Annotated in this window: 48 protein-coding genes and 2 tRNA genes (2 of these 50 cut by a window edge); 25 read left to right on the plus strand and 25 right to left on the minus strand. The window is 37.8% G+C overall.

The window, feature by feature from the left end:
• Together I215_RS08305 and htpG are read right to left on the minus strand one after the other, a co-directional pair.
• Nucleotides 1-42, minus strand: partial view of a hypothetical protein gene (locus tag I215_RS08305; protein ID WP_008991519.1) — the 5' portion only. Its footprint begins 357 nt before the window's first position; 42 of the gene's 399 nt are visible here — the first part of the coding sequence; the start codon lies at nt 40-42; the stop codon falls past the left edge of the window.
• 467 nt (nt 43-509) lie between these two features.
• The gene (gene htpG, locus I215_RS08310; protein ID WP_008991520.1) at nt 510-2,393 is read right to left on the minus strand and encodes a molecular chaperone HtpG; all 1,884 of its coding nucleotides are present in this window, start codon (nt 2,391-2,393) and stop codon (nt 510-512) included.
• 476 nt (nt 2,394-2,869) lie between these two features.
• Here htpG and I215_RS08315 point away from each other — a divergent pair, with 476 nt between their 5' ends.
• Together I215_RS08315 and I215_RS08320 are read left to right on the plus strand one after the other, a co-directional pair.
• Nucleotides 2,870-4,075 (plus strand): AAA family ATPase, encoded by a 1,206-nt coding sequence (locus I215_RS08315; protein ID WP_008991521.1) that lies wholly within the window; start codon nt 2,870-2,872, stop codon nt 4,073-4,075.
• A gap of 11 nt (nt 4,076-4,086) precedes the next feature.
• On the plus strand, nt 4,087-4,524 hold the full coding sequence (locus tag I215_RS08320; RefSeq protein WP_008991522.1) for a hypothetical protein: 438 nt from the start codon (nt 4,087-4,089) through the stop codon (nt 4,522-4,524).
• A 123-nt stretch (nt 4,525-4,647) separates the two neighbouring features.
• Here I215_RS08320 and I215_RS08325 read toward each other — a convergent pair whose 3' ends face one another.
• From I215_RS08325 to I215_RS08350, 6 genes are all read right to left on the minus strand, one after another.
• Nucleotides 4,648-6,264: a PepSY-associated TM helix domain-containing protein gene (locus tag I215_RS08325; RefSeq protein ID WP_008991523.1), complete on the minus strand. Its 1,617-nt coding sequence runs from the start codon at nt 6,262-6,264 to the stop codon at nt 4,648-4,650.
• On the minus strand, nt 6,264-6,569 hold the full coding sequence (locus I215_RS08330; RefSeq protein WP_008991524.1) for a hypothetical protein: 306 nt from the start codon (nt 6,567-6,569) through the stop codon (nt 6,264-6,266). The genes I215_RS08325 and I215_RS08330 overlap by 1 nt, the downstream gene beginning before the upstream one ends.
• A gap of 3 nt (nt 6,570-6,572) precedes the next feature.
• On the minus strand, nt 6,573-6,899 hold the full coding sequence (locus tag I215_RS08335; protein ID WP_008991525.1) for a hypothetical protein: 327 nt from the start codon (nt 6,897-6,899) through the stop codon (nt 6,573-6,575).
• A gap of 96 nt (nt 6,900-6,995) precedes the next feature.
• Nucleotides 6,996-7,712: a DUF4198 domain-containing protein gene (locus I215_RS08340; protein ID WP_008991526.1), complete on the minus strand. Its 717-nt coding sequence runs from the start codon at nt 7,710-7,712 to the stop codon at nt 6,996-6,998.
• A 25-nt stretch (nt 7,713-7,737) separates the two neighbouring features.
• Nucleotides 7,738-10,101, minus strand: coding sequence for a TonB-dependent receptor (locus I215_RS08345; protein WP_008991527.1), 2,364 nt, complete (start codon nt 10,099-10,101; stop codon nt 7,738-7,740).
• Nucleotides 10,102-10,139: 38 nt separating this feature from the next.
• A complete protein-coding gene (locus I215_RS08350) occupies nt 10,140-12,599 on the minus strand; it encodes a TonB-dependent receptor (protein ID WP_008991528.1) in 2,460 nt (819 codons plus the stop codon).
• Nucleotides 12,600-12,681: 82 nt separating this feature from the next.
• Between I215_RS08350 and I215_RS08355 the strand changes: the two genes are divergently transcribed.
• Nucleotides 12,682-13,665 carry a helix-turn-helix domain-containing protein gene (locus I215_RS08355; RefSeq protein WP_008991529.1) on the plus strand — a complete coding sequence of 328 codons (984 nt, stop codon included), beginning with the start codon at nt 12,682-12,684 and terminating at the stop codon, nt 13,663-13,665.
• Between the two features lie 72 nt (nt 13,666-13,737).
• Here I215_RS08355 and kdsA read toward each other — a convergent pair whose 3' ends face one another.
• Nucleotides 13,738-14,571, minus strand: a complete 834-nt coding sequence (kdsA, locus tag I215_RS08360; protein WP_008991530.1) for a 3-deoxy-8-phosphooctulonate synthase — start codon at nt 14,569-14,571, stop codon at nt 13,738-13,740.
• A gap of 144 nt (nt 14,572-14,715) precedes the next feature.
• On the opposite strand from kdsA, the gene I215_RS08365 reads away from it, so the two are divergent.
• Nucleotides 14,716-15,297 carry a PhnA domain-containing protein gene (locus I215_RS08365; RefSeq protein WP_008991531.1) on the plus strand — a complete coding sequence of 194 codons (582 nt, stop codon included), beginning with the start codon at nt 14,716-14,718 and terminating at the stop codon, nt 15,295-15,297.
• Between the two features lie 28 nt (nt 15,298-15,325).
• Here the strand turns inward: I215_RS08365 and yidD are convergent, their stop codons facing one another.
• From yidD to folE, 3 genes are read right to left on the minus strand one after another with little or no spacing between them, the layout of a single operon-like run.
• The gene (gene yidD / locus I215_RS08370) at nt 15,326-15,550 is read right to left on the minus strand and encodes a membrane protein insertion efficiency factor YidD (protein WP_008991532.1); all 225 of its coding nucleotides are present in this window, start codon (nt 15,548-15,550) and stop codon (nt 15,326-15,328) included.
• A gap of 33 nt (nt 15,551-15,583) precedes the next feature.
• Nucleotides 15,584-17,068, minus strand: a complete 1,485-nt coding sequence (cysS, locus tag I215_RS08375; RefSeq protein WP_008991533.1) for a cysteine--tRNA ligase — start codon at nt 17,066-17,068, stop codon at nt 15,584-15,586.
• 58 nt (nt 17,069-17,126) lie between these two features.
• Nucleotides 17,127-17,807, minus strand: a complete 681-nt coding sequence (folE, locus tag I215_RS08380) for a GTP cyclohydrolase I FolE (protein WP_008991534.1) — start codon at nt 17,805-17,807, stop codon at nt 17,127-17,129.
• A gap of 299 nt (nt 17,808-18,106) precedes the next feature.
• Here folE and I215_RS08385 point away from each other — a divergent pair, with 299 nt between their 5' ends.
• Nucleotides 18,107-18,544, plus strand: coding sequence for an SRPBCC family protein (locus I215_RS08385; protein WP_008991535.1), 438 nt, complete (start codon nt 18,107-18,109; stop codon nt 18,542-18,544).
• 24 nt (nt 18,545-18,568) lie between these two features.
• Here the strand turns inward: I215_RS08385 and I215_RS08390 are convergent, their stop codons facing one another.
• Together I215_RS08390 and I215_RS16155 are read right to left on the minus strand one after the other, a co-directional pair.
• Nucleotides 18,569-20,095 carry an OmpP1/FadL family transporter gene (locus I215_RS08390; RefSeq protein WP_008991536.1) on the minus strand — a complete coding sequence of 509 codons (1,527 nt, stop codon included), beginning with the start codon at nt 20,093-20,095 and terminating at the stop codon, nt 18,569-18,571.
• Nucleotides 20,096-20,116: 21 nt separating this feature from the next.
• Nucleotides 20,117-21,286 carry a hypothetical protein gene (locus I215_RS16155; RefSeq protein WP_156800236.1) on the minus strand — a complete coding sequence of 390 codons (1,170 nt, stop codon included), beginning with the start codon at nt 21,284-21,286 and terminating at the stop codon, nt 20,117-20,119.
• Nucleotides 21,287-21,385: 99 nt separating this feature from the next.
• Between I215_RS16155 and proS the strand changes: the two genes are divergently transcribed.
• The 13 genes from proS (at nt 21,386) to guaB (ending at nt 33,363) form a co-directional block, all read left to right on the plus strand.
• A complete protein-coding gene (proS, locus tag I215_RS08410; RefSeq protein WP_008991538.1) occupies nt 21,386-22,861 on the plus strand; it encodes a proline--tRNA ligase in 1,476 nt (491 codons plus the stop codon).
• An 85-nt stretch (nt 22,862-22,946) separates the two neighbouring features.
• A tRNA-Glu gene (locus tag I215_RS08415) sits at nt 22,947-23,018 on the plus strand.
• 56 nt (nt 23,019-23,074) lie between these two features.
• Nucleotides 23,075-23,146: transfer RNA gene (locus tag I215_RS08420), tRNA-Glu, on the plus strand.
• Between the two features lie 61 nt (nt 23,147-23,207).
• Nucleotides 23,208-23,459: a 30S ribosomal protein S20 gene (gene rpsT, locus I215_RS08425; protein WP_008991539.1), complete on the plus strand. Its 252-nt coding sequence runs from the start codon at nt 23,208-23,210 to the stop codon at nt 23,457-23,459.
• Between the two features lie 115 nt (nt 23,460-23,574).
• Nucleotides 23,575-24,507, plus strand: coding sequence for a peptidylprolyl isomerase (locus I215_RS08430; RefSeq protein WP_008991540.1), 933 nt, complete (start codon nt 23,575-23,577; stop codon nt 24,505-24,507).
• Nucleotides 24,508-24,994: 487 nt separating this feature from the next.
• Nucleotides 24,995-26,209, plus strand: coding sequence for an ATP-binding protein (locus tag I215_RS08435; RefSeq protein WP_156800237.1), 1,215 nt, complete (start codon nt 24,995-24,997; stop codon nt 26,207-26,209).
• A 298-nt stretch (nt 26,210-26,507) separates the two neighbouring features.
• Nucleotides 26,508-27,629 carry an ATP-binding protein gene (locus I215_RS08440; protein ID WP_008991542.1) on the plus strand — a complete coding sequence of 374 codons (1,122 nt, stop codon included), beginning with the start codon at nt 26,508-26,510 and terminating at the stop codon, nt 27,627-27,629.
• Between the two features lie 248 nt (nt 27,630-27,877).
• Nucleotides 27,878-28,420: a YfiT family bacillithiol transferase gene (locus tag I215_RS08445; protein WP_008991543.1), complete on the plus strand. Its 543-nt coding sequence runs from the start codon at nt 27,878-27,880 to the stop codon at nt 28,418-28,420.
• 72 nt (nt 28,421-28,492) lie between these two features.
• A complete protein-coding gene (locus I215_RS08450; RefSeq protein ID WP_008991544.1) occupies nt 28,493-29,509 on the plus strand; it encodes a quinone-dependent dihydroorotate dehydrogenase in 1,017 nt (338 codons plus the stop codon).
• A 3-nt stretch (nt 29,510-29,512) separates the two neighbouring features.
• Entirely contained in the window at nt 29,513-30,130 is a 618-nt protein-coding gene (locus I215_RS08455) for a LysE family translocator (protein ID WP_008991545.1), read from the plus strand.
• A gap of 95 nt (nt 30,131-30,225) precedes the next feature.
• Nucleotides 30,226-30,888 (plus strand): HAD family hydrolase, encoded by a 663-nt coding sequence (locus I215_RS08460; RefSeq protein ID WP_008991546.1) that lies wholly within the window; start codon nt 30,226-30,228, stop codon nt 30,886-30,888.
• Nucleotides 30,885-31,748 (plus strand): hydroxymethylglutaryl-CoA lyase, encoded by an 864-nt coding sequence (locus tag I215_RS08465; protein WP_008991547.1) that lies wholly within the window; start codon nt 30,885-30,887, stop codon nt 31,746-31,748. Before I215_RS08460 ends, I215_RS08465 begins: the two co-directional genes overlap by 4 nt.
• Before the next feature lie 142 nt (nt 31,749-31,890).
• Nucleotides 31,891-33,363: an IMP dehydrogenase gene (guaB, locus tag I215_RS08470; protein WP_008991548.1), complete on the plus strand. Its 1,473-nt coding sequence runs from the start codon at nt 31,891-31,893 to the stop codon at nt 33,361-33,363.
• Between the two features lie 154 nt (nt 33,364-33,517).
• Here the strand turns inward: guaB and I215_RS08475 are convergent, their stop codons facing one another.
• Nucleotides 33,518-33,757 carry a hypothetical protein gene (locus I215_RS08475; protein WP_008991549.1) on the minus strand — a complete coding sequence of 80 codons (240 nt, stop codon included), beginning with the start codon at nt 33,755-33,757 and terminating at the stop codon, nt 33,518-33,520.
• Nucleotides 33,758-33,882: 125 nt separating this feature from the next.
• On the opposite strand from I215_RS08475, the gene I215_RS08480 reads away from it, so the two are divergent.
• The 6 genes from I215_RS08480 (at nt 33,883) to I215_RS08505 (ending at nt 41,685) form a co-directional block, all read left to right on the plus strand.
• The gene (locus I215_RS08480) at nt 33,883-34,767 is read left to right on the plus strand and encodes a peptidylprolyl isomerase (protein WP_040460070.1); all 885 of its coding nucleotides are present in this window, start codon (nt 33,883-33,885) and stop codon (nt 34,765-34,767) included.
• A gap of 2 nt (nt 34,768-34,769) precedes the next feature.
• A complete protein-coding gene (locus I215_RS08485) occupies nt 34,770-36,251 on the plus strand; it encodes a peptidylprolyl isomerase (RefSeq protein ID WP_156800238.1) in 1,482 nt (493 codons plus the stop codon).
• A gap of 7 nt (nt 36,252-36,258) precedes the next feature.
• On the plus strand, nt 36,259-37,212 hold the full coding sequence (locus tag I215_RS08490; protein ID WP_008991552.1) for an AAA family ATPase: 954 nt from the start codon (nt 36,259-36,261) through the stop codon (nt 37,210-37,212).
• 295 nt (nt 37,213-37,507) lie between these two features.
• Complete coding sequence (locus I215_RS08495) at nt 37,508-39,772, plus strand: aconitate hydratase (RefSeq protein ID WP_008991553.1); 2,265 nt, start codon at nt 37,508-37,510, stop codon at nt 39,770-39,772.
• A 98-nt stretch (nt 39,773-39,870) separates the two neighbouring features.
• Complete coding sequence (locus tag I215_RS08500; RefSeq protein WP_008991554.1) at nt 39,871-40,431, plus strand: TlpA family protein disulfide reductase; 561 nt, start codon at nt 39,871-39,873, stop codon at nt 40,429-40,431.
• A 318-nt stretch (nt 40,432-40,749) separates the two neighbouring features.
• Nucleotides 40,750-41,685 carry an NAD-dependent epimerase/dehydratase family protein gene (locus tag I215_RS08505; protein ID WP_008991555.1) on the plus strand — a complete coding sequence of 312 codons (936 nt, stop codon included), beginning with the start codon at nt 40,750-40,752 and terminating at the stop codon, nt 41,683-41,685.
• A 37-nt stretch (nt 41,686-41,722) separates the two neighbouring features.
• On the opposite strand, the gene I215_RS08510 is transcribed toward I215_RS08505, so the two are convergent.
• The 8 genes from I215_RS08510 to I215_RS08545 all read right to left on the minus strand — a co-directional run bounded on the left by I215_RS08510 (nt 41,723) and on the right by I215_RS08545 (nt 53,204).
• Nucleotides 41,723-42,097, minus strand: a complete 375-nt coding sequence (locus tag I215_RS08510; protein WP_008991556.1) for a group III truncated hemoglobin — start codon at nt 42,095-42,097, stop codon at nt 41,723-41,725.
• Between the two features lie 114 nt (nt 42,098-42,211).
• Nucleotides 42,212-43,297: an SGNH/GDSL hydrolase family protein gene (locus I215_RS08515; RefSeq protein ID WP_008991557.1), complete on the minus strand. Its 1,086-nt coding sequence runs from the start codon at nt 43,295-43,297 to the stop codon at nt 42,212-42,214.
• 60 nt (nt 43,298-43,357) lie between these two features.
• On the minus strand, nt 43,358-44,857 hold the full coding sequence (locus I215_RS08520; protein ID WP_008991558.1) for a sialate O-acetylesterase: 1,500 nt from the start codon (nt 44,855-44,857) through the stop codon (nt 43,358-43,360).
• Nucleotides 44,850-47,474: a sodium:solute symporter family transporter gene (locus I215_RS08525; protein WP_008991559.1), complete on the minus strand. Its 2,625-nt coding sequence runs from the start codon at nt 47,472-47,474 to the stop codon at nt 44,850-44,852. The genes I215_RS08520 and I215_RS08525 overlap by 8 nt, the downstream gene beginning before the upstream one ends.
• Before the next feature lie 4 nt (nt 47,475-47,478).
• Entirely contained in the window at nt 47,479-49,518 is a 2,040-nt protein-coding gene (locus tag I215_RS08530) for a family 20 glycosylhydrolase (protein WP_008991560.1), read from the minus strand.
• Nucleotides 49,519-49,561: 43 nt separating this feature from the next.
• Nucleotides 49,562-50,329: a creatininase family protein gene (locus tag I215_RS08535; RefSeq protein ID WP_008991561.1), complete on the minus strand. Its 768-nt coding sequence runs from the start codon at nt 50,327-50,329 to the stop codon at nt 49,562-49,564.
• Between the two features lie 96 nt (nt 50,330-50,425).
• Nucleotides 50,426-52,033 carry a sialidase family protein gene (locus I215_RS08540; RefSeq protein WP_051009176.1) on the minus strand — a complete coding sequence of 536 codons (1,608 nt, stop codon included), beginning with the start codon at nt 52,031-52,033 and terminating at the stop codon, nt 50,426-50,428.
• A gap of 10 nt (nt 52,034-52,043) precedes the next feature.
• Entirely contained in the window at nt 52,044-53,204 is a 1,161-nt protein-coding gene (locus I215_RS08545; protein ID WP_008991563.1) for an AGE family epimerase/isomerase, read from the minus strand.
• A 165-nt stretch (nt 53,205-53,369) separates the two neighbouring features.
• Between I215_RS08545 and I215_RS08550 the strand changes: the two genes are divergently transcribed.
• On the plus strand, nt 53,370-54,092 hold the full coding sequence (locus I215_RS08550; RefSeq protein ID WP_008991564.1) for a FadR/GntR family transcriptional regulator: 723 nt from the start codon (nt 53,370-53,372) through the stop codon (nt 54,090-54,092).
• Between the two features lie 182 nt (nt 54,093-54,274).
• Here the strand turns inward: I215_RS08550 and I215_RS08555 are convergent, their stop codons facing one another.
• Together I215_RS08555 and I215_RS08560 are read right to left on the minus strand one after the other, a co-directional pair.
• Entirely contained in the window at nt 54,275-55,780 is a 1,506-nt protein-coding gene (locus I215_RS08555; protein WP_008991565.1) for a RagB/SusD family nutrient uptake outer membrane protein, read from the minus strand.
• Nucleotides 55,781-55,792: 12 nt separating this feature from the next.
• Nucleotides 55,793-57,671, minus strand: the 3' portion of a protein-coding gene (locus I215_RS08560) for a SusC/RagA family TonB-linked outer membrane protein (protein WP_193362585.1). It continues 1,385 nt past the right edge of the window; the window shows 1,879 of its 3,264 coding nt (coding positions 1,386-3,264); its start codon lies off the right edge, out of view; its stop codon occupies nt 55,793-55,795.

The following is a 57,671-nucleotide window of genomic DNA, read 5'->3' on the forward strand; positions in this document are numbered from 1 at the left end:
TTTCTGATTCTCTAATTTTAGTTTTTCGAATAATGTCTTCATACGTGGTGGGAATGATGAGGGTTAATGGATTTCGTGTCGCCTTACAAACCCAAGTTAAACAAAATATCGATTGGATACAATAGAGGTATAGGTATTAAGAATCGTTATAAATTCCTAATGCACAAAGTCAAAATCCAAACTGGGATGATATACCCAGAGATGGTGTTTTTATTAAACAAAAATACTCATGAAATCGGGACATACTTTTAGCTATTTGTAAAGTGGATTTTATAAAAATTGTTAACTGCAGAAAGCAATTCTGGTAACATTTTGCTTTATTAATAAAGCAATTTACCGATTTATCTGTCTAAGTGAGAAGCCGAAAATTACCTTTTACAGTGACAAGATCTTTGGAAAACAGTGATAAAAAAAGGCCGTTTGAAAACAAACAGCCTTTAGTATTATATAGGGATTCTCACCTGAAGTTCCGCATTTTTAGTGTGTTTAAAGAACTTCAGAACATCACTTTATTTTATCATTTGGTAACTGCGCGTTACGAAATCCGTAAGCTCTTCACCTTTTAATAATCCTTGAGACAATCTAGCTAAATCTAACGACTGCTTAATAAGGCGTTCTTTTTTAGCCTGGGTCTTTGTGTTTAGGATTTGACCAACTAATTCGTGATTGGTGTTTACAATCAAGTTGTAAATCTCAGGCATATTACCCATGGCGAACATTCCACCCCCGCCTGTAGCGCTCATTTCTTTCATGCGACGCATAAATTCAGGTTGTGTAATTGTAAATGGCGATGCATTACTATCTAAAGCCTCCAGCTGTACGGTGAATTTCTCTTTTGGAATCACCTCATCTAAGGTAGTTTTAAGTGTCTCTTGTTCCTGCTCGCTGAGCTTTGAAATTTTCTCTTCATCTTTTTTGATAAGGTTATCAATAGAATCAGAATCTACGCGACTAAACGAAATATTCTCTTTTGAAGTTTCTAATTTTTGAATCAAGTGACCTACAATTGGAGAATCTAGTAGCAACACTTCATATCCACGCTCTTTAGCCTGATTGATGTAAGTGTGTTGGGCATCCTTATCACTAGCGTAAAGAATGACCATTTTACCATCCTTATCGGTTTGTGCGTCTTTGATCTTCTCTTGAAGTTCCTCGAAGGTATAATAAGAACCATCTACAGTAGGATACAAGGCGAACTTATCTGCTTTTTCAAAGAATTTATCTTCAGAAAGCATTCCGTATTCAATTACCACTTTGATATCATTCCACTTGTTTTGAAAATCCTCTCTGTTTTCATTAAAGAGTGACTTTAGTTTGTCCGCCACTTTTCTAGTGATATAACTCGAGATTTTCTTCACATTCCCATCTGCCTGAAGGTAAGAACGAGATACGTTTAATGGAATGTCTGGAGAATCAATAACCCCTTTTAGCATGGTTAAAAATTCAGGAACAATTCCCTCGACATTATCCGTTACAAAAACTTGGTTTTGGTATAGCTGAATGCGATCCTTTTGTATGTTCAGATCGTTTCCAAGTTTCGGGAAGTATAAAATTCCAGTAAGGTTAAATGGATAATCTACATTAAGGTGGATATGAAATAAAGGCTCCTCGAATTGCATAGGATACAATTCTCTATAGAAGCTATTGTAATCTTCTTCCTTTAGATCAGCTGGAAGTTTGGTCCATGCTGGATTAGGATTGTTGATGATATTATCAACGGTAAGTTTTTCTTCCTTAGCATCTTCTCCTTCACCAGTGGTTTTAGATTCTTCACGCGTTCCAAATTTAATGGAAACAGGCATGAATTTATTGTACTTGGTTAAGAGTTCAGAAATACGCCCCTCTTCTAAAAATTCCTTAGAATCTTCATTGATATGTAGAATGATCTCAGTACCTCTCTCAGTTTTATCAGAAGCCTCTAAAGTATATTTAGGTGAACCGTCACAAGTCCAATGACAAGCTGGCTCATCTTTAAAGCTTTTTGATATGATCTCTACTTTGTCTGCTACCATAAAAGCAGAATAGAATCCCAAACCAAAATGTCCAATAATACCACTATCCTTTGCAGAATCCTTGTATTTTTCCAAAAACTCCTCTGCACCAGAGAACGCAACCTCGTTGATGTATTTTTGTACCTCCTCTGCAGTCATTCCGATCCCTTGATCGATTATGTGCAATTTTTGAGTCTCTGGGTCAATTTTCACTTCAATTTGCGGATTGCCATATTCAACTCCTGGCGCCTCGCCTATATTAGTAAGGTGTTTTAACTTTAGAGTAGCATCGGTAGCATTGGATATGAGCTCTCTTAAAAAGATCTCGTGATCACTGTATAAAAACTTCTTTATTAACGGAAAGATGTTTTCAACGGCTACATTAATATTTCCGGTTGTCATATTGTTTGAAATTTATGTTTAAACTTTGAAAAAGTCATAACTCAAAAAAAATACCATTTCAAAAGCTGTGACAAGATGACAGTTTAAGCGAGTGTTAATTCTTTGAATTCACCCCAAAATAATTGAGGGAAACCTTTTTTTTCTCCCAAAGATGTATTATATTGTAGGGGAATAATTAATAAATTAGAATAGGATATATAAAATATATTGCAAATCAAGAGTGAATACTTACGGATAGGTTAAGTTATGTTATTAATTGGTTAGGTTGTTAAAGAGCGCCCACTATCATTTTTTGGTTGGGCGCTTTTTTTATATTTGGTTTGATGGGTTTTGAAAATTTAATGGGATTGGCTTTTTATAAGCTTTTTCCCTTACGTAAGACGCTAGTATAGATCACGTGTAAAGTGATAAAATTACCACTAAATGGTATTTTTTAGATTTTTAAGCTGTATATTTGTGCTATTAAATTATAAATAATGCTAATAGAGTTTAAATTTTCGAACTTTCTTTCTTACAAAGATGAAGCAAGGCTTTTGATGACTACAGTTAAGTCGTTTAAAGAGCACAGAGATACTCATATCGTAAAAACTAATAAAAATTTTGAATTATTGAAAACTGCGACTATTTATGGCAAAAATGGTGGTGGTAAAAGTAATTTCATTTCCGCAATGGGATTTATGAAAAAAATAATTCATAATTCATTTGCAGATTCTTTAAAAAAGGAGGAGGATAGGGGACGAAGGGATTATTATTTTAAGTTATCTGAGGGAACTGAAAATTCACCAAGTTCATTTGAAGTTTCCTTTATAATAGAAAATGATACATTGTACCGTTACGGTTTTCAGATCAAAGGATACGAAATTGTAAAGGAGTGGTTGTTTAAAAAAGTTGATACAGAAACACCACTTTTTGAGAGAAACGTAAAGGATTTTAAAATCAATTCTTCAAGTTTCCCAGAAGGTAATAAGTATAAAAAAGATGTTAATACAAATGTTTTGTTTTTGAGCCATTTGGCGCAGAATAACACGAAGGTTGCTAGTGTTGTTTTTAAATGGTTTCGAAATTTAAATGTGGTAAGTGGACTCAACGACAGCCATTATAAAAATGTTACGAAAAACCTATTAAGTGAGGTTCCTGAGTTTAAACCTTGGTTATCTCTTGCAATTAGGTTCTTAGAAATAAGTAATATAAAAACTAGTAAAGATAAAAGCATTATTACCTACCATAATAAGTTTGATCAAAATGATGTTATTGTAGATTCTGTTGCCTTTGATTTTGAGCGAGAGGAAAGTCAAGGAACTAAAAAATTAATTTATCTTTTAGGTGCAGTGTATGACACTTTAATGTTTGGTAAAATTCTTGTTATAGATGAAATTGACTCAAAATTACACCCTAATTTAACTAAAAAACTATTAGAGCTATTTCATAAATTGAACATAAGGAATGCACAATTTATTTTTACAGCTCATGACTCTGTACTATTAGATAAGGATTTGTTTAGACGTGATCAAATTTGGTTTGTCGATAGAAATAAATTTGGGGCTTCTGAATTATATAGTATGTCGGAATTTAATGCTAGTGTAGTTAGGAATAGTTCTGATTTTAGGAAGAAATATCTAGATAGTGTATTTGGTGCAGCAGAAACGTTAGATATTACTGATGAACTTATCAAATTAATGTAAATGATAAGTTTATGAGTAAAAATTTAAAAAGATACGAGAGAAAGCGAGGGAAACGTGAAGCGGTAGGAAAGCAGATCAGAACCATAACATTTAGTTGGGTTAAACTCGATATTAATCAAGGTCAATCGGTAGAAGAGTGGGAAAGGGATGGATTATTATCAGTGTTCTGTCAAATGATGCGTCAAATTGGCCAGTATAATACTACTCAAGTATATGCAAACCAGATGATAAAACAATATACCAAAGTAGGATTTCCACCAGATTCGAAATTTGAAGAGCCCAAACACGTTTCACCTTCTTATTGGGCGGTAATACATATTAAACCAAAAAGTAAAGAAGTTGTTGTGGGTTACATTGAAGATGAAATTTATTACATCGTTTTTCTGGATAAAGAACACCATTTTTGGCCCACGAAAGATATCCAAAAAAGAGGTAAAACTAAGAGGTAGACCTTTTAGGTAAGCGACAAATGTTTAGACGTCTTATTATAAGCTTTTTCTTGTTTGTCCAAATAATGGTTGTTCAGTGCCGAAAACTTACGCACAATAAGTGTACAGTCCCTTCCTTTTTAATCAGACAAGAACTTCTTTATCTTCAGTAGTTGACTTTATAGGTTTTCCATTAATCTGTACCTTGTCTTTTTTTGGATCTTCTTTTCTTTTAAGTTTAAAGAAAACCCATAGACTTATAATTGACAATACAATCCAGAGCATATCGATAAAGAAAGATTGGAAGAACTCTTCATTAAGGGTTAGCCAAAACCATTTTCCACTTATCACTCCATTTACCACAGGAATAAAGAACCCGATGATACTTCCAAGTAACAAACAGTATTTGTTGGTGAAGTAATTGTCTTTTTTCCAAATAAAGAACAGGCTCAATATCAGCCATCCAATTAGGTAAAAATCGTTTACAAATGACATATTCACCTCTCCATGTATTTTAACAGCAATAAAACTTAGGGCCGTAATAGGGTAGAGGGAAAGACAAATTGCAACATAAACATTGACCAGTGCTCTGTTAAATCGTCTTTTGCGTTCACTTACGCTTTTCTTTTCTCTAGCTACTAGCCAAATTAGTACTCCAGAGAGAATGACAAAACAGGAAATAATACCAAGTACAAAACTGATAATCCTAAGACCGTATCCGGCATAATCACCATAATGAATGCGGTATAAGATGTTTTTTACCCCATCTAAATAGGTGTTTTGCGTATAAGGGTCTTTTTCTCCTATAATAGCGCCAGTGGCATTAAAACTTAGTTTAGCCACTCCAGTGTATTTATCGTCTTTAGGAAGTTCACCTTCCACAGTAACTTTCATGTTACTGTCTGCGTAATTGTAAATGTGAAGGTGAGTGATATTTAAATTATTCCACTTATCTCTAGTCTGTTGTACAAGCCCTTCTATCGATGGCACCTGATCAATTTTTTCATAGGCGAGTGTCGGTGGTGTCTCGCTCATCTCTAGTTGATTGTATAACTCCTTCTGATCTCCATCGAATAAAAACATGATATTTGGAGCTGCCATCAGTACATTAAGCATAAAAAATGCTCCCGTAACTGCATATACAAATTGGAAAGGAAGTCCAATAACACCTAATGCCGTGTGGGCATCTGTCCAAACGGTTTTGAGTTTTGCTCTTGGACGAAAGGTATAAAAATTGCTAACTATTTTATTCCAATGGACTAGAATCCCAGTGATAATGGCAAAAAGAAAAAAGAAAGAAACTAGTCCAGAGGTATAATATCCATAAGGGTAGGGGATTTGAGCGAAAAAATGTAAACGATACAGAAATTCACCCAAGGTATATGATTCTAAATAGTTATAGGTATCAAAGGTTTCTGTATCTAAGTAAAAAAAGCTTCCAACCTTAGCCTCTTCTGCAGCTAAACTGTCCTTCGATGCGCTCATGCTGACATCTACACGTCTTTCATTGTAATGACGACCAATTTCAATATCTCTACCATAGAGTGCGTAATCCTTTTTTAAAGATTCCATAATTGGATCTAAACTACTGACAATACCATGATCTATTGGTTGGGTATACTCATCCTTTTGCCAGTTCGCAATTTCATCTCTAAAAAAAGAAAATGAACCAGTGAAGAAAATCACAAAAAGCATCGCACTGATAATGATACCACTGATGGTATGCAGATGAAATAGGATATTATAGGATCTATTATTCATTATGATGGGATGATAGGATGATATATTTTACCAAAATGCAATGCAAGATAAAACACTGCTGTTAAAAGCAGGTACAATCCCCATAACTTCCAGGGATTTTTGGCCAAAAACGCCAAGATCATTAGGACTGCCCAAAGTATAAAACCATTGTAAGTCATGGTGATTATCACATTGACATGATCAAGCCATACAGCCAATGCTAAATGAAAACTTACACTAACCATATAACCGCCAATAAAGCCAGCAGTTATTTTTGCAATGCGCTCCCAAGGGGATGTTGTCAGGTATTTTTTATTAGCTGGCATAGGTTATAAGATAAGATTTTCAGCAATAACAATCCCAATAAATACTATTGCGACTGCTTTGTAATTCATGATTCTAAGTGGACAGAGGATAATAATTAGACTTGCGATAGTGGATAAGATAACAAAATAGTACAGTATCCCCGCAGCTAATCCTTTGTGTAGAACAGTGAGAATAAGACTTCCAACTAAAAGTATAACTCCAGCAGGTTTTAATAATGACTGACTCCTTAACCAAACATCAAATCCGCCTTGAGCAAGTTCAGCTCGAGATGAGGTGTTGTAAAGGGCATAAAAGCCTGCAAAGGTCAATAAGAGAATAAGTGTTGTCATTGGTCTATATTATTCAGTTAATCTGTCAATTATCTTAAAGCAAGGAAACAGCACAGAGATTTACTCAGCGCTGTTTACCTTAAATTTTGTTTTTCCTTAAGCTGGAATGCAGTAGGTCACACAGTGCCATACAAACTCATAATCTTCACCTTTGTAGGTGCCAGGAACTTCTTCCTGATGTGTAGCCTCAAGGATATATTTCGTATCCCATGGCAATCCAAACTCTATAAAACCATCTTGGTCAGTCTCCAATGTTTTTGACCAAAGGTCTTTTACAAATAATTTAACTTCGCTCTTTGCAAGTGGTTGTCCTTTAAACAACAATTGTAATTTCACCTGATCATCAGCAGTTACGATACGTTTAACAGTAATACCGTTTTCATTTTGAGTTGCAGTATCGTTTTGCGCTTCACCAACACTTACATTAGCAACAGCGTGGTAATGTGTTTTGAAAATACCAAAATCATATTCAGAATAATCAATCACATCAATTTGGTCGTTGTTCAGAAGTAAGGTATAAACCCCGTTTTCCTCTGGTGTAAAAACCGCTTTGTAATGATCCTTTTGCGCTGTGGTGCTAAGAGGGATTTTTTTACCTGAAGGGCTTACTGCCCAAAGAGTAAAGTTTTTCACCCCTTGAAAAGCTTCTCCTTGAACCTCTTCAACCACCCCATAGGTATATTCACCCATGTGAACTTTTACGACATGTTCTTGTCCAATGCTGCCTGAAACCTTTGTTTCAATCCATAAATAATGGGCAAAGCTATTTGCCGTGGTCAGTAGTAATACTGTTAATGCAATTAATTTTTTCATGGTTCTTTCTATTATTAGTTTGTTATTAAAATCTGTATGTTAAGGTCAGTCTTGCGTTTGTTCCAGGTTCACTCTGCCAGTATAAATACTCTGCATAAGCGGCGCCCGAGTATAGGTATTCATTTAACAGGTTATTGATGTTTAGATTGACTCCAAAGTGCTCATTAGACCAAGAGATTCCACCATCCATGCGGAAGTAGTCAGGTAACACGGCTTCGTTTTCAGCGCTCCATGCCCAAGTTGAACGGTCGACCTGGTATTGGTATCCCAAAGAAACTGCGAAGCCTTCAAATGTTGTCCCAGGAAGGAAAGTGTAGTTCACCCATCCATTGGTAATGTGCTTGGCATGTCCAGCAATACTATTTCCAATATTATCTTTGTTAGTGTCCTCGGTGATCTCCACATCGGTATTGGCATAATTAAAAACCACATTGATAGCTGGGGTAATCTGTCCTTGCATATCGAATTCGATACCTTTGGATTGTACTTCTCCTGTTTGAGTTGAAAATCGGTAATTACCGTTTTCATCAGTATGCTCAAGATCACTAACTAAATAATTGTTTTTGGTAATCTGGTAAAAAGTAAGGCTGGTATTTAGTTTTCCTCCAAACCACTGTTTTTTTAATCCTCCTTCAATGTCCACAGACTCTAATGGGTCAAACTTCTGATTGTTATAGCTTTGACCGTATTGTGGCGTGAAGGCCTGGTCGTATAACGCATAGGCGGTAAAATCAGGTAAGATATTAACGCTCAGTCCAACTCTAGGGGTGATTTTATCATCTTGGCTTTGATCTCCATAGGCAAATATGTTTGCGCTGTTGTAACGAGCTGCAAGGGTAAGCCTAACTCTGTCATTCCACATCCAAGCTTCATCTTGAAGGTAAAAAGAGCGGTAGATGGTACCTTGATAGTTTGCTGCTCCACGAACTTTAACTGGAACACTTCTATCAAAAATAGGGTAGACGGCCTCACCGTATATAGGATTATATATATTGAAAGGTTGGTTAATATCTATAGGACCTCCGCCGGCTTGGCTCCAGTCTGCCCAATATTCTAAGTGACGGTAATCAAAGCCACCCAAGACTTTGTGTTTAATGCCACCTGTATTAAATTCCCCATTAATGTAAAGTTGCCCAAGTTCATTGGTACTAACAGCATCCGAGACGCTGATTCCACGATAAAACTCTCCATTTCCAACCACAGCGGCTGGCCAGGCAGAGGCTCCAGTGGAGGTGTAATCCATGAACATATACTGTCCCATTACAGACCACTTATCATTAAAGTCGTGAGTAGCATTTACCAGAAGGCTCACCTCTTCAATTTTACTCTGAGGAAAATCTTCATCTAGGTAAGTAAAGTCGCGATCTAAGCTTCCAAAACCATCCTCAACAGGAGCGAATATATAGGCAGCTCCAGTGATTTGGTTTGATTGCTGATAGGTGAATTCTGTAGTAACCTTTGTTTTGTCTGTAATGTTATAACTAAGTGAAGGAACAATACTAATACGGTCACTTAAGTCGTAATCTCTGTGAGTTTGTGCATCCTCATACATCCCTACAAAACGGTACTGTAATTTATCATCCTGGGTAAGCGCCCCACCTGAGTCAAAACTAAGTCTATAGCTTCCAAAGGTATCTCCTGTTACAGAGAGTTGATTTACAGATACGCTTGTTGGCTTTTTGGTTACCACATTGTAGAACCCTCCAGGTTCACCTGCAGATTGCATAAATCCTGCAGGTCCTTTAACGAATTCAATATTCTGAACCATGGACATATCCTCAGCAAGAGGCCCCCATGGAAGTTCAATATTTAAACCATTCCTAAAGGCTGGTAGTTTAAACCCACGCATATTAATACGAGCAAAAGTTCCCCAGTGTTCTATCATCTGAGCTCCACTGACATTACGAGTCACATTCTCCATCATGTTCACAAGATTTTGGCTTTTGATCAAATTGTTACTGATGATTTGAATGTTCTGTGGAAGGTCCAATACCTCGGTAGTCAGGCGCAAGGATTGGGAAGGCTGTTTTACAAGAAAATCAGCATGGCCGTTTCCGCTTACCACCACTTCATCCAAGGATTCTGTGGATTGTTGGATTTTTATACGACCAAGATTTAAAGATTGGTTGGTCTCAACTTCGATTTGTTGAGTTTTAGTTTGGTAGCCAATGCTACTGAATTGTATAGTATAATTGCCGGGGGCGATTTGGATTAAACGAAATTTTCCATTTTCATCCGCCTGAGTTCCTTTAGCAATCTCTAGGAGCTGTATGGTAACCATAGGTACTCCTTTTCCGTTTTCGCCTATTACTTGGCCCTGGACGCTGGCCTGTTGCGCAAAGGCGCTGAAGCCAATTAGGCAGAGTACTATGATGATGGTGTTTTTCATTTTTTATTTAGTTGTGTTGGGTTTCTAGTTGATTTGTTTTAAAATTTATAAGTAAAGTTTGCTGAGAACATTCTTGGAAGTTGCGGGTTGATCGTTGACCAACCAGAATAATACTCTTGGTTTGAGATGTTGTCTAGCTTTAAGGTGATTCCGAAATCTTCAGTTTCATAGAATACAGAAGCATTGATTAAGGTATACTCATCAAGGGTAAATGTCCCTAGATTATTTCTGTCAAATATGTTGTTTTCTCCAGCGTAGTTTCCTCCAAATCCAAGACCAAACCCTTTTAGACCTCCATATTGGAAACGGTAGCTTGCCCAAAGATTTGCAAGGTTCTGAGGTCCTGCACCCTCAGGTCTTCTCCCTTGGAATGCTGCATCGCCACGTTGAAGTTCACTATCGTTATAACTATACCCAGCGATAATGTTTAATCCCACAACTGGGTTTGCGACAATACTAGCTTCGAATCCTCTACTGACTTGTTCTCCACCTTGAGTATAGGTATTAGGTCCTGTAGATAACACGATGTTAGAAACCTGAATATCATAATAGCTCAAGGTTGCTGCTAACTTGTTAGAGAATAGATTTAATTTAGTCCCAAATTCAAATTGGTTTGCTTGTTCTGGATCAAAGCTAATAGTACTCACATTACCGTTATCTTCCACAGTTTTTGGAGCTACATTAGAGAATCCGTTCATATAATTTGCGAACACAGAAACTTTGTCAATAATAGGCTGGTACACCAGACCGAATTTTGGAGACAGGGCTGTTTGATCATGCGCGTCATTTGAGAAATGATCTACTCGAAGACTCGCCATAGCAGAGAGCTCTGGCATAAAATAAATCACATCGGATACATAAGCACTGTATACCTTTTGATCTGATTCACTTAATTGTGATCCAGGATTCGGTAATAAGGCAATACCAGCATCGGCTCCGGCTTGTGATAACACACCTGTATCATCGGTGCCTGGTGTCTGATTCATTGGAACACCAGTAGCCTGGTGAAGAGCAGGTGCTACCGCAGAAAACTCATCGATGTTTTCTCCGATATAAACAAAACCATGTCCAGCATATCCAGTTCCACTATTAATGGCTTTTTGGTGGTAATAATCAAGACCCGCTACCATTTTGTTTTTAAAGTTACCAAGGTTGAATTCTCCAATAAAGTTTTGTTGAATATCCGTACCTATGGTCTCTGAATTTTGATTACTGGTATATCTGGCAAACACACTTCCTTGGGTGATTGGTGAAGTTTCGTTAACCGTTGCAGTAATATCTGTTAAGTATGAGTAGTAACCGTCAGATTTTGCGTTGGATCTAGATACCACAGTTTGTGATGTCCAATTGTCACTTAGTTTATAACGCATTTCTCCTTGCAGGCTATAGGTCGGTGTATCTACATAAAGATCGTTGCTGGTATACGAACGTTCATTGTTATAACCTAGCTCATCCATATTGTTAACATGTAGCGCCGCACCACGATTTAAAAATAACATGGTTTGGTTAGTGCTACGCCCGTTGTAAAATTCTGTATTTACAAAGAATGATAAACGATCATTCACCTCAAAGGCTAAGGAAGGTGCTACATAAAATGATTTAGTAAAACCAGCATCTTGAAAGCTGTTTTGCTTGTGATAAGCTGCATTGAGTCGCAGAGCAATGTTCTTCTGATCACTAAGTATGGTGTTTACATCAGCCGTAACTCGGTTTAAACCATAACTTCCAGCGGTATATGCAATACTACCTGAAAGATCATCGAAATATGGACGCTTGGTGTTGATGTTAATAAGACCACCGTAAGAGATTAAACTACTACCATAGAGCGTTCCAGATGGACCCTTGATGACCTCCACACGGTCGATATTAGCAGGGTCTGGTGTTCCATTGGTTAAACTTGGTAGTCCATTGACCATCGTTGGTTGTACTGCAAAACCTCTTAAGGAATAATAACCACCGCCATCACCTCCTCTTCCTGTGGATTCCCATAGTTTGTAGATCCCAGGAGCGTTTTTTAGGGCTGATTCAAAATTGGTTACCACTTGTTCTTCCAAGAGTTTTGAAGGAATGGTGTTGTACACCTGTGGGTTTTCAATATCTTTCAAAGGTAGTTTTGAAACGGCTTCACTCTCCGCGCGATAGAATTTGTTTTTCTGCTCGGCCTCTAAAACCACTTCGTTTAAAACTTCTCTGTTCTCAATAAGTATAATAGTTCCAAGATCAACAGTTTGATTATCTGTTACATTGCTTTGTAATGTTTTTGATCGAAACCCTACATAAGAAATCTCTAGGCTGTACTTACCAGAACTCAGTGAGCTTAAATTAAAAGTACCTGTGTTATTGGTGTTGGTACCTTGATTGGTACCCTTTATGATTACATTTGCATTGGGGATGGGATAACCTTGGTCTGAAATTACTGTTCCAGAGATAGTTCCATTTTGGGCTAGAGAGCTCAAAGTAAATCCTATAATGAATAAAGAACTAAGAATGTGTTTCATTTTAATATAATGTTATTTATATTTGGTCTAAATTAATCAGGATGCAAATTTAACTAAGCATTTACTGTATTAATGACGCGATATGGAGAAAAAAAGACGTGATTTTATAAACTGTGAATTGCTCAATCTCACCAAGCTTAATGAGAGTTTCCTCAACTCAATTGCTAAGCCCTGTGAATCAAGGAGTAATTCAGAGTATTTTTCAGAATATATCGTTAAAAAGCAGTTTGGAAAAGGACGTATATCGTTATTTAAACACCAAGGTGTGGCGTTACAATTTAGCCAGTTTGAGCTTATTCGTGATCTTGTGTGTTATATGGAAGAAGATCAGGAATTCTTAGAACTTTCATTTTTAATAGAAGGTGAGAAGATTATTTCCATGCGCGGCAGTTCGGATATCATTCACGAGAGTCAAGAGGCCTATACGGTAGAAAATACCCAATTTAAAGGGTATGTGCGTATCTCCGGGGCAAGACCTTTTCGAGAATTTAGAATTCGTTTGTCAAAAGACTATTTAAAATCCAAAGGATGTTACCAACTTCCTGTTCTTAAATCTCTGGGCCAAAGTGGTGTCATTCATTCTATTTCCAATGAAATTTTAGAAGTTTTGATGTCTTTTGAACTTACTGGCCTTTCAAAACTCTCAGGGCGACTCTATGCGGAGGCTAAGATTTTAGAACTTTTAGCCATGGAGGTCGGAATCTACGAAAAAGGACAGGTGATCGTAAAAGGAAATAGCCAGGATAAGGTACTTAAAAAACTATACAGCGCACGTCAATTGATGCTAAGTAATTTACATCAAAATCTGTCCATACGTGAGATATCCAGAGAAATGGCCATTAACGAATACATGCTTAAGAAGGAATTCAAACGCGTTTTTGGATATTCCATCAATGAGTTCTACGCCAAAGAAAAAATGAATAAAGCCAAGGAATTATTAAAATCTACCCAGCGGCCGATCTATGAAATCGCTGGTGAGATCGGATATAAAAATGCGACCCATTTTAGCGCAGCCTTTAAACGGTTCTTTGGAAGTACTCCAAAGAATTTTAGGAGTGCCATTTAAAGAGTTTGAGAAAAAATAAATGCCATACTTTTTAGCATGGCATTATAATTATTTTATTGATTTTCAGTTATTTTAAAGCTTTATATCCTCAAAGCTATTGACCGTTTTACGAAGATCTGTTAGCTGGGTAAGTAGCTTTTCTGCAAGATCTAAATGCAACATGTTTGCTCCGTCACTTTTAGCATTGGCTGGATCAAAATGTGTTTCCATAAAGATACCATCTACTCCTGCTGCGATACCTGCCTTGGCAATGGTGCCAATTAGTTCAGGCCGTCCTCCAGTTACACCACTACTTTGGTTAGGCTGTTGTAATGAATGGGTTACATCCAAGACTATTGGTGCGTATTGTTTCATGGTAGGAACTCCTCTAAAATCAACGACCATGTCTTGATATCCATACATGCTTCCTCGGTCGGTAATAATGACTTGCTCATTATTAGAATCCAGTATTTTTTGAACCGCATGTTTCATGCTCTCTGGGCTCATAAATTGACCTTTTTTCAAATTAATTGTTTTTCCTGTTTCTGCAGCAGCTACAAGTAAATCAGTTTGACGAACTAAAAATGCTGGAATTTGAAGGATATCCACATACTGTGCTGCTAAGTCAGCATCACTTTCTTTATGAATATCGGTGATCGTTGGTAGACCAAATTCTTTAGACACTTTTGCTAATATCTTTAAAGCTTTTTCATCCCCTATGCCTGTGAAGGAATCAATGCGGCTTCTGTTTGCCTTTTTAAAACTTCCCTTAAATACATAAGGGATTCCTAGCTTATCAGTAATTCCAGCCATTTTCTCTGCAATCCTCATAGCCATATCTTCCCCTTCGATAGCACAAGGCCCAGCAAAAAGGAAGAAGTTGTTCTTATCGGTGTGTTTTATCTGTGGTATTTTATTTAAATCCATTGTCAATTGTATTTGTACCCTGCAAAGATACGAAGAATCTCAAAGTTGATCTGCGGTAAAATTAAGTGCAAAAATTTTAGTTTTAACTAAGGGGTAGTTTCTTTTAAATGCTTTGGCTATTTTAGCGCCTTAAAATTTGATCATATGAGCTTAGAGGAAAATCTTAAACAGCGTAGTGGAGGTAGTTGTGAATTAAGTAACACAACTGAAAACTTAAAGGTGTATCAGGTCGATTATAATGGACAGACTAATGATGAAAGAAGTATTTTAATCAGCGAAAAATGTATCGCTCAGATAGATAAGACAGAGGAGGCCGATAGTACTTTTTGGGAACCTATATTACCTATTTCGATGTGGAGTGAAATTCCAGCTATAAAGGTGATTTCTTGGAGGATGCTTCAGCGATTTAGAAATGAAAGCTGGGCAGTGGACGCCTTGGAGATGATTTATCTTGAGGAACAAGAATTAGAGTGGGCAAAAGAATCGGGTGATCATCTTAATGATGCAGGAGGGAAGCTTCATAAGGATAGTAATGGTAATATTCTTCAAAATGGAGATACGGTTACGTTAATTAAAGATCTTGATGTAAAGGGATCTTCTTTAAACGCCAAGATTGGAACCGCAGTTCGAAACATTCGTTTAGTTCACGATAATCCAGAACAAATCGAAGGAAAGGTCGAAGGACAAATGATTGTTATTTTGACAAAATTTGTCAAAAGACAGTAAAGCTAACTAAAAACACACAGGGTCTTTTCTAAGGAACGGGATCGTAGCCTGAGCCGCCCCAAGGGCCACAGCTGGAAATTCGTTTAATAGCTAGCCATCCTCCTTTAAAGAGACCGTGTTTTTTCAAGGCTTCAATGGTGTATTGAGAACATGTAGGGGAATACCTGCATGCTGCTGGGGTCAATGGAGAAATGACCCCTTGGTATACCCTAACTAAAAAAATAAAAGGGGCTATGATGATCTTTTTGATCATGACTTTAAAAGTTTTTTCGGCCAAAGACTTCCCTTACTGAAAATCGAAGGTCGTTCCTTCCTTTGCATCCTTTAATGCCACTCCTAAGGCTGCAAGTTCATCTCTAATTTTATCTGAGGTAGAAAAATCTCTATTAGCTCTTGCCTCAGCGCGCAATTGAATTAAAAGCTCAATAGTGCCATTGAGTCTTTCAGTGGAACTATCCTGAGCGATACTCTCATCAACAAGACCTAAAACATCAAAGATAAATCCTTTCATGGTCTTTTGTAGAAGATTCAGGTCATCCTGGGTAATTTGAGCCTTTTTATCCTTTATAAGATTAACCTGTTTGACTGCTTCAAATAGGTGAGCAATTAAAATTGGGCTATTGAAATCGTCATTCATTGCTTGGTAACACTGCTGTCTCCACTTGGCAACATCAAAATCCGAACTGCTTGATACCTCAAGCTGTGATAAAGAGTTGTAGGCCTCAAGGAGCCTATTGAATCCTTTCTCAGAGGCCAAAAGGGCATCGTTGCTAAAATCTAATATACTTCTGTAATGTGCCTGAAGCATAAAGAAGCGCGTTACTGAAGGGGTGAAAGACTTGCTTAGGATATCATTGTTCCCTGAGAATATCTCATTGGGAAGTATATTGTTTCCAGTGGATTTGGCCATCTTTTTCCCATTTAAGGTCAAGAGATTGGCATGCATCCAATAATTTACAGGACTTTTACCCGTGGCTGCTTGTGCTTGGGCAATTTCACATTCGTGATGTGGGAATTTAAGATCCATTCCGCCACCGTGTATATCAAATTGTTCTCCAAGGTATTTAGAACTCATGGTTGTACATTCTAAATGCCAGCCTGGGAATCCATCGCTCCAAGGCGACGGCCAACGCATGATATGCTGAGGTTCCGCCTTTTTCCAAAGTGCAAAATCCTGTGGATTTTTTTTCTCAGATTGACCTGCGGTTTCTCTGGTGTTATGGATGAGATCTTCGATATTTCTCTTACTCAACGCTCCGTAGTGATTGGTCTTATTGTATTTTAAGACGTCAAAATATACAGATCCATTGACAATGTACCCAAAGCCATTATCGATAATTTCTTTTATAATCTCAATTTGTTCAATAATATGCCCTGTCGCAGTGGGTTCAATACTTGGAGGCAAGTTATTGAAACGCATTAAGGTGTTGTGGAAATCAACCGTATAACGTTGAACCACTTCCATCGGTTCAATTTGTTCTAATCTTGCTTTTTTGGCAATACGATCTTCACCCACATCCGCGTCATTTTCCAAATGTCCGGCATCGGTGATATTTCGTACATAACGAACCTTATATCCCAGGTGCTTTAAGTAGCGAAAAACCAAATCAAAAGAGATAAAGGTTCTACAGTTTCCTAAGTGTACATTACTATATACAGTAGGACCACAGACATACATGCCTATATAGCCTTCTGTAATAGATTTAAAAACTTCTTTTTCTGAGGAAATTGAATTGTAGATTTTTAACTCGTTTTCTTGATATGCCTGCATGCTACTTTTGGATCGTTTTTGTTATACGTTGTATTTTCAGGGGTGTTTTAAAAAGATCTTAGAATTCAGTATCCAGTTTAATATAATCCAAAAACTCTCTACGAACAGCATTGTCTTTGAATTTACCTCCGAACTCGGCTGTAACTGTACTACTCTCAATATCGCGAATTCCTCTTGAATTCACGCATAGGTGTTTGGCATCGATCACACAGGCCACATCTTTGGTATTCAAGGCTCTTTGTAACTCCTGAACGATCTGCATGGTCATACGTTCTTGAACTTGTGGTCTTTTGGCGAAATAATCGACGATACGATTCATTTTAGATAGACCTACTACCGAACCATTGGAAATATAGGCAATATGTGCGCGTCCGACAATGGGTAATAAGTGATGCTCACAGGTAGAATATACTGTAATGTTTTTCTCCACTAGCATTTCTCCATATTTGTATTTATTGGAGAAGGTAGAGGCCTTTGGTCTTCGATCAGGATGCAGCCCAGCAAAAATTTCTTTGACAAACATTTTAGCCACCCTTCTTGGAGTCCCTCTAAGGCTGTCATCAGTTAGGTCCAGTCCTAGAGTTTCTAAAATGGTATACATCTGGGACTCTATTTGTTCTATTTTCTGATCATCTGACAATTCAAAAGCATCGGCTCTCATAGGTGTTTCTGCTGCTGATGATACGTGATCATTTCCTAAATCTTCATAATGATCCTCTAACGCTTTGTCTATTTTCATGTGCATGTTTTTTATAAAAAAGAATTAAAATTTAACTGTTCTTTGTAATTTTAGGGAAACCGACCGTACAAATATAATTCATTCACAAATGCATCCTTGGCGCGATCTCTAAAAATTGAGTGCAAAGATACGTAATTAGGATTGAATCCCTATTTTAATTCACTATCGCTTTTGTTGTTTTAAAGCTTAAGCTTCACAATTCGAGCGATCTACTAGGTGTAACGCCAGTCTAAAGAACATTAGTTGTAATTTTTAGTCAAAACTTTCGTTTTGCTAACAAACATTTAAAAATAAAATCGATGAATGATGCTATTGAAGTGAATCTTATACTCAATTCTCCCATAGAAACCATTTGGGATGCGATTACAAAGCCAGAAATTATGGAGAAGTGGTATTTTAAGGTGCATGGTTTTGAACTTAAACATCGCTGTGAATTTTATTTTTACGAACCCAGTGGAGAGAATTTCAAACATGTTTGTAAGATCTTAGAAGTAGAACCTCTAAGGCGTCTTCGTCATACATGGACCTATCCGGAGATCAGCAAAGGAGTCTCCATAGTGAGTTGGGATTTATTTAAAGAAGGTTCCTATACCTGTATTCGCTTAAGACATCAGGGAGTAGAAAACTTTCAAGACGGTAGCGATGCTTTATCTGTTGAAAGTTTTGAGGCAGGCTGGGAAGATATTGTAAAAAGAAGCCTTCCAGACTACCTCAAAAGTACTTTATATAAACGTTGATTTTTTTAAATTTTCTCTCTTTTTTTACATGGTAAAGGTGTAGGAAAGTACCACCCGCGTTCTTTTTTCATCAAAATAAGATGTTGAGGTAAGTCCTGTATCGTATAAGGGGATATTGTAGTCTCTTTGAGATTGACTAAACCCTAAATCCAATCGAGACGTTCCGAAAGTATATCCTATCCCAGCGGAGTATCCATTGAGATCTCCCATAGTGAAGCCATCTGCATAAGGACTTTCCTCGAAGCGATACCCAGCTCTTAGACTGAGCTTGTCTAGGCGATATTCACCACCTAATCTTACCGTGGAAGTAGCCTTGAACTCATCAGCGATCAACTCATTTTCTTCTCCAAAATAGGCATCATTGTTTGGCTTTAGCTTGGCCTTAGCCATGTCTTGATATTGATAATCAACACTAATTAGTCCATTTGATCCAAATACAAAAGCCATACTACCGGTCCATATTCCTGGTATTTGTATCTTATAATCTGGAAATACTAAGGTAGTGTGTGGTGTGTTTTCAGAATAGAGAAGCTCTGTGGAAGACGCATCCTGGTAGTAATCAGTGTTTATACGCTGAAATAACTCATCGGTCATTGAATACCAAGTTGGCGATTGATAGCTCGCACCAAGGCGGATCAAATCATTAACCTTTGCGATACCACCTAAATTAAATGAAAACCCATTTCCATAAGTAAATAGTTCGTTATCAAATTGTACATATTGCAAGTTCGATGCATCTGAGTAACCCTCTTCATCGAAACGGGTAATTTTTTCGCGCTCTACACTGTGGAAGTTAAGACCAGCTCCAAAATAAAATTGATCGGTAAATTGGGTTGCAAAATTTACCATAAACTTGCTGTTGAAACCCGAGGTGTATACATGTTGATTATGGTAAAGGCTATTGCCAAAAGCAGCGTTGGAGACATATTGGGTCTGATCTTCATTTTCACTTACTGGATTAATGATGTAGTTTTGGTAGCCTAAAAGTGCTTGTTGCGCTGGGTAACCATAGCTATAACCTAAATCAATATAACGATCTGTAACATTTTCCCCGCTAAAAACTTCCAACTCATTTAAAGGAACCCCTTGGGCATTGTTTACAAAATAATCTGCAATGGAACTATTGCCATTACCACTGATAAGGTACTCGTTTTCAAAGCTGTTGTTAAGTTCGTAACCCACAGCTAAGGAGAATTTTTTCCAAGGAGAATTAGACATGTTGTTAAAGACAAATACACCACCTGCTTGGTTAAACTGTAGATCTGAAACATCAGTTTTATTCTGCTCATTGAAATAACGTCCTTTATTGTTTAGCCCGTAATATCCTGCTGATACTGTAAAAGCAGAAGTGTTAAAGACTGCTGATCCTGCAGGGTTTATATTAAGTGCAGAAAGGTCGCCGCCAAGGGCTCCAAAAGCTCCACTCATACTTTGAAAACGCGCTGTTCCGTTTAAATCATCATCTCCATAAAGGGCAACGTCATGTCTGTTTTGGGCGTATATTGAGCCTGCTGCCCAAAGGACTGCTATGGTTAAAATATATTTCTTCATGGGTAATTTTTTTGTTAAAAATTATCTTCGACTACTTCTACTACCTGAACTTCTAGTACCGCTACTACTTCTAGAGGAGCTTCCAGAGGATCTCGAATAGGTGTTTCCACTACTTCTTGTTGTCGAAGGTCTAGAGTAGGTGTTTGAGCTTCTGTTAGAGGAATTCGACCTTGAATAGGTTGAATTTCTATTAGAGTTGGTAGAGCGAGACGACCTGTTGTAGGTGTTGTTACTACTACGACTGTTTCTCGAATAGGTAGAATTGTCAGTTCCTCTAGAACTGTTTCTAGTAGAATACCCTGGGTTTCTGCTATATCTTCCATCTACACCAACTCGAGAAGAGTTTGAGTAGCCACTATTTCTAGTGGAGGTTCTTTGACCTTGACGATATCCATTCTGATCAGATGATCTTGAATATCCTCTCGAGGTTCTAGAATAACCATCAGAGACTCTGCTTGAAGTTCTTTCGTATCTATTAACTGCTGTGCTTGTTCTAGCGTAATATCCTCGTCTTGAGTTTGTATAAGCATAACTTCTTGAATAATGAGGTCTGTGATATGGATAGTAATAATGTCCATAGTACGAGCCATATCCATAATAGGGGTTGTAATATCCTCTATATCCGTAACCCCAGTAGGGACTACCCCATCCCCATCCATAATAGGATGGACCCCAATATGGGTAATGTCCTCCCCATCCATAGTAGCCACCATAACCATAATAGCCACTCCATCCGTAATAACCACTCCATCCGAAATTGTTATATACGTTTACGATGGTTTGCTCAGGGTTGTCACCCCAACCAGGATTTCCTCCATTGTAGTTATTTGTGTATTGTTGTACTATTGCTGTGCTATCAACTGCGGCGCTGCTGTAACTATCAACGTCAGTGAAGACTTCATTTTCTTTTCTGTATTCCATGGCCTGACCTAAAACTTCGGCTTGGCTTCCAAAGTAGCTTTGATAATCACTGATAACAACAGGATTAGTAGCATTTTGATCGCTTCTTTGCGTTTGTCTAGTCTGAGGCGCAGACTCTGTAGAGGTGCCTTGGTTGTTGTCTGAATATATGCCATCAGTACTTCCGTAGGTTGCTTGTTGGTATGAGCCACAAGAACTCAAGAGCATGCCGATGACAAAAACAACCGAGTATGCTTTAAAGTTAATATGTGTATATGGTGCTTTCATCATTGCAATTTTTTATTGTTGAACATAACAAAAATAGTTAGTTTTGCCAAACTATTCATTTCATTTAACTAAGGTACAAGATTTGTGCCAAACTACTGTAACATGGCAAAGAATTTAACGAGTCGAGAAGAGGATTATTCGAAATGGTATAACGAACTGGTTGTAAAAGCGGATCTCGCTGAGAACTCTGCAGTTAGGGGTTGTATGGTCATTAAGCCCTATGGATACGCCATATGGGAAAAGATGCAAGCGGAGCTTGACCGAATGTTTAAAGAAACAGGACATCAGAACGCATATTTCCCGTTATTTATTCCAAAATCGTTTTTAAGTAAAGAAGCGGACCATGTAGAAGGCTTTGCTAAAGAATGTGCAGTAGTGACCCATTACCGTTTAAAAAATGATGAAAATGGTGGGGGGGTAGTAGTGGATCCAGATGCTAAATTAGAAGAAGAGCTTATTGTAAGACCTACTTCAGAAACCATTATTTGGGATACCTACAGAAAATGGGTTCAGTCCTATCGGGACTTGCCGATTTTAGTCAATCAATGGGCGAATGTGGTACGTTGGGAGATGCGAACTCGTTTGTTTTTAAGAACTGCCGAATTCTTATGGCAAGAAGGACATACGGCTCATGAAACCAAAGAAGAAGCAGTTAAAGAGGCAGAACAAATGATGAATGTCTATGCTGACTTCGCTGAGAACTTTATGGGTGTTCCAGTAATAAAAGGAACAAAAACCGATAGCGAACGATTTGCAGGGGCTTTGGAGACCTACTGTATCGAAGCTTTGATGCAAGACGGTAAAGCATTACAAGCGGGTACATCACACTTTTTGGGACAGAATTTTGCCAAAGCATTTGATGTAAAATTTGCTACTCGCCAAGGGAAACAAGAACATGTTTGGGCTACTTCGTGGGGGGTGTCTACACGATTGATGGGAGCACTTATTATGACTCATAGCGATGATAATGGGTTAGTATTACCTCCCAAACTTGCTCCAATTCAGGTAGTGATTGTTCCAATCTATAAAGGGCAAGAGCAACTTGATGCCATTAGCCAACGCGTTGAGCCATTTATAAAAGAAATGAGGGCTAAGGGAATTTCGGTAAAATTTGATGATAGAGATACTCAAAAGCCAGGTTGGAAATTTAATGAGTACGAATTAAAGGGAGTGCCACTTCGTCTGGCTATCGGAATGCGAGATATGGAGAACAATACCTTTGAGGTTGCTCGTAGAGATACTTTGACTAAAGAATCTGTATCCATGGATGGCATAGTTGATCGTCTTGAAGAGCTGCTAAATCAAATGCAGGAGAATATCTATCAAAAAGCTTTAGATTATAGAGATGCTCATATTACAGAGGTTGATACTTTTGAGGAGTTTAAAACCTTATTAGAGACCAAAGGAGGGTTTTTGTCTGCTCATTGGGATGGAACAGAGGAAACAGAGGCTAAAATAAAAGAATTGACCAAAGCAAGTATCCGTTGTATCGCCTTAGATGCTAAGGAGGAAAATGGTAGTTGTATTTACTCAGGTAAGCCTTCGAAAAGGCGCGTTCTCTTTGCAAAAGCGTACTAATTTCAAAATTTTTAAAAATTTTAATTATTACTATTGCATGATTTAAAAATAGTTGTATTTTTGCATCCGCATTTGAGAAAATAATGGTCCGTTCGTCTAGGGGTTAGGACGCCAGGTTTTCATCCTGGTAACAGGGGTTCGATTCCCCTACGGACTACTAAAGAAAAGAGTTCTTTAAAATAACGTGAAATCAAAAATTTCACAATTAATTTTGGTCCGTTCGTCTAGGGGTTAGGACGCCAGGTTTTCATCCTGGTAACAGGGGTTCGATTCCCCTACGGACTACAGGTAAACAATTAAGCAGATAGAAATCTGTACATTTGTAAAAATTTTATAACGTAGTAAGATGGCAAATCACAAATCGGCATTAAAGAGAGTTAGAAGAAACGAAGCCGTTCGTTTAAGAAATAGATATCAACATAAGACCGTGCGTAATGCAATTAAGAAATTACGTGGGATTGAAGATAAGAGTGAAGCAGAAGCTTTATTGCCTTCAGTATATGGAATGATTGATAGATTGGCTAAGAAAAATATTATCCACGCAAACAAAGCGGGGAACTTAAAATCTGGTTTGACTAAAAGCGTAAACGCTCTTTAATCAAATTCATTATTTTATAGGTATAAAATTGCTCCGCATTTACGTGGGGCTTTTTTTATTTAAAAAACAAAAATTACTCCAAGACCTTGGGAGTGATCTTAAAAAAATAGAACTTATGGATAACGGAATTTACGCAAAATTTGGTACCACTAAGGGTGAGATCTTAGTGAAGCTAACTTATGATAAAACTCCTGGTACGGTAGGGAACTTTGTCGCTTTGGCGGAAGGAAATATGGAAAACAGTGTAAAGTCACAAGGGCAGCCGTATTACAATGGATTAAACTTTCATCGAGTTATTAATGACTTTATGATTCAGGGAGGGTGTCCACTTGGAACTGGAACAGGAGATGCAGGCTACAAGTTCGACGATGAATTTCATCCAGAACTAAGACACGACAAGCCTGGAGTGCTTTCTATGGCCAATGCAGGACCTGGTACCAATGGATCTCAGTTCTTTATTACCCATGTTGCTACACCATGGTTGGATGATAAGCATTCGGTTTTTGGATTCGTAGAGAGTGGACAGGATGTAGTGGATGCTATTGAACAAGGTGATAAACTTGAAACTCTTACCATTGTCCGCGTAGGTGAGGATGCTCAGAAGTGGAATGCTATCGAAGCTTTTAGAACCTTTGAAGGAGAAAGAGAAAGAAGAATTGCAGAGGCTAAAAGACAAGCTGAGGAAGCTTTGGATAAGTTAGCAGCTGGATTTGAAAGTACTGATTCTGGTCTTCGTTATATGATCATTCAAAAAGGTGACGGTCCTAAAGCAGAAAAAGGTCAAATGGTTTCTGTACATTATAAAGGACAATTACAGGATGGTCAGGTATTTGACTCATCATACGCTAGAAAGCAACCTATTGATTTTACCTTAGGTATTGGTCAGGTAATTTCTGGATGGGACGAAGGTGTTGGATTATTACAAGTTGGTGATAAAGCACGCTTTGTGATTCCACCGCATTTAGGGTATGGTTCGCGTGGAGCTGGAGGCGTTATTCCACCAGATGCGATTCTTATCTTTGATGTTGAACTTATGAAGGTGAAATAATTCCTAAAAAAGGAAAATCACATAATAATAAATCACAAAAAAACGGAATTTCCAACAAAGGATCTTCCGTTTTTTTTTGTGTTGTTTATTGATAGTAAGCAGGTTTTATTGTATAATGATTAACCGAGTCTTTATTAGTGGCCCTGGTATTCTCATCTACTTAATAGGTGTACTTTTTAAACCTTTTTAATACTTTCTTGGTTTCACGCGGATGACTCAAAGTATAGTTGGGGGATAAAAATGTATTATTTGCAAACCACCTTTAATTCGAAATAATTACAACTGTATTTTTCAGCTATAGACGAAAATATTGTCCAAATACATCAAAAATTCTTTTATAAAAGATGATTAGACAAAATTTAATAAAATTTTCTAGTTAAGACGAAATATTTGTATACTTGAGTATATATTTCAGGTATGGAAGATAGATTTGAAGCATTGAGAAAATTATAATTTTTGGGACGGGAATTTACCACCACTTGGTTTTTTGCGTAAATCATACACGGATAATATTCTGAGTTATAGTAATAACAAGCTTATTAAGGTGATTGTTGGACAGAGACGCGTAGGTAAAAGCTATGTTCTAAGACAAATAGCTAATCAGTTAATGTCTAATGGTGTGAATCCTAATAATATATTTTATTTTAATAAGGAGTTTATAGACTTTGATTTTGTTCTTCATTATTCTGATTTAGAAGAAGTAGTTAAGAAATACAAGACACAACTTAATCCTGAAGGGAAAATATATTTGCTTATAGATGAAATACAAAATATTTCAGAGTGGGAGCGATTTGTAAATTCATACTCACAAGATTTTACTTCAGAATATGAATTGTACATAAGTGGCTCAAACTCAAAAATGCTATCCGGAGAATTAGCAACTTTACTTTCTGGACGATATGTTGCTTTTGAAGTTTTTCCATTCAGTTTTAGGGAGTACTTAGGGATAACTAACCAAAAACTAACTAAACAATCTTTCGTTAATTACATGGAAAGTGGGGGGTTGCCTGAATTCTTTAGCTTGTCAAACGAAGAAACTAAAAGGCACTACACAGCTTCAGTGATAGACACCGTTTTGTTGCGTGATATTATCCAGCATTTCTCGGTAAAAGATCCAAAGTTGTTGGAAGATGTGTTTGTGTATCTAGTTAATAACGCCTCTAATTTAGTTTCTATTAACAAGGTTGTAAATTTCATGGAGACTAGGGGAAGGAAAACCACCTATGATACCGTTGCAAATTATATTGGGTATATAGAGGACGCCTTCTTGATGCATAAAGCTGAACGATTCGATATTAAAGGTAAAGATACGATTTCAGGAACGAGTAAGTACTATGCTAACGACCTAGCTTTTAAGAATTACTTATTTAGTGGATTTGATTATGGAATTGGTTATAAATTGGAAAACCTAATTTATCTCGAACTTCGTCGAGCTGGTTATGAGGTCTATGTTGGTTTAATACGAAATAGGGAGGTTGATTTTGTTGCGAAAAAGGCTAATGATGTCTTGTATGTGCAATGTGCTTATTTAATAGTTGACCAACATACGGTTAAACGTGAGTACGCATCACTTGAAATGATAGAAGATAATTACACTAAAATAGTAGTTTCCTTAGATGATGTTCAACTTCCACAAAATAAAGGGATAAAACATATTCAGGCATGGAGATTACATGAGTTTCTTGCCCTTGAGAGGATGTAAATTGGAAACTCTGATAAAAGGTGCAGATTGTGTTGTTTCTTATCATCAGCTATAAAAAAGGTAATTTGTTAGAGGCCAAAACTCAGGCACTTGTTAATACAACTATAAAGTAAGACATCGTCAAAAATATATAAAATGTAGGATAGCGGGTGTTTAATCAAATCCCTTTTTATTATAATAATAAAGGATTCTAATCCATAAATATCATGATTAAAACGGATTTCAATCCATAAATATCATGATTAAAACGGATTTTAATCCATAAATATTATATATTTGTTAGAAAACAACTTGAAATATGATAAATCGTACACTGCATCAAAAGATACAAAAGCGCCTCTTTAAGGGAAAGGCTATAATTATTTTTGGGCCAAGACAATCTGGAAAATCAACGTTAGTTGAAGGTGTTTTGCGTGATAAAGATTATTTATACCTTAATGGGGATGATGCTGACATACGTGACGTTTTGACTAATACCACTGCTACAAAATTAAAAACTGTAATCGGCCAGAGAAAGTTGGTCTTTATTGATGAAGCTCAACGTATACCTAACATTGGCTTAACTCTAAAATTAATCACCGATCAGATAAAAACCGTCCAAGTTATTGCTACTGGATCATCTGCATTTGAACTTTCAAGTCAAATCAATGAACCGCTAACAGGCCGTAAATATGAATTTATGCTTTATCCCTTAAGTTTTGATGAAATGGTAAAGCATCATGGTTTAGTAGAGGAAAGGAGAATGATAGAGCACCGACTTATTTATGGATACTACCCTGAAATCGTATCAAAAAGCGGTGAAGAAGGCGAGCTACTTAAATTACTTGCAAATAGCTACCTATACAAAGACCTTCTTATGCTGGACCAAATAAAAAAACCACTAATCCTTACAAAACTTTTAAAAGCCTTAGCATTACAGATAGGTAGTGAAGTAAATTATAACGAAATCGCCCAAATCATCGGGAGTGATCCTAAAACGGCTGATAAATATGTAGATCTACTGGAAAAAACTTTCGTCGTTTTCCGTTTGCCAGCATATAGTAGAAATGTACGTAATGAAATTAAAAAAAGTAAAAAGGTTTACTTTTACGATTGTGGAATTCGCAATGCTATAATCGGAAACTTTAATCCTATTCGTTCCAGGACAGATGTAGGAGCTTTATGGGAGAACTTCGTTATCTCAGAGCGTCTTAAGCACAGAGAGTACAACAATATCGATGCTGATCACTATTTTTGGCGCACAACTCAACAACAAGAAATAGACTTCATTGAAGAAACTTACCACAGCCTGCATGCTTATGAATTCAAGTGGTCTGAAAAGGCAAAAGCAAAATTCCCATCAACCTTTTCAACAAACTATTCTCAAGCTAAATTTAAAATCATTACCCCTAAGAATGTTGAAGAATTTTTACTTGAGTAAAACAGTATATTATTTGGTTTGAAAGAGAGTTCAGTGTCTGTATTTTTTTGATTGAACCATGCTTTTTAAAAGTCTGTAGTGGTGTAGGTAATATCAATGTTGTGCGGTTTTGATATGAGCTTAGAAATTCAATGTTGAATTAAGGTTATTTTCTTTAGCTTAAGTACTTATTATAAGTTTCCAAACTTTAAGAATAATTTGCTTAGACCTGATGCTTATTCCCAATATGGGTTTGTTATATTTGCCGTATGGCAAAACAAGATTTAGAATCCATGAAATATCCAATCGGGAGGCTACAGTTTCCCGATAATTATACCGATAGGAATATAAAACAATGGATATCAACCATTGAGAAATTCCCGCAGCAACTCGAAAATCTGGTTGAAGATTTTGATGATTTGCAGTTGGATACGCCTTATCGACCTGAAGGTTGGACTGTTCGCCAGGTAATTCATCATATGGCAGATAGCCATCTAAACGCCTATATAAGGTTTAAATGGACCCTTACTGAAGACAAGCCAACAATAAAAGTCTATCATGAGGATAGATGGGCCATTTTGCATGATGCCAAAGATGCAGATATTGATATCTCACTAAGTCTTATTGAATCTCTTCATGCTCGTTGGGTGTATATGTTGAAGAATTTGACAAGTGATCAACTTAAGAGAACTTTTATTCATCCTGAAAAAAAAGAAATTAGCATCGTTCAATTAATTGCAATGTATGCATGGCACAGTGAACATCATTTAGCACATATCACTTCCCTTGCCAAACGAGAGGACTGGATCTAAGAGAATAATTCCCTGAAAAATAGTTTGAAGTTATTAGGTTTCAAGTATTTTTGTGCAAACTTCAAAGTACCTATGTATAAATTAATTATTCGACCGATACTTTTTCAATTTGATCCTGAAAAAATACATCATTTTAGTTTTGCTGCAATTTCCTTTTTAAACAAAATACCAGGTGTCTCTGCTTTGATTCGCGCCATGTTTTGTGTAGAGGATAAAAGATTGGAACGAGAGGTATTTGGTTTGAAATTTAAAAACCCTGTTGGACTTGCAGCCGGTTTTGATAAGAATGCTAGTCTTTTTAATGAACTGAGTAATTTCGGATTTGGTTTTGTCGAAATAGGAACTCTTACACCTGTAGGCCAACCTGGGAATCCTAAAAAGCGACTGTTTCGCTTAAAAGAAGACCAAGGTATTATTAATCGAATGGGATTTAATAATGAAGGTATTAAAGATGCCGTAGAGCGACTCAAGCGCAATAAAGGTGTTCTTATTGGTGGAAATATTGGAAAAAATAAAAACACTCCTAATGAGGCGGCAATTTCTGATTACACTATATGTTTTGAAGCACTATACCCATATGTAGATTACTTTGTAGTGAATGTTTCTTCGCCTAATACACCTAATTTAAGAGCCTTGCAGGATAAAGAACCATTAACAGCACTGCTGGGCCAATTACAGCTGCTCAATAAAACAAAAGATAAACCGAAACCAATTCTTTTAAAGATAGCACCAGATTTAACCAATGAACAACTTATGGATATTGTTGCTATAGTCACCCAGACAAAAATAGCGGGTGTAATCGCTACCAATACCACAATTTCAAGGACAGCATTACAATCTGAAAATAAAAAAGAAACAGGAGGCTTAAGTGGTGCTCCATTAAAAGATCGATCCACGGAAGTTATTCGATTTTTAAGTCAAGCCAGCCATCAGGGGTTTCCAATAATTGGTGTTGGTGGGATTCACAGTGCAGAGGACGCACTTGAAAAGCTTGAGGCAGGAGCTTCATTGGTGCAGATTTACACTGGATTTATTTACCAAGGCCCAGGACTTATAAAAAGCATCAATAAGGCTATTTTAAAAAAATAAAACTTGAATTGGGAAACTCTATACCTATTTAGTTTAGCTTCCGCGCTTTTAGCCTTGGCACCTGGTCCAGACAATATATTCGTGATGGTTCAAAGTATGGTTCATGGAGTTAAAAGCGGGCTAGTAACAACTTTTGGACTGATAAGTGGTTGCCTGGTTCATACCTCATTAGTAGCCTTTGGGGTTTCTTCATTAATCCAACAATCAGAAGTCGCTTTAACTGTTCTAAAAATTGTGGGAGCGTTCTATTTGTTGCTACTTGCTTATAAGGTGTTTAAGAGTGAAGCTACTATTTCAATTGATGCATCATCTGAAGATCTACAATCCTTCACGGCTTTGTATTTTAAAGGATTCATGATGAATGTGTTAAACCCTAAGGTAGCCTTATTCTTTTTAGCATTTTTTCCAGGTTTTCTATTTCATCAGGAGCTAAGTATGGTTAAGCAATTTTTTGTGCTAGGACTACTTTTTATGGTCGTATCACTTATTGTGTTTTCAGCCTTAGCCTTCTTATCGGGCAGAATATCCAGTTATTTAAAGGGACAGAAAAATGCTGCTAAGGTGCTAAAATGGATGCAAATAGTGGTCTTTGTCGGTATCGCGATATTTATATTGTTGTAGGGCTTTGATTTTTGGTATAAGTATAGCAATGGGCTAAAATGTGTACTTGTATAAGCAGCAAAGGATGATTACCTTTGATTAAAACGTATGTAATTTTGATTAAAGATCATTTTATTTTTGATATGGATGGGGTGTTGATTGATAGCGAGCCAGCCCATCAACAAATATTCAAAAAAGTATTCGAGGAATTAAACTTAGAGTTTTCGCTTGCGTATCACCATAGGTTAGTCGGAATGGCTGCAGTTCCTATGTGGGAAAAGATCCGTTCAGATTTTCAAATTCAAACAGACGCAAGAGAATTGATGAACTTTCACAAGGAATTTATGTACGTGGAGATAAAAGAGTTGGATATCCAATTGGTGCCAGGGGCCCTTGAGCTGCTGGATCAATTGCAGCAAATGGGAGTGAAAATGTCGCTGGCCTCTTCCTCTGCACAAAAGCTGATACATCACTTTGTTGATAAATTTGGTATACGGTCAAAATTTGATTTTTTAGTTAGCGGAGAATCACTTACCCGTAGTAAGCCATTTCCGGATATATTTTTAATGGTAGCTGAGCTTTATAATAAGGAGCCGGATCATTTTATAGTTATTGAAGATAGTAATAATGGAGTAAGGGCTGCCAAAGCAGCAGAGATGAAATGCATAGGGTATAAAAACCCAAATTCTGGGCAGCAGGATTTAACTTTGGCCGATGAGCTTATAAACTCCTTTTCAGAATTAACCCAGCAAAAAATTAAGGACCTTACAAATTTATGAATCGAGTCAAACTCATAGAATGTCCACGAGATGCCATGCAAGGAATAAAGGATTTTATTCCTACAGAGAGAAAGGTGCAGTACATTCAGGCTATTTTACGCTGTGGATTTGATGCGGTTGATTTTGGAAGCTTTGTCTCTCCAAAGGCAATACCACAGATGCGAGATACCGCCGAGGTGCTCGGTCAGTTAGACCTTAGTGCAACTCGAAGCAAACTATTGGCAATTGTAGCTAATGTAAGAGGGGCAGAAGATGCGATTAAATATCCAGAAATTACTTACCTAGGTTATCCTTTTTCGATTTCAGAGAACTTTCAAATGAGAAATACTCATAAGACCATTGCAGAAAGTATTGAAGTTCTAAAACGAATTCTTGAATTGGCGCATAAGAATGATAAGCAAGTGGTTGCCTATCTTTCCATGGGATTCGGAAACCCTTATGGGGATCCATGGGATGTCGATATCGTGGCAGGTTGGACTGAAAAGCTCTCTGTTATGGGGGTGAAAATACTTTCCCTCTCAGATACTGTAGGAAGTTCAACGCCCGATTCTATAAACTATCTGTTTTCTAATCTAATCCCATCCTATCCAGAGATTGAATTTGGAGCGCACTTGCATACTACCCCGCATGCTTGGCATGAAAAGGTAGATGCGGCCTATAACTCAGGATGTCGAAGATTCGATGGGGCTATACAAGGTTATGGGGGTTGTCCTATGGCTGCCGATGCCCTTACAGGCAATATGCCTACTGAAAAATTGATCTCTTATCTTACTGCCGTAAAGGCTCAATTTCATGTGGGCGCCATGAGTTTTGAGAGCGCCTATAACGAAGCGATTAAGGTTTTTAGTCATTATCATTGATACCTGCAGTGTTTTGACTTAAATTTTACAAGATTCTTTATATTAAAGCCAAAATTATCCATATGGCAATAAAATGCTAAATTGTTAAAATCTAAATAAAAAAAGCAGTACATTTGCGTGCAACTAAATGACAAGTTGCAATATGGAAGCTCACAATGCAAAGTTTGTTGGCGAAGGATTAACTTACGACGATGTACTACTCGTTCCGAATTATTCTGAAGTTCTACCGCGTGAGGTCAACATTCAAACGAAATTCACAAAAAACATTACCATTAATGTACCTATAGTATCCGCTGCAATGGATACGGTAACTGAAAGTAGGATGGCTATTGCCATGGCTAGAGAAGGAGGAATAGGTGTACTGCACAAAAACATGACTATTGAGCAGCAAGCCCTTAAGGTTCGTAGAGTTAAGCGAGCGGAGAGCGGAATGATCATAGATCCAGTTACCTTGCCTTTAACTGCAACGGTAGAGGATGCAAAAAATAGCATGAAAGAGCATAGCATTGGAGGAATTCCAGTGGTGGATAAATTCGGTCACCTAAAAGGGATTGTTACAAATAGAGATTTGAGGTTTGAAAAAAACAACAATCGTGCTATAGTTGAGGTGATGACTCATGAAAATTTAGTCACTGCAGGTGAAGGTACTTCCCTGCACGATGCTGAAGAAATTTTACAGGAGCACAAGATTGAAAAACTACCTGTTGTCAATGGTGATAACAAACTAGTAGGTCTTATTACCTTTAGAGATATCACAAAACTTACCCAAAAACCAATAGCTAATAAAGATATTTTCGGAAGACTTAGAGTGGCGGCTGCCATTGGGGTTACCGCGGATGCTTTTGAAAGAGCAGAGGCTCTTGTCAACGCTGGTGTTGACGCTATTGTAATTGATACTGCTCACGGGCATACCAAAGGTGTGGTAGGGATTTTAAAAGAAGTTAAAGAGGAGTTCCCTGATCTCGAAGTAATTGTTGGGAATATTGCTACTGGTGAAGCAGCTAAATTTCTTGTCAAACACGGTGCTGATGCGGTAAAAGTTGGAATTGGGCCAGGATCTATTTGTACCACAAGGGTGGTAGCTGGAGTTGGATATCCACAATTTTCTGCCGTTTTAGAAGTTGCTACAGCTCTAAAAGGAACTGGTATACCAGTGATTGCTGATGGTGGAATTCGATATACTGGAGATATTCCAAAAGCTATTGCTGCAGGAGCTGATTGTGTGATGTTAGGGTCACTATTAGCTGGTACTAAAGAATCGCCAGGAGAAACCATTATCTACGATGGTAGAAAATATAAATCCTACCGAGGAATGGGGTCAGTAGAGGCAATGCAACACGGAAGTAAAGACCGATATTTCCAAGACGTAGAAGACGATCTTAAAAAACTTGTTCCAGAAGGAATTGTTGGTAGAGTACCTTATAAAGGTGAATTAGTGGAGAGTATGCATCAATTCATAGGAGGTCTTAGGGCTGGTATGGGTTATTGTGGTGCTGAAAGTATCAAAGCGTTAAAGGAAAATGGACGTTTTGTGAAAATCACATCTAGTGGAATTAATGAAAGTCACCCTCATGATGTAACGATCACCAACGAGGCACCTAATTACAGTAGGTAATTATAGAGCGAAATAATTTTATTTTATAATATATAAAAAGAGCATTTTGGATCATCTTAAAATGCTCTTTTATATTTTTCTAAGGAGTATTCAAAAAATGCTCATGATCATAGTCAGATTGCAGAGAATATTCGAATTTTAGATTCAAGTGCAGTTATAGGGAAACTTTTTGTCCTCGATGAGGTTTTAAAGCTGCTCTGAGCTGATCGACATAACCCATTTCCACAATTAGATAAACCAAGCTGTGCCCTTTCTCTATAGGGGTTTCTGTTCCGATTTCTTTAAAAGGAATCTGATCTCGTGATAAAAATTCTTTAAGGTGGATCTCAAAATGATTGGCAGTGCTGTGACCATCTTCTCCCATAAAATCCCATATCATTTTTACATATTCCATATGCGCGTAGTTGTTTTAGTTTTCAAAATTAACTAAAAATTCTTTGCTAAAACTGTCTTATAGCGTTGTTAAAATGCTTGAATACATTGGCTGAATTATTATTTTTGTCAGAATTAAGGTTTCCCATGATATCAACATACAAGAATAAAATCAGTATCGGGATTACAATACTCCTTCTAGCGTCATGCAATTACTTCTCATCAGAGTCAATTGCGAATCCCATCGCTAGGGTAGGTGAGTCCTATTTGGTGCTTTCAGATTTGAACAAAATCATACCGGATAATCTTTCCCCTGAAGATAGCACGATTTTGGCTAATAATTATATTCAGGACTGGGCCCAACAGCAACTAATGCTATCAAGAGCAAAGCTGAATATTCCAGAGATGAAGCAACAGGAGTTTGAAGATTTGGTAAAACAATACAGAGCTGATTTATACATCAATGCTTATAAGGAAGGATTGGTAGCCAAGTCCATGGATAAACAAGTCTCTCATATGGAATTAGAGACTTATTATGAGAACCACAAGGAGAACTTTAAGCTCAATGAGCGTTTGGTGAAAATACGGTATATAAATGTGGCAAATGATTATGATAATATAAATCAATTACGCGCTGCAATCCGGCGGTTTAACCACGAGGATAAACAACTATTGGAGTCCCTTGCAATTACCTTTAAGTCCTATTCACTCAATGATAGTACATGGGTGAAGTCCTCTTCTATTATACAGAAATTACCAAAGATCACTATGGACAATAGCGAAAGTTATCTAAAAAAGTCACATTTCTTTGAGCTTTCCGATTCTTTAGGAGTATATTTGGTCACTGTAAATGAAGTGCTTGGACGTAATGACATAGCTCCTTTAGAGTATGTAGAACCGACAGTACGAAAGATTATATTGAATAAAAGAAAGTTGGATTTTATCAAGAACCTAGAAAGGGAGCTCTTAGATGAGGCCACTGGAAATAAAGAATTTGAAATTTTTGAATTAAAACAAGATTCTAAACAATGAGAATGAAAGGACTATTCACTGTTTTATATTTATCAATATTAAGTGTGGCTCCGATGATGGGGCAAGAAAATAACGCCACGGAATCCATGGCTACTGCCGAACTGGAAGCTCAAGATGATCTTGCTTTGGCTGTTTCTGACTCTGCCCAAATAGATACCTTAGCTGCTGCTTCAGTAGATACTATACAGGTTGTAGATAACAAAAGGGAGAAGGTTGATGGTGTTGTTTCTGTAGTAGGAGAATATGTGATTTTAGAATCTGATATTGATAAAAGTTTTATCGATATGCAAACCCAAGGGGTTTCGACAGATAATATCACAAGATGCCAGGTATTAGGAAGATTGATGGAAGATAAAATGTATGCCCATCAAGCTATCCAAGATAGTATATTGGTTTCTGACACAGAAATTAGTGGGATTGTAGATCGTAAAATGGAGTTTTTTGTCAGCCAAGTAGGGTCGATGGAAAAATTATTGCAATACTACCGTAAAGATAGCGAGCAAAGTCTTAGAGAAGAAATGACTGAGTTAGAAAAAGCGATACAACTATCTCAGCGTATGCAAGCCAAAGTTGTTGAAGAAATCGAGATTACTCCTGAAGAAGTACGCCAATGGTATAATGGATTAGACCAAGATGAGCTACCTGTATTTGGAGATGAGGTAGAAATAGCTCAAATTGTTAAAATCCCTGAGCCCACCGAGGAAGCTGTACAAGAGACCATCGATAAATTAAATTCTTTTAAACAAGATGTGTTGGAAAACGGGTCTAGTTTTGCCATTAAACAAACCCTTTATTCAGAGGATCCAGGTAAGAGTGAAAATGGTGGGGTATATGTACTTACTAAAAACGCTGGATTTGTTCAAGAATTTAAAGATGCCGCTTTCAGTCTTCCAGAAGGCGCGATCTCAGAGCCTTTCAAAAGTGATTTTGGATGGCATATTTTACAGGTTGAAAAAATTAGAGGGCAGGAACGAGTAGTTCGTCATATACTACTTCGTCCTAAGATTTCTCAGGAGTCCATTGAAGAAACTAAAAAGGAACTAGCGGATATCCGTCAAAAAGTTATCGATGGGGAATTTACATTCTCAGAGGCAGCTCGTAATTTTTCAGATGAAAAAGAGACTAGATTTGAAGGTGGGGTGCTAAGAAATCCACAAACCTTTGATACCAAGTTTGAGCTTACCAAAATGGATCCAACGCTTTATTCGCAAATCAACCCGCTAAAAGGGGACGAGATATCTCAACCATTGTTAGAGGAGACCCGAACTGGAATTCAGTTTAAACTCCTAAAGGTGATTTCAAGACACGAAGCACATAAAGCCGATTATGCCAAAGATTATATTAAAATTAAAGAATTGGCTCTTAAGGAAAAACAACTTAATGAAATCGGTAAATGGATGGAAGGAAAAATTGAAGATACTTATATAAGTGTAGCCCCAGGAAACCGCGATTGTGATTTTGCCAATAACTGGTTGAAGAAATAATTTACCTATGCAAGATGTAGCTGCCGCCAAAGACTTGGTGGTTAAACACCAAAAACTTAAAAATGAAATAGCCCAGGTGATCATCGGACAAGAAACCGTGATCGACCAGGTGTTATTATCTATATATTCTGGTGGGCATGCACTTTTAATTGGGGTGCCAGGTTTGGCAAAAACCCTTATGGTAAATACCATAGCAAAGGTACTGGGATTGGATTTTAAACGCATTCAATTTACCCCAGACCTCATGCCAAGTGATATTCTTGGAAGTGAAGTCTTGGATTCCAATAGATCCTTTAAGTTTATAAAAGGACCAGTATTTGCCAACATCATATTGGCAGATGAAATCAATAGAACACCTCCAAAAACACAGTCCGCCTTATTGGAGGCCATGCAAGAGCGATCAGTGACGGTCTCTGGCGTGGTCTATCCCTTGGAATTACCTTATTTTGTACTGGCTACTCAAAACCCAATAGAGCAAGAAGGAACTTATCCTCTACCAGAGGCACAGTTGGATCGCTTTATGTTTGCCATCGAATTGGATTACCCTAGTTTTAAGGAAGAAGTAGCTGTAGTGAAATCAACAACTGTGGATCACAGTTATCAGGTAAAGCCTATGTTTTCACCTTCTGAAATCATTGAAATTCAAAAGCTCATTCGCCGCGTGCCTGTAGCCGATAATGTGGTCGAGTATGCCGTGAACCTTGTAGGTAAGACCAGACCAAATAGTCCACTCGCCACCACAGACGTTAATGAATACGTGGATTGGGGTGCAGGGCCAAGAGCTTCTCAAAACCTTATTCTAGCTGCTAAAGCTCATGCTGTAATTCATGGTAAATTCTCTCCAGATATAGAGGATGTTCAGGCAGTGTCTCTCGGGATTTTACGTCATAGAGTTCTTAAAAATTACAAAGCGGAAGCAGAAAACGTCTCTATAGATTCTATTATTACATCCTTGTTTTAGAAAGCGTTAGCTTTTTACCTATTTTTATGATTTTGCATTGTAGAAATTGGGTATTTTTCTCAATAATTTGATTTTCAAACACTATCGAAATTAACGATCATTTCATTGCAAGTGCCTTAAATTACCAATTCGTTAAAATCCACTGCTACTCCTTACATTAAGCGCTATTTAAGCTCCTAAAAATGTGGTATTTTTAAAACATTCCCAATTCCCGAATGTTTTATTAAAAACTTTAATAACTCTGTGGTTTTTTGTATTTTCGCAGGACTTTCAAATTAAAAAATATACAATTAATATGGCTTTTGATATTGATATGATTAAGAAGGTGTACGCTACCATGGCACAGCGTGTTGACAAGGCACGTGAACTCACTGGTAAACCGTTAACCTTATCGGAGAAAATACTTTACGCTCACCTATGGGATGGTACGCCAACCAAATCATTTGAAAGAGGTAAGGATTATGTAGATTTTGCACCAGATAGAATTGCATGTCAGGATGCGACAGCGCAAATGGCACTTTTGCAATTCATGCAGGCTGGAAAATCGAAGGTAGCGGTACCTACAACTGTTCACTGTGACCACCTTATTCAGGCAAAGCAGGGTGCAGCTAAAGATTTGAGAAGAGCAAATGAAACCAGTAATGAGGTTTTTGATTTTCTTGGATCAGTATCAAATAAATATGGAATTGGATTTTGGAAGCCAGGAGCAGGGATTATCCACCAAGTGGTACTTGAGAATTATGCGTTCCCAGGAGGAATGATGATAGGAACAGATTCACATACAGTGAATGCTGGTGGACTTGGAATGGTAGCCATTGGCGTTGGAGGAGCAGATGCAGTTGATGTAATGGCTGGAATGGCTTGGGAGTTGAAATTCCCTAAACTTATCGGTGTTAAATTAACAGGTAAGTTAAACGGGTGGACTTCAGCAAAAGACGTTATTTTAAAAGTAGCTGGTATTCTTACCGTAAAAGGAGGGACTGGTGCTATCATTGAATATTTCGGAGAAGGCGCTCAAAATCTGTCTTGTACCGGTAAAGGTACCATCTGTAATATGGGTGCTGAAGTAGGAGCAACAACTTCTACATTTGGGTATGACGATTCTATGGAGCGTTACCTAAGAGCTACGGATCGTTCTGATGTTGCAGATGCTGCCAATCAGATCAGAGAATACCTAACTGGAGATGACCAGGTATACGCAAACCCAGAGCAATATTTTGATCAAGTAATTGAGATTAATCTTGATGAACTTCAACCACATTTAAATGGTCCTTTCACTCCAGACTTAGCAACTCCAGTAGGAGAGCTTGGTGAAAAAGCAGCCACAAATGACTGGCCTTTAAAAGTTGATTGGGGTCTAATTGGGTCTTGTACCAACTCGTCTTATGAGGATTTAACCCGTGCGGCTTCTATCGCCAAACAAGCGGTTGATAAAAAAGTAAAAGCAAAATCAGATTTCGGAATTAACCCAGGGTCTGAGCAAATTCGATACACTGCTGAGCGTGATGGTATCCTTAAGATATTTGAAGACTTAGATGCTACTATATTCACCAACGCCTGTGGTCCTTGTATTGGACAGTGGGATCGTAATGATTTAAAGGGAGAAGAGAAAAATACCATAGTACACTCTTTCAATAGAAACTTTTCAAAGCGTGCCGATGGTAATCCTAATACACACGCCTTTGTAGGTTCACCAGAAATGGTAGCTGCAATTGCAATCTCAGGTCGACTAGATTTTAATCCGATGACCGATACTCTTTTAAATGAAGATGGACAAGAGGTTAAACTAGATGAGCCAGCTGGAATTGAATTGCCACCTCAAGGTTTTGCAGTTGAAGATGCAGGTTATGTAGAGCCTTTAGTTGACGGAAGTGGTGTAGAGGTATCTGTTAGTCCTAGCTCTGAGCGCTTACAATTACTAACACCATTTAAGCCAATTGGTGATCAAATAAAAGGTGCTAAACTTCTTATCAAAGCTTTCGGTAAATGTACCACTGACCATATTTCTATGGCTGGACCATGGTTACGTTATAGAGGTCACTTGGACAACATTTCCAACAATATGCTAATTGGAGCTGTGAATGACTTCGGTAAGAAGACAAACTTTGTTAAAAACCAATTGACAGGGGAGTATGGCGGAGTTCCAGATGTAGCTCGTGCTTATAAAGCAGCTGGCGTATATTCAGTAGTTGTGGGTGACCATAACTATGGAGAAGGATCTTCTCGTGAGCATGCCGCTATGGAGCCAAGACACTTAGGTGTTGCAGCAGTTATTGTAAAATCATTTGCACGTATTCACGAAACAAACCTTAAAAAGCAAGGAATGTTAGGTCTTACTTTTGTAAATGAGAGTGATTATGATTTAATCCAAGAAAACGATACGTTCAACTTCTTAGATCTAGATCAGTTCGCACCTGAAAAACCACTTAATGTAGAGGTTGTTCACGATGATGGAACTAAAGATGTAATTGCACTTAACCACACTTATAACCACTCGCAAATTGCATGGTTCAAGGAAGGTTCAGCACTTAATCTTATTAAAAAAGAAAACGCTTCTTAATCCCTAAGAAGGACTTGAAGATTTTAATAGAACTTTTAATTTACAAGGGCTTCCAATTTAAACGGAAGCCTTTGTTTTTATACAGCCACTTCTAGAGAATGAAACTCAATAAATCACAGATTCAGAACATCATTTTTTTAGCAGTCATTGTGGTAATATTATTTACCCCTTTAGGAACTGAGATAAAAGTTCAAATGAATCGTCTATTAGCCTTTTCTCCCTCGGTGGTCCAGGTCGAAGATCAGGAGAAAGTAAACACTTACCACTGGGATTTACAATCCTTAGAAGGAAATGCTTTTAATTTCACCCAAACTAAAGGGGAAGTAGTTCTTTTAAACTTCTGGGCAACCTGGTGTCCTCCTTGTATAGCTGAGATGCCCAGTATGCAAGAATTGTACAACCATTACGGTGATCAAATAACTTTTGTGTTTGTATCCCAAGAACCCAAGGAGAAAATTCAAGGATTCTTAGATAAGCACCAATACAATTTCCCTGTTTACCAAGCTATAAGCAGCCCGCCAACTATCTTTAGTTATAAATCCATACCACAGACTTATCTGATTGATAAGGCTGGAAATGTCGTAATTAATAAAAATGGCGCTGCCAATTGGAATAGTCAAAGCGTACGACAAACCATATCAGAATTACTAAATAGGTAGTCTCTATCTTTCAGGAGTCTTTCAGAATTGCGATCAAAAACTACACTATAAACTTCCATAAGCCACTTAAGACTGATTTTTAATAAATTCTGTGGGTTTTCAAATTATTCTTGATAATAGTTTAGGTGTTTTATAATAAAACAGAAATTGTATTTAAGGATTTGTTTAAACTCTTCATAATTCCGTAGTAAAAATATAAACCTTTGAAATAAAAATATTTTAACAATGGTAGGAGGTGTCAAAAAAATAGAGATATTTGTGTAAACGAAAACAATAAATTTTCAATTACTTACTTTTCACTAAAATTAATAAATTTTAATGGGTAAAATACTTATTACTGGAGCAGGAGGACAGTTGGGATCCGAATTAACAGCTGCCTTGGCAAGTACATTTGGAGCAGAGAATATCATTGCTACTGACATTAATGAAGCTGCAGCTGAGAAATTTGATTATTGTACTTTTGAAACCCTCAATGTGATGGATAAGGATCGTTTGGCATCGCTTGTTGACATCTATGAGGTCTCAGAAATATATCATTTAGCAGCTATTCTTTCCGCCGCTGGCGAGAAGAATCCTTTATTTACCTGGCAATTGAATATGGATAGTTTACTGAGTGTTTTGGAACTCGGTAGAACTGGTGCGATTTCTAAAATCTACTGGCCATCTTCTATTGCAGTTTTTGGACAAAACACTCCAATGGATAATACACCTCAGCATTGTGTAATGGATCCAACCACAGTTTATGGTATTTCTAAATTAGCAGGGGAACGTTGGTGTGCTTACTATCACGAAAAATTCGGTGTGGACGTTCGCAGTATCCGTTATCCAGGACTTATCGGTTATAAATCCCTTGCAGGTGGTGGAACCACAGATTACGCAGTGGATATTTTTAGAGCGGCTGTAAACAAAGAAGACTTTGAATGTTTTTTGGCCGAGGATATGTCTCTTCCTATGATGTATATGCCTGACGCAATTAAGGCTACTATACAACTAATGCAAGCACCAAGTAAAGATATTAGTATCCGATCTTCTTACAATGTTGCAGCCATTAGTTTTACCCCTAAAGAGCTCTATCAAGCTATTAGCAAAAGATATCCTGATTTTAAGATTTCTTACAAGCCAGATTTTAGACAACAAATAGCCTCTTCATGGCCAAATAGCATTGATGATACCCAAGCGAGATTGGACTGGAATTGGGAACATGATTTTGGAATTGAACAAATGACTGACGATATTCTGAAGCATATTCTATAAATACACTCTATCAAATACTTCCAAAGCCACACGGAAATTACTGGTTTTGGAAGTAGCTGATTTTAGCCTGAAATACTTCAGCAATTTTAGTAGCTCTCCACTTAGCCATATCTGCAACTTCACCCTGGTAGAGTTCATCTACGGTCATAAAAAATAATGCTTTCCACTGATCGAAATGCTCTTGGGTGACTGGAAGATGTGCATGAGGCGGGAAGGGTCTTCCACTATAAGTATTGTTACCTAAAAGAATTGTCTCCCAGAACCGGTACATTTTTTCCAAATGCTCTGGCCATTTATCTTTTATGACCCCATCAAATATAGGGCCTATTAGATCATTGTCGCGTACTTTACTATAGAACTGATCAACCAAAAGCTTTATATCATCGAGCGTTTGTATATCTTGTTTCACCATTATGCAATTTTTTACATCCACACTATATTCACTAAACCTTAATAGTGGTGGAGCCCCTTAAAACCTTACAAAGATACCCCTTTAGTTCTCTAGATTAAAATCCATTTTTCAAAACTACCGAAGGATCTGATCCAGGGCTTCTTTATATGCCTTGGCGTATTGGATCATCCCATGATCATTAGGGTGAGTCCCATCAACAAAGCTTTCAGAGGTGAGCCCGATTTGATCTTTAGTTAGAATATATAGTCCATCATAAGTAGATTTTAGCTCTAAATAAACAGCCTGAGTAACCTTATTAAGAACGCTATAGGTCACAAGTCTGTGCTTTTGAATAGCACCATCAGCATATCCAGCATGCTGTACTATAAGGATGGGAGTTTCGGGGTGCCTTCTTTTAAGAAAGGTAATCGATGCTTTTAATCGCTCATGTGCCAAATTAGGATTCATGTTTTGTCCACTCGTAAAGTTAGCCATGCAATCCAAGACAAAGACGCTGGCTTTAACCTTTGAAATATAATCAATCACCGTTGGTTCTAATCGGCCATTACCTGAGAATCCCATGTTCACCACAGGATAAGGAGTTTTGCGGCCTAAGATATTACTCCATGCCATTCCAGCTCTACTAGCACAAGCGCCCTGTGCAATAGAAGTTCCGTAAACGATTATAGGATCTAGATTCGATGATTCAACAATGGGTTCAAAGCTATAATCTTTAGGGATACCAACTTTAAAGTCAGCTATGGATTGGAAAAGCGGAAGATACAACCAAAACTCATGCTTTCCTTCGGATAATTCCATATTCGAAAAACTATAACTAACGGTTTGAGAAAAGTTATAGTTGCCACGAACCCAATTAAAGCCATCCTTGGTTTTAACATAAAGATCAACTCCACTAACCCCAGTGGCGGGCATATGTGGGAAACTGAGTTCACCTAAAGGTCTATACTGAACTTTTATAAAAGGTGCGTTTGTTTTTAGCTTAAGATAAAACCCAGCAGTATTCTCAGAGAGTTTCCACAATGGCACTCGGAGCTTTTGTTGTAAAGAATCTGGAAACCGCCTAATTTTTCCATCCTCAAATGTATTTAGGCTTCCAAAGACATTGAAATCAGCAATAGATTTCCAATTAAGCTCCATGTCCTTATACTGGGCTGAGAGAAGGGTTGTACTAAGTATAAGACAAAGGAGACCTTTACTCATACACTCTTTTAAAATGCTCATCTAAAAAAATGGTGTTTTGATGTTTTACACAATGTAGTTTCACTCGAGACTAATGATAAAGCTCGAGGCTGGAAGCCCCTGTTTGTTTATTAAATTACCACGCGTAAAAGAAGCTAGACCATAGGCTACCTCTTCGGGTTTTTTAGCTACTTTAATTAGAACACTATTTCCTTTTATTTTCGCCTCTACGGGCCTGCCGTCAACATAAAAGCCTTTAAGACGATCACCTTTAAATGTTAACCCTTTTCCAACGGAAGTAAAATCAATGATAATTTGATTGCCGCGGTATTTGACTTGGCTAACTAATGGACCCGATACTGTAATATTGTGATGGTATTGATCTCTTAATGCCCAGAGACTCAATCGCTCTCCAACCGTTTTTTTATCCCTTGGGTGAACATCATTTTTTGCACCCACATCAGAGGTAACTGCCATCCCCGTGTTTTTAGTCTCTTGTAAAAACAGACGCTGTTGATTTCTAAATTCAGGCCAAAGCTGTCCTTTGTAATGCAGGGTGTCTATGGAGGATAATTGCACATAATAAAATGGAAGGTCTGGTTGTTTGTAAAGGTCTCTTAGCTCTGAAACCATTAACTTTTGTAGCATATTGTACTCTGTGACCCTGTCAATTTCTTGAGCATTACTCTCACCCTGGTACCAGAGCACCCCGCGAATAGGAAAATCCTTCAGCGGCTTAATTCCACTTGTAAAAGCAAACCCAGGTTTATAGGAATGGTTTGGACCATGATTATCTGAATAAATGAATCGCTTACCCACGTTTTGCTGACCACGCTCACGAATCCACTCTGGTAGGGCATCATTATAGAGCCAATTTCCAGATACTTTATGATGAAATTCTGGGTTCTCTTTTAGCCCCTTTTCTGAAATAAAGGTTTCGATTGGTGCACCTCCAATAGCTAAATTCATCAATCCGATGGGTATGTTTTCTGAGGCTATAATTTCACGAGCAAAGTAATACCCAACAGCGCTCATCGAAGGAGCGCTTATGGAATCACTTAACTGCCATTGAACATTTGAATAAAAAAGCTCTGGAGTTAAACGAGTTAGTAAAGAATCTTTAAAATGACGGTTGTAGACATATTTTCCCGCGAAACTCGGATTGTAAAATCGCAGTAGGGGGTTGAAAAGTGAGTTTTTTTCGCTCTGAAAATGTGCTTCTTGTTCAAGGGCGAATTCCATATTGGATTGCCCAATTAATAACCATACATCCCCTATGACCACATTCTCAAAGGTGATTTGCTGTTGTTTTGAACGGATAATTAGAGGCGCACCAGTGTTCTGGGCCTTTTGCGCCGGCATCTGTAGAATCCACTTGCCATTACTATCTGCTGTTGTCTTTAAATGAACCTCACCAAATTCAAGGGTAACCTGGGAATTTGCAAGGGCATTTCCACTTAATGAAATAGGGTGGTCTCTTTGTAAAACCATGTGGTCGCTAAAGTGTTTCTCAACAGTGAGTTGACTATAGGCCTTTATACCCACTATTAAAAATAAAAGACAGATAAGAAACTTATGCATTGGCGGGTTTTTTAAACATTAAACTAAAGAGGTAACCAAACACATAACAACTAACCATACCAATGAGAGAATACATCAAAAAGTTAATATCAGTATACACGCTAATTAACCAAGTAACAAGAGCACTTAGAACAAGACCAATGATAACGCCATTAGAATTGGCTCTTTTTGATAGCATTCCTAAAAGGAACATTCCTCCAAGACCACCAGTAAATAGACCTAAGAATTTATAGAACTGATCCCAAAGTGATTTGATATTCGAATTAGCCATCCAAAGGGCGAATATAATTCCAAAAATTCCAATGGCTACGGTAGCTATTCGTGCTATTTTTAAAAGATTTTTATCGCTCCCTTTGGGGTAGAAGTGCTTGTAAAAGTCATTACAAAATGCCGTTGATACAGAATTTAAACTGCTACTGATACTTGACATAGCAGCAGAGAAAATCCCTCCGATTAACAACCCAGAAACCCCAGTAGGTAATTCATTGACAATATACCATGGGAAGATAGAATCATTGTTGGGCAGCGCTGGATTTAAGCGCTGGGGCATTTCAGTGTAAAATATAAATAACAGTGTTCCTATACCAAAAAATATAATGGTTGCAGGTAGGGTGAGCACGGCATTGGTATAGAGGGTTTTTCTAGAGTTTTTTAAATCGCTGCTGGTAAGGTAACGCTGGACCACAGTCTGATCTGTACCTTGACTCACTAAAGCGGAGGCTAGACCACCAATAAAAACTACCCAGAAGGTGGATTCCGTAAAGTTGAAATCCAGATCTATAATATTAAATTTCTGTTTATCACTCGCATAAGAAATCATTTCACCAAACGGCATTTCAGTATGGGTTAAAATCCAAACCACAGATAGTATACTTCCACCCATTAGGATAATTACCTGTAAAACATCCGTCCAAATCACCGCTTCTATACCTCCAAAGGTGGTATAAATAATACAAATGATTCCCATGATCAAAATACTGGTTTCTACAGAGATTCCAGTAACGATCGAAATCGCAAGAGACGGCAGAAGTAGGACAATTCCAATTCTTCCTAGTTGGAACAATATAAAAGACAAACTTCCAAAAGCTCTTGCGGTATAGTTGAAACGGTCCTCTAAAAATTCATAAGCTGTGGTAATTTTAAGCTTATTAAAAAACGGAATAAACAGATAAGCAATCACAGGTGTTATGACAATAGCTGCGATATTTAAAAAGAAAAATGACCAGTCAGTGGTAAAGGACTTCGCTGGAATCGCCATAAAGGTAATAGCACTAAGTAACGTCCCAAATACACTTAGACCAGAGGCCCACCATGGTATCCTTCCGCCTCCAACAAAGTAATCATCCGTGGAGCGCTGTTTGTATGAAAAATAGAGTCCAATTCCCAATGAGATGACAAAGTACGCAGCAATTACCCCGTAGTTTAAAAAGCCAAATGGATTGGTGTTTTCACTAGCGTGAAATTCATAGACCTTAGGTGTTCTAACCCCAGGAGAAACCTCTCCTGAGACAATATAAAATAAGTTGTCGGCCTTAAAAGATAAGTTGGTAATTGGTATTTGAGTCTCTAGGGTGTCGTAGACAAACCAAGTATCGGTCATGGTATTAAATGCCAAAACCTCGTTTTGAAAACCAGGATGGTTTTTAAAAATATCGTTCTTTTGAGAAACAAGCGCATTTTTAATACTGTCCTTATTACTAGCATTTGCCTTTAAAGAAAGGTTCTCAATTTGATCAAATAATTTTTCATCTGATCCACCATAGACCAAAATATGCATAGATCCACTTCGCTCCACTGCAGCGCCCATAATAACTCTAGGCTCCCCTTGAATTTCAATAGTTCCTTCCTGCTGCCATACCCCTGTGTTTAGATCATAGGATAAAAAGCTCGATAAAGCTTTAGACTTTTGTCCATTTTGCTGATTTCTTCCACCAATAACATATATCTTTTTAGAAAAAGAATCGTCTTGAACTACCGCAGAATGCAATGCTCGAGGATCTCCAGGGAAATCAGGTAACTTCTCCCACGAATTTCCTGTTTCTAAGTGAAGTCTATAAAACAAATTGGTACTACCATTTGTATCAAGTCCTCCAATAAGATAGATATATCCTTGAAAATAAACAGCCGAAGAATAGGCAAGTGGCTGAGGTAAATCAGGTCCATTTTCAATAACTACATCCTTTTTAATGGCGTCGTAGGTGAAGATCAATACACGCTTACTCGGACCATTTTCGTTGTCACCTCCAATGCTATAGATTCCCCTTTCTGTTGAAACATTCGCAGCATAGGCCAAAGGTTCTGGAAGTTTTTGCTCAGAGGTTGACCACTGACCGCCAGAATAGAGGAAAATTTGATCATGCCATTTTTTCTCTCCATTTTCCCAAGGCATTTTATCAGGGAAATTAGCACCTCCTGCGGCGATGATATGCTCATTGAAATGACCACCTAATAATCCAGCATATCCGATACTCTGCTCACCTTCTTCAGTAGAAGGAATATTTTCAAGAGTACTGGATGCAACCTGAGTTGGAGAATTTTCTTGAGCGAAAACACCCATGTGTACCATCAAGAAAACTAGAAATAATTTTCTTATAGTCTGTAGTAGCTTAGAGGTCATAAGTTTAATTTTTAATGCTTGTGCTATATTTTATGGGTTGAGTATCTAAGGGAGCAAAAGTGAACATCCAATTTTGATACCCGTTTTTGCCTGGCACTTTAAATATCACTGTATTCCAACCCTTTTTTAGAGGGATCGATACAGGTTCTCTGGTCCAATATAATTCCTCATCTTCCCATGCGATTTCTTGATCTTGTTTGTTTCCCCAACCCTCTGTTACCTGGGGTTTCCAGCCAGGATTAATCCAATTTGGAGAAGGTAATTGTTCACCATTGATCCAAAATGTCCCACCATTGGCATCCCACTGACCAGCCTTTGGAATCCCATTATAGGCTCTATTGGCTCTATAGGGAGTTTCAAAACCGATTAAAGCAGGCATTAATCTTTCCGTTTCGCTATATATGTTTGTCATAGCGTAGTATACCTCACCTGGTTTAGCCGCTGGAAAATACCCTCCTAACTTAAAGCGATCACGGATATAAATAGTGTTTCCAGTGGCAAGCCTTAAAGAATCCGAATTTTCAAAGGCTTGCTGTAACTCTATAGGAGAAACAGTAATACTATCCTTAAAGGGGCCTACAAGCTTCCACTGCGCTTGAGCTTGGGCGGTATATTGAAATGGTAATTCCTTAAAGTATCGCTTTTTATGTACCATTAAGTAATCCTCAAAAGCATCAAAGTATGTATGCTCTGGACTGTTGTATGGAGGAATTTTTGTTAGGTAATCTCTTGAGGCTTCACTCACATCATCAGTCCATGTTTTCCAAGCGTAGGTCAAAAGAGAAGGGTAGAGGGGGTTTATTTTTATGATATCTGGACCTTGCTTTACATTTACATCATTCCAAAGGCAAAGAATACCTCCTAAGATAGTGTTGTTTGAACCCGCACCAATGGGTTTAAAGAAAAGTTTTGGAATATGAACATAAGGTTCACCATTGTTCACATAGCTATTCCAGGAATCAATTTCCCTAAAGGGAGTCTCCCCTGAAACTTTCTCTGCTCGCCAGCCTTGTCTTATCACATCCATATCGGTCTCTAGACCTGGATTCCAAACCATGACATCCCTACCGTGATCATTACAAAACCCAATCATAGTATCTAAAAATTCCTTTGGATTGTCAATTTCAACCTCGTCCGACCCGATGTGAATTATCGGTGCCATATCCTGTGGTATTTCTGTGAAAAACTCTTTAAGGATCACCTTTAAGGCTTCCATTCCTTGTTCAGATTCCATTTTAAAACCCATGGAAGTGACAAAAGAATCACTATGCCCTGGCATATCGATCTCGGGAATAATCATTATTTGACGCTCTTTAGCATAAGAGAAAAGATCTCTGATTTGCTCATAGGTATAATACAGCCCAGGATCTCTGGTGGGGCGATGATTTTGAGCTCCGGTGAGTTGCGGATAAGCTTTACTTTCAATCCTCCATGCTGGTCGATCAGTTAAATGCCATTGAAAAACATTGAGCTTATATTGTGCCATGATATCGAGCTGTTGCTTTAAAAACTCCATGGTCTGATAATTTCGGCCAACATCGATCATAAGTCCCCGGATATCATAGGCAGGAACATCATAAATGCGACATAGTTGAAGGGTTGCTTTCCCATTGGCCTTCCCTATGAGTTGCCTTAGGGTTTGAGCGGCGTAATATTGTCCACTCTCAGAAGAAGCCTTTATGGTAATATCGTTTTTTTTAACTTCCAAATCATAGCCTTGCTCTGGGATTTCTGAATCTTCTATAAATTTAATGGGTATCCCGCTACTTGAGACAGTGATCCCAGATTCATCCAATATACCATGGAGCGCTTTTGAAACAGAGGTCGCTAATTCTCCATCTTTAGGAAGCTTTATATTTTCCACAGACACTGCTTTTCTTCCCCACTGAACCTCTGATGGAAATGGAATTAATTTCACAGGCGCCTGTTTTAATTCTTCTGCTGTAAATTTTGCTTTAAACTCAGTGGATTGCGCAAATAGCTTATCATTCCCAATGGAAAGTGAAAAGAAAAATATGCAGAAAAATAATAATAAATATCTCATAGAGATGGTATTGTATAATTGAATGATTAATTTTTTTTAAAGGTTACTGGTACATGTCATTTGTGTTGGCATGGTGAAGCTGATGTAGAAACTCTGCAATAACCTGGGTAGTTTCCTTAAAAAATATTGCTCCTTTTTCGGCGGTAGATTTTGATGGGTCACCAACCCCTGTATCTTTGGTGACAGAAGTCCACTTTCTCTGGGTAGTTATCCAGTTATTGAGCGCATTAATTTTAAAAGTTTTCGCCTTACCGTCACCCGCCTGGTCTAACTCGAGAACAAGTTCAGGTAAAAGGTGCATAATTGCTGAGGTTTCTAGCTCTCCTGCATGATCACCTGGGTCGTCAAAGAACTCCTTACCATCCTTGGCCTGCCACCAGTTTAATGCGCAGACAAACACCTTAGGATAAAGCGCACTTAATTCACGAATAATAGGCTTAAAGCTATTACCGCCATGAGCGTTTATTATCACAAGCTTATCTATGTTCTGTAAATCCAGCATATGTACAATATCCTTAAGCACTTCTAACTGAGTACTGGGATTCATATTCACGCAAAAAGGAACATCCAATTGCCCTGTATTTACTCCGAAGGGAACTACTGGTAAGACAATCGGTCGAGCCCCTTTTTCCCAAGCAATAGCCGCTGCCTGTATGGCTGCATTTTCCGCTAAGTAATTATCAGTTCCATAAGGTAGGTGATAATTGTGGGCCTCGGTAGCACCCCATGGGAGTACTGCCGTGGTATAGGTTCGGCTTTTAACGTCTTTCCAATTGTTTTCCTGTAATACATAAGGTCTTGGTGTTCTCATTGTTGTGGTGTTTATGATTTTTCAGATTAATAACAGGCAATACCCCTGAGAAAAAAAATACAGGAGTATTGTCTTATTTGGTTTTATAATTCATCACTAGTTTAAAAGCGATGTCACTGGAATCTTTTGAAAGTATAAATCGCCACTTCCTTCATATAAGATTCCGATGTAATTTTCATCGATCTGCGTTAGACACGAATATCCGTACCCCGCTTGTTGATATAGCTCAAGCTGATTTTCTTTTGGCCAAGTGTCGCCGTCATCTAAACTTGTTTTAATGGTCATATGAGCTCTGGCCACTTTGGAGTTTGGATTGGAGAAAAACAATACATCGCTTTGACCTTCTCTTTCAAAAGAGATAATACTAGCCATACAGTTGGACTCAATAAGCGCTTTTCTAGAGGTTGGATGCTCAGTCCAAGTCTTTCCAAGATCAGTAGTTACAGCGATAGAACGCCCGTTTTGAGGATCATTTCGATCTTTTCGATTTCTGTCATCTCTCATATTTAACATCAAGCTACCATCGCTTAGTTCAACCACTTGGGCCTCTGTGGTCTCGGATTTTGCACCCGTACCAACCTGCCAAGTCTCACCTGCATCTTTACTATAAATAATTGTAGAATGAGGAATTGCATTTTCGTCCTTGTATTGCGCTGGGAAGACAAGCGTCCCATCCTTCATGGTAATTCCATTTCCAGGACCATTGAAGAACAATTTCCAAGATGGATCTTTCATTTGTTTGGTAATATTAATAGGCTCTGACCAAGTTTTTCCATCATCCTGGCTTTTTACCAGCATAAACTGACCTGTTTCTTCTGGCGTCATTCCTTGTTCTGAGGCCCACCAAGCACGTTTATCTTTTTTACCATGTAGCCATAATGCCGCCACCCAAATAGTTCCGGTGTTTTTATCAACTAATACTGCTGGATCACCGATACCATTTTCATCCTGTGGTAAACCGCCATAGGTTCCCATATCCATAATCACCTGCATAGGCTCCCAAGTTTGTCCACCGTCGGTACTTCTATTCATACCAACATCTACATGAGCCTGAAGATCGACGCTACTGTTGTATCTTATATCATAGACCGCGATAAGAGTACCCTTGTTTGTTGTTGCAAGACCTGGTATTCTATAGGTATGAACATTGTCATCTCCCTTATTTCTAAGGGCAATTCCAAGATTTAATACATTTGATTTGTCACGAGACTCTAAAGTAAGCCTAGAACCATCTTTAAACTCCAAGTAGCGTATTGCAACACCAGTTGTTTTTGTGATGTCTACATCTTGTTTTATCGCCAAAGAAACCCATAAATTCTCAGGCTCCTGAGATAGTTTATGATCGCCCTTAATAGCGACACTTTGATCCTCAGGAGAAACGCTTCCAAAAAGTGTAGCCTTTTTGAAATCAACCTTTGAGGTAGTATCGCTATAGATACTGATATTCTCAATGGCTGAAACTGGTAAATCACCTAGAAGATCTAGATGGACACCTACCAAAGTTTTAGAAGCAGCACTATCCTTTAGCTGCAGGCTTAATTTTACAACCTTATTGTTGTCTTTTCGAGTAAGTACCGGCATTTGTAAATCGGTCACCTTAGCAGTAACCTGATCTGTTTCTTGAACCGTTGTACAACTACTTACAATTAAGGCAAACGCCACGCATAACGCGCCTAGAGGTCTAAATGATTTAAAGTATTCCATAAATAGTAATCTATTGTTTATTTTCAATTCGTTCAAAAGTTTTCCAGCATTGGTACATTGCTCTGGGCACGTGGAAACATCCTTTCCACTTCCCGCCTTTAAGTTCTAAAAGCGGCTCACCTTGACGATTTAAGTAACCATACCATTCGCCGTATTTAGGATCCGGGAAATGATCCCAACTATATTGATGTACCTTAGTATACCAATCTCTTAATCTATGATCATCTATATGCTCCATAGCCTTTGTTAAGGCTACTAAGGTTTCTAGGTGTACCCACCAAAGTTTTTGATCCCACTCCAATTGTAGTAGAGGGTGCCCCTTTATATCCATAAAATAAAATATCCCACCAAACTCTTTATCCCAAGAATATTCTAAGGTAGTTATTATCGTTTTGGCCGCCAATTCAATGAGTGATTTATCTTGACGCCTTACACCTATATCAATTAAAAACCACATCGCTTCAATACCGTGACCAGGATTGATCAATCGCCCTTGAAAAGTATCTGAAGGGCTGCCATCTAGTTCTACATTTTCGCGAATAATACCTAAAGAGGAATCCAGAAAATCATTGGTGATTTCTTTAATACACTGATCCAAAGTTTGTTCAATCTCCTCTTTTTCCAATATATGTTCTAACTCTAAGACCAAATTCGAAAGGATCATAGGGAGTGAAAACCCTTTTAACTGGCGGTTTCCTGTGCTTTTTTCATAGATGCCTTTTGGATTGTGTTGCTTGTTTAGAATGTTGTGATAGGTGTCTCTTGCCAGGGCGCTATAAGCCTCATCATTTGTAGCTTTGGCATATTGGGCAAAGGCCATGGCAGCAAAACAATCTGAAAAAATATTATAAGGTTGCACTAAGGCTGATCCTTCGCGCGAGGTGGAAAAATAAAAATTTCCATCCGAATCCTTTGCATGGTTTTCAAGGAAGTCGATCCCGGATTTAGCAATATTTAACCATGATGACTTAGCCTCAACCTGATTATAAAGTAGAGAGAACATCCAAGCCTGTCTACCTTGTAGCCAAGTGAATTTATCGGTATCAAAGACATTGCCCTGAGAGTCTAAACAAGTGAAATATCCACTGTGTTCTGAGTCTAGAGAATACTGCTCCCAAAAGGGGATAACATCATCTAATAAGGCGTCTTTATAAATTTTTGCGTATTTCATAGTTTATTATGTATAACATAATGCACAAATATAACTTTTTTTTAGTTATCTTGCTAATGTTTAAATGTTAACATTTAAATACATATATATTTGTTGGACTTAATACAATCCATAGTAGATTTGCAGGAGCTAGTTAAAAAGAGTTAGAAAAAATAAAATCGAAAAATGAAAAATAGAGAAGAGTTAGGACCTATAGATACTTTATCCCTAGTGGACAAAGTTGAGATGCGCTTGATGCAATATTTTAAAGACAACAATCTAAAGCCTGGAGATCCCATTGCAAAGGAAATGGATTTATCTGCCTCCTTAGGCGTTAGTAGAACAGTGGTAAGAGAGGCGCTTTTACGACTTCGTACCCTTGGGTTTATCGATAGTAAAAAGCATAAAGGGATGACCTTTCAAGAACCTGATATTATCAATAACTTCGAGCGTATCTTAGAGCCAAATCTCCTAGGGGAAAAGACACTTAAAAGTCTATTTGAACTTCGGTTGATTTTGGAAATGGGAATGGCGGATTTTTTATTTGAATACGTCAGTGAAGAAGATATTGAAGAACTCGAACAAATTGTGGCGGAAGAGGCTGCTGCCAATTACAATAAAAATAAGTTTTCTTTAGACAAGGAAATCGCTTTTCACGGAAAGCTCTATCAAATTTCAAGAAATAGAACCCTGCAGCGCTTCCAAGACCTATTGCTTCCAGTATTTGAATATCACTACCAACAGCAACAATTAAAAAACAATGGAGATTATCAGTATTCCTCTGGTGAATTTGTCAATCATAAGATGCTTTTAGATCACCTTAAAACTGGCACGCCAGATACCTTTAGAAATGCGATGAGAAGGCATTTAGAGCCTCATTTTGATCAAATCTTTCTTAAGAAAAAGTAATTATAATTGTGGGCCTGGATTTAAAACTAGGTTAATTAAAAAAGGGAGCCGTTTAACTAACTCCCTTCTTCCAACAACATAATAAAAAACTAACCAATTCTAACCTTGCACATGATTTTATGATATTTTTTAAAACCCTATAAGTCAAATGGAAATTTCACCATAGGGTTTCTTATTCCTTCTTATTGCGGGTATCCCTTAGTTTGTTCTAGCATCGGATTTCGTCCTATCATATCAAGAGTAATCGGTAATACCAACATGTACTGTTGCGATTGATCTAAATATTGATTGTTATCAAACACATACTGATCTCCAGCACGTCTTAAATCCCACCAACGTTTTCCTTCGGCGATAAACTCCTTATAACGTTCATCCAAAATAGCATTGGCATTTTGTGCTTTAGAACCATTGATATATCCATGGATCGAAGCATCGTAATTACTGCCATAGGCTCTTTCGCGAATTAAGTTAATCTCAGTAGATGGATCTTCGTTTAATAAATTTTTAGCCTGAGCTAATAGTAGTAATACATCAGCATAACGGTATACTGGAATATCGTTGTCTGCAATTCGTACACTTCCATCCACACTTCCGACAAACTTATTAATCACTGCTCCGAAGTATTTCTCAGCATTGTAGTTGCTATATCCTTCACCCTGGTTGTCATCGACATACAATTGTATAAATGTAGCATCCTTACGAGTATCTAAAGGGTCATCTATAAGTTGTAATGTCTTCTCCGATGGACCGTAACGATTTGCTCCATTAGTGATAAAGGTATTCATTGGATTTGCATCCTGATCGAACTGTGGATGAATTTCCGTAGTCCTACCAGTTAGAAGAGAGAAGTAATTTGTAGCTTGATCTTGCTGATAATCTACCGCAAAAATAAACTCTTTATTTTCTTCATTTTCTGTGGACCAAAGACTAGCGAAGTCAGGCTCTAGGGAAACCCCCATTGAAGCTATTTGACTAAGAGCGGATTTAGCCTCATTAAAGTCAGCAGCCCCACCGCCTAATAGATTTCCAGACCAAATGTACACGTCTCCTTTTAAAGTCAAAGTAGCTGCCTTAGACCAATAGATTCGTTTGCCGTTCCAAAAAGAAGCATCTGAACCAAAGTGTTCTAAAGAAATTTCAAGATCTGACTTGATAAAATCCATGACCTCTTGCTCAGAAGATCTTGGTTTACTCAGCGATGCAGGATCTATATCTTTTAATGACGCTGTGGAAATAGGAACCGCTCCCCAGGTTTTTAGCAGTGTGTAATAATAAAATGCGCGTAAGCCATAGGCTTGACCCAACATATGCTCTTTGTGCGCCTGATTGCTAAAAGTAACCCCAGCTACATTGGCTATAAAATCATTGAGTTGATGAATCTTAGAATAAATACCAGCCCAACCTCCAAATGGGGCCGTTGAAACCGTAATATTGGATTCAATAAGTGGCAAGTTAGACGGAGACTCAAAGGTCTGCCCTCCCCACATGTCACTTCGTATTTCTCCTAGTAACCAAAAGTTAGTCATCGAACCTCTAAAAGAACCATAGAGTCCTGTGTGGGCTGATTTAGCTCCTTCCTCAGAGGTCCAGAAGCCAGTGGTGTTCAATTCACTCGGTGCGGTGATCTCTAGTTCGCTCTCACACGAAACTAGTAACAACACCAATAGTATTTTTAATATATTTTTCATCGTCTTCTTTCTTTAAAAGGTTAAATTGAGTCCTAATGTTACTGTAACAGGCATTGGGAATTCTCCGTATTGGTATCCACCTTCTTCAGGAGAGTTACCGCTGAAACTTTTAAAGTAATGTAAATTACTTCCTGTTAAATACAAGCTAAGTGCTTGGACTTTCTCATCAAATACTGATGTTGGAACATCGTAGCTCAGTGTCACTTCTCTAAGAGCGAGATAATCTGCTTTTTCCCAGAAGTTACTGTTTACAGTTTGCTCATTCCCTCTAAAGAAGTTTCCTTGAACATCAGTAAATACAAAGCGAGGTATGTCAGTATCTCTGTTTTCAGGTGTCCATGATTGTAACACAAGTGCATCCTGATTTAAGTTCCCTTGAGTTTGTGCAATCCCTTTACCACGAATGTGGTTATAAGCCATATGACCTGTGGCAAAGTCCGTTTTAATATATAAACCGATGCCTTTGTAATTAAGACTTGTGGTAAAACCACCCACAAAATCAGGTGTCGTTCTACCAATTACCTTACGGTCATACGAGTTGATGATATTGTCACCGTTAAAATCTTTCCAAGCAACATCACCAGGATATCTTTTGTAAGCATCTGGAAGTAAGTCATCCTGACGATCAGCATGAGCGTCAACCTCTGCCTGATCAGCATAGATATAATCCTGAACGTAGGTAACGATCATGTCATTTCCAACACGTTGGCCTTCTTGTAATCCACCAACCCATTCTAATTCTCCAGAATTTGGATTGTAGATTTGATAACCACCTTGACGGTTATTCTCATTATCATTCTCTGGTAGTTTTACCACGTAGTTCTTGATAGAAGCCATGGTTGCTCCAAAATTCCAGGTAAAGTCTTCAGTTCGGATAATATCGGCGTTTAATTGCAATTCAAAACCTTTATTTCTAAGGGTTCCGTTATTGGTTGTAATGGAGCTAAATCCAGTCCAATACGGGAGAGTTAGTCCAGCTAATTTATCCTTAACATCTCTAATGAAGTACTCTCCAATTAAACTAACGCGGTTGTTGAACAATCCTAAATCTAAACCAAAGTTTAGGGTTGTAGAACGTTCCCATTGTAAATCAGGAGTCGCTAGACCCGTATTCGCATAACCAGTTTGACCATCATATACGCCCTGGGATCCATAAGATCCAAACACCTGATAGTTTCCAAGAACTTCAATATTTCCGTTGACCCCGTAACTAACTCTAGGTTTGAAAGTAGTCACTACATCACTGATGCCAGAATTTGTAAAGAAGGTCTCTCTGTGAAGATTCCATGCAAAGGATGCCCCTGGGAAAAATCCGAATTTATCATTTCCTAGCCTAGAAGAACCATCCTGTCTAAAGGTTAAACTTAGCAAGTATTTGTCATCAAAATCATAGTTCAATCGACCAAATAAGGATACGATTCTATGTTCTGTTTCAGCACTGGATGGTACTCCATCAGCTTCACTTCCTGCATTAAGAGTATAGATGAAGTCTGTAGGAGAGTTTTTAGTTCCAGCCCAAGATGAGAAATAGTTGTCTTGGTAGAATTCCGTACCTCCAAGTAAATCAAAGGTATGGTTGCCAAATTCTTTACTGTAGTTTAAAGTAGCCGTTACCTGATTTCTTAATGTTCTTTCCAGTGCAGTGGAAGCATTTCTAGTGGTAATAAGCGTTCCACCATTCAAATAAGCTTTGTTGAAACGATCATTGTGGTTGTTGATAGTAAAATGGCTAGCTGTTACTGCTAGTTCTAAATCATCCATAACATCCCAGTTTATTCCTACGGAAGCCTGCATACGCTGTTCTAAATTTTTTCGAACAAATTTGTCTTGGTAGTACAAAGGGTTTCCAAAACCAGAGTTGGTTCCTTGATTGTAGACATCAGAAAGCGAT

The sequence above is a fragment of the Galbibacter marinus genome, from assembly GCF_000300875.1.
Taxonomy (GTDB): Bacteria; Bacteroidota; Bacteroidia; order Flavobacteriales; family Flavobacteriaceae; genus Galbibacter; species Galbibacter marinus.

Excerpts from the sequence above, each read along its gene's own strand:
- htpG (WP_008991520.1), bottom strand. The coding sequence starts at position 2,393 with ATGACAACCGGAAATATTAATGTAGCCGTTGAAAACATCTTTCCGTTA.
- I215_RS08315 (WP_008991521.1), top strand. The coding sequence starts at position 2,870 with ATGCTAATAGAGTTTAAATTTTCGAACTTTCTTTCTTACAAAGATGAA.
- I215_RS08320 (WP_008991522.1), top strand. The coding sequence starts at position 4,087 with ATGAGTAAAAATTTAAAAAGATACGAGAGAAAGCGAGGGAAACGTGAA.
- I215_RS08325 (WP_008991523.1), bottom strand. The coding sequence starts at position 6,264 with ATGAATAATAGATCCTATAATATCCTATTTCATCTGCATACCATCAGT.
- I215_RS08330 (WP_008991524.1), bottom strand. The coding sequence starts at position 6,569 with ATGCCAGCTAATAAAAAATACCTGACAACATCCCCTTGGGAGCGCATT.
- I215_RS08335 (WP_008991525.1), bottom strand. The coding sequence starts at position 6,899 with ATGACAACACTTATTCTCTTATTGACCTTTGCAGGCTTTTATGCCCTT.
- I215_RS08340 (WP_008991526.1), bottom strand. The coding sequence starts at position 7,712 with ATGAAAAAATTAATTGCATTAACAGTATTACTACTGACCACGGCAAAT.
- I215_RS08345 (WP_008991527.1), bottom strand. The coding sequence starts at position 10,101 with ATGAAAAACACCATCATCATAGTACTCTGCCTAATTGGCTTCAGCGCC.
- I215_RS08350 (WP_008991528.1), bottom strand. The coding sequence starts at position 12,599 with ATGAAACACATTCTTAGTTCTTTATTCATTATAGGATTTACTTTGAGC.
- I215_RS08355 (WP_008991529.1), top strand. The coding sequence starts at position 12,682 with ATGGAGAAAAAAAGACGTGATTTTATAAACTGTGAATTGCTCAATCTC.
- kdsA (WP_008991530.1), bottom strand. The coding sequence starts at position 14,571 with ATGGATTTAAATAAAATACCACAGATAAAACACACCGATAAGAACAAC.
- I215_RS08365 (WP_008991531.1), top strand. The coding sequence starts at position 14,716 with ATGAGCTTAGAGGAAAATCTTAAACAGCGTAGTGGAGGTAGTTGTGAA.
- yidD (WP_008991532.1), bottom strand. The coding sequence starts at position 15,550 with ATGATCAAAAAGATCATCATAGCCCCTTTTATTTTTTTAGTTAGGGTA.
- cysS (WP_008991533.1), bottom strand. The coding sequence starts at position 17,068 with ATGCAGGCATATCAAGAAAACGAGTTAAAAATCTACAATTCAATTTCC.
- folE (WP_008991534.1), bottom strand. The coding sequence starts at position 17,807 with ATGAAAATAGACAAAGCGTTAGAGGATCATTATGAAGATTTAGGAAAT.
- I215_RS08385 (WP_008991535.1), top strand. The coding sequence starts at position 18,107 with ATGAATGATGCTATTGAAGTGAATCTTATACTCAATTCTCCCATAGAA.
- I215_RS08390 (WP_008991536.1), bottom strand. The coding sequence starts at position 20,095 with ATGAAGAAATATATTTTAACCATAGCAGTCCTTTGGGCAGCAGGCTCA.
- I215_RS16155 (WP_156800236.1), bottom strand. The coding sequence starts at position 21,286 with ATGATGAAAGCACCATATACACATATTAACTTTAAAGCATACTCGGTT.
- proS (WP_008991538.1), top strand. The coding sequence starts at position 21,386 with ATGGCAAAGAATTTAACGAGTCGAGAAGAGGATTATTCGAAATGGTAT.
- rpsT (WP_008991539.1), top strand. The coding sequence starts at position 23,208 with ATGGCAAATCACAAATCGGCATTAAAGAGAGTTAGAAGAAACGAAGCC.
- I215_RS08430 (WP_008991540.1), top strand. The coding sequence starts at position 23,575 with ATGGATAACGGAATTTACGCAAAATTTGGTACCACTAAGGGTGAGATC.
- I215_RS08440 (WP_008991542.1), top strand. The coding sequence starts at position 26,508 with ATGATAAATCGTACACTGCATCAAAAGATACAAAAGCGCCTCTTTAAG.
- I215_RS08445 (WP_008991543.1), top strand. The coding sequence starts at position 27,878 with ATGGCAAAACAAGATTTAGAATCCATGAAATATCCAATCGGGAGGCTA.
- I215_RS08450 (WP_008991544.1), top strand. The coding sequence starts at position 28,493 with ATGTATAAATTAATTATTCGACCGATACTTTTTCAATTTGATCCTGAA.
- I215_RS08465 (WP_008991547.1), top strand. The coding sequence starts at position 30,885 with ATGAATCGAGTCAAACTCATAGAATGTCCACGAGATGCCATGCAAGGA.
- guaB (WP_008991548.1), top strand. The coding sequence starts at position 31,891 with ATGGAAGCTCACAATGCAAAGTTTGTTGGCGAAGGATTAACTTACGAC.
- I215_RS08475 (WP_008991549.1), bottom strand. The coding sequence starts at position 33,757 with ATGGAATATGTAAAAATGATATGGGATTTTATGGGAGAAGATGGTCAC.
- I215_RS08480 (WP_040460070.1), top strand. The coding sequence starts at position 33,883 with ATGATATCAACATACAAGAATAAAATCAGTATCGGGATTACAATACTC.
- I215_RS08485 (WP_156800238.1), top strand. The coding sequence starts at position 34,770 with ATGAAAGGACTATTCACTGTTTTATATTTATCAATATTAAGTGTGGCT.
- I215_RS08490 (WP_008991552.1), top strand. The coding sequence starts at position 36,259 with ATGCAAGATGTAGCTGCCGCCAAAGACTTGGTGGTTAAACACCAAAAA.
- I215_RS08495 (WP_008991553.1), top strand. The coding sequence starts at position 37,508 with ATGGCTTTTGATATTGATATGATTAAGAAGGTGTACGCTACCATGGCA.
- I215_RS08500 (WP_008991554.1), top strand. The coding sequence starts at position 39,871 with ATGAAACTCAATAAATCACAGATTCAGAACATCATTTTTTTAGCAGTC.
- I215_RS08505 (WP_008991555.1), top strand. The coding sequence starts at position 40,750 with ATGGGTAAAATACTTATTACTGGAGCAGGAGGACAGTTGGGATCCGAA.
- I215_RS08510 (WP_008991556.1), bottom strand. The coding sequence starts at position 42,097 with ATGGTGAAACAAGATATACAAACGCTCGATGATATAAAGCTTTTGGTT.
- I215_RS08515 (WP_008991557.1), bottom strand. The coding sequence starts at position 43,297 with ATGAGTAAAGGTCTCCTTTGTCTTATACTTAGTACAACCCTTCTCTCA.
- I215_RS08520 (WP_008991558.1), bottom strand. The coding sequence starts at position 44,857 with ATGCATAAGTTTCTTATCTGTCTTTTATTTTTAATAGTGGGTATAAAG.
- I215_RS08525 (WP_008991559.1), bottom strand. The coding sequence starts at position 47,474 with ATGACCTCTAAGCTACTACAGACTATAAGAAAATTATTTCTAGTTTTC.
- I215_RS08530 (WP_008991560.1), bottom strand. The coding sequence starts at position 49,518 with ATGAGATATTTATTATTATTTTTCTGCATATTTTTCTTTTCACTTTCC.
- I215_RS08535 (WP_008991561.1), bottom strand. The coding sequence starts at position 50,329 with ATGAGAACACCAAGACCTTATGTATTACAGGAAAACAATTGGAAAGAC.
- I215_RS08540 (WP_051009176.1), bottom strand. The coding sequence starts at position 52,033 with ATGGAATACTTTAAATCATTTAGACCTCTAGGCGCGTTATGCGTGGCG.
- I215_RS08545 (WP_008991563.1), bottom strand. The coding sequence starts at position 53,204 with ATGAAATACGCAAAAATTTATAAAGACGCCTTATTAGATGATGTTATC.
- I215_RS08550 (WP_008991564.1), top strand. The coding sequence starts at position 53,370 with ATGAAAAATAGAGAAGAGTTAGGACCTATAGATACTTTATCCCTAGTG.
- I215_RS08555 (WP_008991565.1), bottom strand. The coding sequence starts at position 55,780 with ATGAAAAATATATTAAAAATACTATTGGTGTTGTTACTAGTTTCGTGT.